Source organism: Lentzea kentuckyensis (assembly GCF_002150765.1).
GTDB classification, from domain to species: domain Bacteria; phylum Actinomycetota; class Actinomycetes; order Mycobacteriales; family Pseudonocardiaceae; genus Lentzea; species Lentzea kentuckyensis.
In genome coordinates this window covers 1-57,201 of record NZ_MUYM01000061.1, presented here as the reverse complement: position 1 = coordinate 57,201, position 57,201 = coordinate 1, and the positions used below count along the sequence as shown (strand labels likewise).

The 57,201-nt window shown below is 68.5% G+C and carries 56 protein-coding genes and 1 tRNA gene (1 of these 57 only partly in view); 34 read left to right on the top strand and 23 right to left on the bottom strand.

What is annotated here, in order from left to right; translation table 11 throughout:
• On the bottom strand, positions 1–316 hold the start of the coding sequence (locus B0F77_RS27280) for an MFS transporter (RefSeq protein WP_086665848.1). The gene continues 719 nt to the left of window position 1, outside the view; the window shows 316 of its 1,035 coding nt (coding positions 1–316); the start codon lies at positions 314–316; its stop codon lies beyond the left edge, outside the window.
• Between the two features lie 57 nt (positions 317–373).
• Between B0F77_RS27280 and B0F77_RS27275 the strand changes: the two genes are divergently transcribed.
• Genes B0F77_RS27275 through crcB form a run of 3 tightly spaced genes read left to right on the top strand, consistent with a single transcriptional unit; the run spans position 374 to position 1,507 of the window.
• A complete protein-coding gene (locus B0F77_RS27275) occupies positions 374–814 on the top strand; it encodes a MarR family winged helix-turn-helix transcriptional regulator (protein WP_086665847.1) in 441 nt (146 codons plus the stop codon).
• Positions 798–1,172: a fluoride efflux transporter FluC gene (locus tag B0F77_RS27270; RefSeq protein WP_245848691.1), complete on the top strand. Its 375-nt coding sequence runs from the start codon at positions 798–800 to the stop codon at positions 1,170–1,172. Before B0F77_RS27275 ends, B0F77_RS27270 begins: the two co-directional genes overlap by 17 nt.
• Positions 1,169–1,507 carry a fluoride efflux transporter CrcB gene (gene crcB / locus B0F77_RS27265; protein WP_086665845.1) on the top strand — a complete coding sequence of 113 codons (339 nt, stop codon included), beginning with the start codon at positions 1,169–1,171 and terminating at the stop codon, positions 1,505–1,507. The genes B0F77_RS27270 and crcB overlap by 4 nt, the downstream gene beginning before the upstream one ends.
• A 6-nt stretch (positions 1,508–1,513) precedes the next feature.
• On the opposite strand, the gene B0F77_RS27260 is transcribed toward crcB, so the two are convergent.
• The 3 genes from B0F77_RS27260 to B0F77_RS27250 all read right to left on the bottom strand — a co-directional run bounded on the left by B0F77_RS27260 (position 1,514) and on the right by B0F77_RS27250 (position 6,922).
• Complete coding sequence (locus B0F77_RS27260) at positions 1,514–4,114, bottom strand: NACHT domain-containing protein (protein ID WP_143466925.1); 2,601 nt, start codon at positions 4,112–4,114, stop codon at positions 1,514–1,516.
• A 19-nt stretch (positions 4,115–4,133) separates the two neighbouring features.
• Entirely contained in the window at positions 4,134–6,401 is a 2,268-nt protein-coding gene (locus B0F77_RS27255; protein WP_086665843.1) for a HelD family protein, read from the bottom strand.
• 92 nt (positions 6,402–6,493) lie between these two features.
• On the bottom strand, positions 6,494–6,922 hold the full coding sequence (locus tag B0F77_RS27250) for a MarR family winged helix-turn-helix transcriptional regulator (protein WP_086665842.1): 429 nt from the start codon (positions 6,920–6,922) through the stop codon (positions 6,494–6,496).
• A gap of 146 nt (positions 6,923–7,068) precedes the next feature.
• Here B0F77_RS27250 and B0F77_RS27245 point away from each other — a divergent pair, with 146 nt between their 5' ends.
• From B0F77_RS27245 to B0F77_RS27235, 3 genes are all read left to right on the top strand, one after another.
• Complete coding sequence (locus tag B0F77_RS27245; protein ID WP_086665841.1) at positions 7,069–7,671, top strand: hypothetical protein; 603 nt, start codon at positions 7,069–7,071, stop codon at positions 7,669–7,671.
• Between the two features lies 1 nt (position 7,672).
• Complete coding sequence (locus tag B0F77_RS49960; RefSeq protein ID WP_086665840.1) at positions 7,673–7,891, top strand: DUF6343 family protein; 219 nt, start codon at positions 7,673–7,675, stop codon at positions 7,889–7,891.
• A gap of 94 nt (positions 7,892–7,985) precedes the next feature.
• Positions 7,986–8,600, top strand: a complete 615-nt coding sequence (locus B0F77_RS27235) for a TetR/AcrR family transcriptional regulator (protein WP_086665839.1) — start codon at positions 7,986–7,988, stop codon at positions 8,598–8,600.
• Here the strand turns inward: B0F77_RS27235 and B0F77_RS27230 are convergent.
• From B0F77_RS27230 to B0F77_RS27220, 3 genes are read right to left on the bottom strand one after another with little or no spacing between them, the layout of a single operon-like run.
• Complete coding sequence (locus tag B0F77_RS27230) at positions 8,588–9,928, bottom strand: dihydrolipoyl dehydrogenase family protein (protein WP_086665838.1); 1,341 nt, start codon at positions 9,926–9,928, stop codon at positions 8,588–8,590. The two genes, B0F77_RS27235 and B0F77_RS27230, sit on opposite strands and share 13 nt — an antisense overlap.
• A 21-nt stretch (positions 9,929–9,949) precedes the next feature.
• The gene (locus tag B0F77_RS27225; RefSeq protein ID WP_086665837.1) at positions 9,950–10,309 is read right to left on the bottom strand and encodes a VOC family protein; all 360 of its coding nucleotides are present in this window, start codon (positions 10,307–10,309) and stop codon (positions 9,950–9,952) included.
• A gap of 12 nt (positions 10,310–10,321) precedes the next feature.
• The gene (locus B0F77_RS27220) at positions 10,322–11,560 is read right to left on the bottom strand and encodes a hypothetical protein (RefSeq protein ID WP_086665836.1); all 1,239 of its coding nucleotides are present in this window, start codon (positions 11,558–11,560) and stop codon (positions 10,322–10,324) included.
• Between the two features lie 143 nt (positions 11,561–11,703).
• On the opposite strand from B0F77_RS27220, the gene B0F77_RS27215 reads away from it, so the two are divergent.
• The gene (locus B0F77_RS27215) at positions 11,704–13,044 is read left to right on the top strand and encodes a S8 family serine peptidase (protein WP_086665835.1); all 1,341 of its coding nucleotides are present in this window, start codon (positions 11,704–11,706) and stop codon (positions 13,042–13,044) included.
• Between the two features lie 199 nt (positions 13,045–13,243).
• Entirely contained in the window at positions 13,244–13,747 is a 504-nt protein-coding gene (locus B0F77_RS27210) for a DUF3145 domain-containing protein (protein WP_086665834.1), read from the top strand.
• 32 nt (positions 13,748–13,779) lie between these two features.
• On the opposite strand, the gene B0F77_RS27205 is transcribed toward B0F77_RS27210, so the two are convergent.
• The 4 genes from B0F77_RS27205 to lanKC all read right to left on the bottom strand — a co-directional run bounded on the left by B0F77_RS27205 (position 13,780) and on the right by lanKC (position 20,024).
• Positions 13,780–15,498 (bottom strand): ABC transporter ATP-binding protein, encoded by a 1,719-nt coding sequence (locus B0F77_RS27205; protein ID WP_086665833.1) that lies wholly within the window; start codon positions 15,496–15,498, stop codon positions 13,780–13,782.
• Positions 15,498–17,114, bottom strand: a complete 1,617-nt coding sequence (locus B0F77_RS27200) for an ABC transporter ATP-binding protein (RefSeq protein ID WP_086665832.1) — start codon at positions 17,112–17,114, stop codon at positions 15,498–15,500. The genes B0F77_RS27205 and B0F77_RS27200 overlap by 1 nt, the downstream gene beginning before the upstream one ends.
• Positions 17,115–17,257: 143 nt before the next feature.
• Positions 17,258–17,419: a SapB/AmfS family lanthipeptide gene (locus B0F77_RS27195; protein WP_086665831.1), complete on the bottom strand. Its 162-nt coding sequence runs from the start codon at positions 17,417–17,419 to the stop codon at positions 17,258–17,260.
• Positions 17,420–17,459: 40 nt separating this feature from the next.
• Positions 17,460–20,024 carry a class III lanthionine synthetase LanKC gene (lanKC, locus tag B0F77_RS27190; protein ID WP_086665830.1) on the bottom strand — a complete coding sequence of 855 codons (2,565 nt, stop codon included), beginning with the start codon at positions 20,022–20,024 and terminating at the stop codon, positions 17,460–17,462.
• 610 nt (positions 20,025–20,634) lie between these two features.
• Between lanKC and B0F77_RS27185 the strand changes: the two genes are divergently transcribed.
• Entirely contained in the window at positions 20,635–21,198 is a 564-nt protein-coding gene (locus tag B0F77_RS27185) for a hypothetical protein (protein WP_086665829.1), read from the top strand.
• A gap of 303 nt (positions 21,199–21,501) precedes the next feature.
• Here B0F77_RS27185 and fabF read toward each other — a convergent pair whose 3' ends face one another.
• The 5 genes from fabF to B0F77_RS27160 form a co-directional block, all read right to left on the bottom strand.
• Entirely contained in the window at positions 21,502–22,737 is a 1,236-nt protein-coding gene (gene fabF / locus B0F77_RS27180; protein WP_086665828.1) for a beta-ketoacyl-ACP synthase II, read from the bottom strand.
• Complete coding sequence (locus B0F77_RS27175) at positions 22,734–22,970, bottom strand: acyl carrier protein (protein ID WP_030465146.1); 237 nt, start codon at positions 22,968–22,970, stop codon at positions 22,734–22,736. Before B0F77_RS27175 ends, fabF begins: the two co-directional genes overlap by 4 nt.
• A gap of 46 nt (positions 22,971–23,016) precedes the next feature.
• Positions 23,017–23,994, bottom strand: coding sequence for a beta-ketoacyl-ACP synthase III (locus B0F77_RS27170; RefSeq protein WP_086665827.1), 978 nt, complete (start codon positions 23,992–23,994; stop codon positions 23,017–23,019).
• Positions 23,991–24,920, bottom strand: coding sequence for an ACP S-malonyltransferase (locus tag B0F77_RS27165; RefSeq protein WP_086665826.1), 930 nt, complete (start codon positions 24,918–24,920; stop codon positions 23,991–23,993). Before B0F77_RS27165 ends, B0F77_RS27170 begins: the two co-directional genes overlap by 4 nt.
• A gap of 194 nt (positions 24,921–25,114) precedes the next feature.
• Entirely contained in the window at positions 25,115–26,314 is a 1,200-nt protein-coding gene (locus tag B0F77_RS27160) for a PucR family transcriptional regulator (protein ID WP_086665825.1), read from the bottom strand.
• A 121-nt stretch (positions 26,315–26,435) separates the two neighbouring features.
• On the opposite strand from B0F77_RS27160, the gene B0F77_RS27155 reads away from it, so the two are divergent.
• The 4 genes from B0F77_RS27155 (at position 26,436) to rfbB (ending at position 31,139) form a co-directional block, all read left to right on the top strand.
• The gene (locus B0F77_RS27155; RefSeq protein WP_245848690.1) at positions 26,436–28,004 is read left to right on the top strand and encodes an alpha/beta fold hydrolase; all 1,569 of its coding nucleotides are present in this window, start codon (positions 26,436–26,438) and stop codon (positions 28,002–28,004) included.
• Positions 28,005–28,210: 206 nt separating this feature from the next.
• Complete coding sequence (locus B0F77_RS27150; RefSeq protein WP_086665824.1) at positions 28,211–28,984, top strand: mechanosensitive ion channel family protein; 774 nt, start codon at positions 28,211–28,213, stop codon at positions 28,982–28,984.
• 128 nt (positions 28,985–29,112) lie between these two features.
• Positions 29,113–30,168 (top strand): glucose-1-phosphate thymidylyltransferase, encoded by a 1,056-nt coding sequence (locus tag B0F77_RS27145; RefSeq protein ID WP_086665823.1) that lies wholly within the window; start codon positions 29,113–29,115, stop codon positions 30,166–30,168.
• The gene (gene rfbB / locus B0F77_RS27140; protein ID WP_086665822.1) at positions 30,165–31,139 is read left to right on the top strand and encodes a dTDP-glucose 4,6-dehydratase; all 975 of its coding nucleotides are present in this window, start codon (positions 30,165–30,167) and stop codon (positions 31,137–31,139) included. The genes B0F77_RS27145 and rfbB overlap by 4 nt, the downstream gene beginning before the upstream one ends.
• Here the strand turns inward: rfbB and B0F77_RS27135 are convergent.
• Together B0F77_RS27135 and B0F77_RS27130 are read right to left on the bottom strand one after the other, a co-directional pair.
• Positions 31,129–32,169, bottom strand: coding sequence for a winged helix DNA-binding domain-containing protein (locus tag B0F77_RS27135; protein ID WP_086665821.1), 1,041 nt, complete (start codon positions 32,167–32,169; stop codon positions 31,129–31,131). The two genes, rfbB and B0F77_RS27135, sit on opposite strands and share 11 nt — an antisense overlap.
• 9 nt (positions 32,170–32,178) lie before the next feature.
• Positions 32,179–33,267, bottom strand: coding sequence for a phytase (locus B0F77_RS27130; RefSeq protein WP_086665820.1), 1,089 nt, complete (start codon positions 33,265–33,267; stop codon positions 32,179–32,181).
• Between the two features lie 55 nt (positions 33,268–33,322).
• On the opposite strand from B0F77_RS27130, the gene pnuC reads away from it, so the two are divergent.
• A complete protein-coding gene (pnuC, locus tag B0F77_RS27125) occupies positions 33,323–33,946 on the top strand; it encodes a nicotinamide riboside transporter PnuC (RefSeq protein ID WP_086665819.1) in 624 nt (207 codons plus the stop codon).
• Positions 33,943–35,115 (top strand): M14 family zinc carboxypeptidase, encoded by a 1,173-nt coding sequence (locus B0F77_RS27120; RefSeq protein WP_086665818.1) that lies wholly within the window; start codon positions 33,943–33,945, stop codon positions 35,113–35,115. The genes pnuC and B0F77_RS27120 overlap by 4 nt, the downstream gene beginning before the upstream one ends.
• Positions 35,116–35,191: 76 nt before the next feature.
• Here B0F77_RS27120 and B0F77_RS27115 read toward each other — a convergent pair whose 3' ends face one another.
• Together B0F77_RS27115 and aceE are read right to left on the bottom strand one after the other, a co-directional pair.
• Complete coding sequence (locus tag B0F77_RS27115; protein WP_086665817.1) at positions 35,192–35,980, bottom strand: aminoglycoside phosphotransferase family protein; 789 nt, start codon at positions 35,978–35,980, stop codon at positions 35,192–35,194.
• Positions 35,981–36,157: 177 nt separating this feature from the next.
• A complete protein-coding gene (gene aceE / locus B0F77_RS27110; protein WP_086665816.1) occupies positions 36,158–38,917 on the bottom strand; it encodes a pyruvate dehydrogenase (acetyl-transferring), homodimeric type in 2,760 nt (919 codons plus the stop codon).
• 319 nt (positions 38,918–39,236) lie between these two features.
• Here aceE and B0F77_RS27105 point away from each other — a divergent pair, with 319 nt between their 5' ends.
• The 16 genes from B0F77_RS27105 (at position 39,237) to B0F77_RS27030 (ending at position 52,231) form a co-directional block, all read left to right on the top strand.
• Positions 39,237–39,668 (top strand): DUF3052 domain-containing protein, encoded by a 432-nt coding sequence (locus B0F77_RS27105; protein WP_086665815.1) that lies wholly within the window; start codon positions 39,237–39,239, stop codon positions 39,666–39,668.
• 86 nt (positions 39,669–39,754) lie between these two features.
• Positions 39,755–40,219, top strand: coding sequence for a peroxiredoxin (locus B0F77_RS27100; protein ID WP_086665814.1), 465 nt, complete (start codon positions 39,755–39,757; stop codon positions 40,217–40,219).
• A gap of 35 nt (positions 40,220–40,254) precedes the next feature.
• Positions 40,255–40,326: transfer RNA gene (locus tag B0F77_RS27095), tRNA-Val, on the top strand.
• 204 nt (positions 40,327–40,530) lie between these two features.
• Positions 40,531–40,986 carry a hypothetical protein gene (locus B0F77_RS27090; RefSeq protein WP_086665813.1) on the top strand — a complete coding sequence of 152 codons (456 nt, stop codon included), beginning with the start codon at positions 40,531–40,533 and terminating at the stop codon, positions 40,984–40,986.
• Positions 40,986–42,158, top strand: a complete 1,173-nt coding sequence (locus tag B0F77_RS27085; RefSeq protein ID WP_086665812.1) for a hypothetical protein — start codon at positions 40,986–40,988, stop codon at positions 42,156–42,158. The genes B0F77_RS27090 and B0F77_RS27085 overlap by 1 nt, the downstream gene beginning before the upstream one ends.
• 5 nt (positions 42,159–42,163) lie before the next feature.
• The gene (locus B0F77_RS27080; RefSeq protein ID WP_086665811.1) at positions 42,164–43,876 is read left to right on the top strand and encodes a hypothetical protein; all 1,713 of its coding nucleotides are present in this window, start codon (positions 42,164–42,166) and stop codon (positions 43,874–43,876) included.
• A gap of 87 nt (positions 43,877–43,963) precedes the next feature.
• Positions 43,964–44,335: a hypothetical protein gene (locus B0F77_RS27075; protein ID WP_086665810.1), complete on the top strand. Its 372-nt coding sequence runs from the start codon at positions 43,964–43,966 to the stop codon at positions 44,333–44,335.
• A gap of 25 nt (positions 44,336–44,360) precedes the next feature.
• Entirely contained in the window at positions 44,361–45,560 is a 1,200-nt protein-coding gene (locus tag B0F77_RS27070) for a cytochrome P450 (protein WP_086665809.1), read from the top strand.
• Positions 45,561–45,575: 15 nt separating this feature from the next.
• Entirely contained in the window at positions 45,576–46,043 is a 468-nt protein-coding gene (locus B0F77_RS27065; protein ID WP_158102835.1) for a GNAT family N-acetyltransferase, read from the top strand.
• Positions 46,044–46,147: 104 nt separating this feature from the next.
• Positions 46,148–46,441, top strand: a complete 294-nt coding sequence (locus tag B0F77_RS27060; RefSeq protein ID WP_086665807.1) for a hypothetical protein — start codon at positions 46,148–46,150, stop codon at positions 46,439–46,441.
• Positions 46,442–46,450: 9 nt separating this feature from the next.
• Positions 46,451–47,476: a saccharopine dehydrogenase family protein gene (locus B0F77_RS27055; RefSeq protein WP_086665806.1), complete on the top strand. Its 1,026-nt coding sequence runs from the start codon at positions 46,451–46,453 to the stop codon at positions 47,474–47,476.
• Between the two features lie 81 nt (positions 47,477–47,557).
• Entirely contained in the window at positions 47,558–48,214 is a 657-nt protein-coding gene (locus B0F77_RS27050; protein ID WP_245848688.1) for a GntR family transcriptional regulator, read from the top strand.
• Between the two features lie 123 nt (positions 48,215–48,337).
• A complete protein-coding gene (locus B0F77_RS27045) occupies positions 48,338–49,657 on the top strand; it encodes an MFS transporter (protein ID WP_245848687.1) in 1,320 nt (439 codons plus the stop codon).
• Complete coding sequence (locus tag B0F77_RS27040) at positions 49,650–50,474, top strand: transketolase (protein WP_086665804.1); 825 nt, start codon at positions 49,650–49,652, stop codon at positions 50,472–50,474. Before B0F77_RS27045 ends, B0F77_RS27040 begins: the two co-directional genes overlap by 8 nt.
• The gene (locus B0F77_RS27035) at positions 50,471–51,457 is read left to right on the top strand and encodes a transketolase family protein (RefSeq protein WP_086665803.1); all 987 of its coding nucleotides are present in this window, start codon (positions 50,471–50,473) and stop codon (positions 51,455–51,457) included. The genes B0F77_RS27040 and B0F77_RS27035 overlap by 4 nt, the downstream gene beginning before the upstream one ends.
• Positions 51,458–51,472: 15 nt before the next feature.
• Positions 51,473–52,231 carry an SDR family NAD(P)-dependent oxidoreductase gene (locus B0F77_RS27030; protein WP_086665802.1) on the top strand — a complete coding sequence of 253 codons (759 nt, stop codon included), beginning with the start codon at positions 51,473–51,475 and terminating at the stop codon, positions 52,229–52,231.
• A 48-nt stretch (positions 52,232–52,279) separates the two neighbouring features.
• On the opposite strand, the gene lipA is transcribed toward B0F77_RS27030, so the two are convergent.
• The 3 genes from lipA to B0F77_RS27015 all read right to left on the bottom strand — a co-directional run bounded on the left by lipA (position 52,280) and on the right by B0F77_RS27015 (position 54,725).
• Positions 52,280–53,281, bottom strand: coding sequence for a lipoyl synthase (gene lipA / locus B0F77_RS27025; RefSeq protein ID WP_086665903.1), 1,002 nt, complete (start codon positions 53,279–53,281; stop codon positions 52,280–52,282).
• 249 nt (positions 53,282–53,530) lie between these two features.
• Positions 53,531–54,421: an oxidoreductase gene (locus B0F77_RS27020; RefSeq protein WP_086665801.1), complete on the bottom strand. Its 891-nt coding sequence runs from the start codon at positions 54,419–54,421 to the stop codon at positions 53,531–53,533.
• Positions 54,422–54,431: 10 nt separating this feature from the next.
• Positions 54,432–54,725 carry a hypothetical protein gene (locus B0F77_RS27015; RefSeq protein WP_086665800.1) on the bottom strand — a complete coding sequence of 98 codons (294 nt, stop codon included), beginning with the start codon at positions 54,723–54,725 and terminating at the stop codon, positions 54,432–54,434.
• A gap of 89 nt (positions 54,726–54,814) precedes the next feature.
• On the opposite strand from B0F77_RS27015, the gene B0F77_RS27010 reads away from it, so the two are divergent.
• The 3 genes from B0F77_RS27010 to B0F77_RS27000 all read left to right on the top strand — a co-directional run bounded on the left by B0F77_RS27010 (position 54,815) and on the right by B0F77_RS27000 (position 57,059).
• Positions 54,815–55,405, top strand: a complete 591-nt coding sequence (locus tag B0F77_RS27010; protein ID WP_086665902.1) for a TetR/AcrR family transcriptional regulator — start codon at positions 54,815–54,817, stop codon at positions 55,403–55,405.
• Positions 55,406–55,471: 66 nt separating this feature from the next.
• On the top strand, positions 55,472–56,152 hold the full coding sequence (locus tag B0F77_RS27005) for an SDR family NAD(P)-dependent oxidoreductase (protein ID WP_143466924.1): 681 nt from the start codon (positions 55,472–55,474) through the stop codon (positions 56,150–56,152).
• Positions 56,153–56,453: 301 nt separating this feature from the next.
• A complete protein-coding gene (locus B0F77_RS27000) occupies positions 56,454–57,059 on the top strand; it encodes a response regulator transcription factor (RefSeq protein WP_086665901.1) in 606 nt (201 codons plus the stop codon).
• The last annotated feature ends 142 nt before the right edge of the window (positions 57,060–57,201 follow it).

Sequence of the window (57,201 nt, the reverse complement as noted above, 5' to 3'; positions counted from 1 at the left end):
GCGCGTACACGCACGCGATGGACGCTCCGGTGAACAACGCGAACCCGTAGATGTAGACGATCTTGCGGCCCACCCGGTCCGCGATCCTGCCCATTGGGACGAGCAGCGCCACGAGCGTGATCAGGTAGCTGAACGAGATCCACTCGGGATCGGCGCCGAAGTGCGTGCTGATCGCGGGGAACGCCAGCGTGACGATCGAGGCGTCGAGCTGCCCCATGAAGGCTCCGAAGCAGACCGTCGCGATGACCAGCCAAGGCGCGTACGACCGGCGTGCGATCCACGCCGGCCTGGGCGACTCCGTGACGAACCAGTTCATCGTGGTCCGATTATATCTGACACAGAGCTATTGCCCGACGTTCAGTAAGATTTCCGCATGTCAGACGAAGCCCGCACGCTCACCGACGTCGTCACTCGCCTGCGCCGGGCGCTGCGGACGAGCATCCGGGCGGACTGGCCGTGGGAATCCCTGCCGATGGCGCAGGTAGAGCTGCTGCAGACGCTCGCAGAACGCCCGCCGATGAAGGTCGGCGATCTTGCCGGGGTCCTTCGTCTCGCCCCCAACACGGTGTCCGGGCTGGTGTCCCAACTGATCGATTCGGGCCTCGTCGTCCGCGGCGGAGACCCCAAGGACAGACGGGTAGCGCGGCTATCCGTCTCACCCCGTGGACACGAACAGCTCCTCGTCTGGCAGCGCGAACACGAGAAGCGCATCGGCGCCGCGTTGAGCAAGCTGGAGGCGTCCGAGCGCGAGGACGTGGTGCGTGCGCTGAAGGCCTTGGACCACCTGGTTGAGCACCTTGCCGAACCAACCTGATCCGGTCGACCCCGACGTCGACCTGCACGTCCCAGCCCAACGCACCGAACTCCACCTGCCGTTCGTGGTCTTGGTGTCGTTGGGCGGCGGGCTCGGTGGCGTGGCGCGCTACGGGTTGTCTGTTTTCGTGCCCGGCCCGTGGGGGCTGTTCGCCATCAACGTGCTGGGGTCGTTCTTGATCGGCGTGCTGATGGGGCTGGTGCCTCGGCCGTTGGTACGAGCGTTCTTCGGGGTCGGGTTGCTGGGCGGCTTCACGACCTTCTCGTCGTACGCGGCGGCGTCGTCGTCCTGGGCGTTGTTCGTCACGCCGGTCTGTGCTGTGGTGGCGGCGTTTCTCGGAGTGCGGGTGACTCGGTGACGGTTCTCGCGGTGTTCTTCGGGGCTGCGCTCGGGGCTCCTTGCCGGTACCTGCTGGACCGGTTCGTGCAGTCGCGGCACGAGTCCGATTTTCCCTGGGGCACTTTGACGGTGAACGTCGTCGGGTGCTTCCTCATCGGGTTTCTCGTTGGGACGTCCTGGATGCCGCTGCTCGGGGTCGGCTTCTGCGGCGGGCTCACGACTTATTCGACGTTCAGCTACGAGACGGTGAAGTTGTTGGAAGCGGAGAAATATCGGGCGGCACTGCTGAACGTCGTGGTCAGCGTGGCGCTGGGAGTGGGGGCTGCTGCGGTGGGCCTTGCTCTGGCACGGTGAACACTCCTATTCGAAGACGTTGAAGTCCCTGGTGGTCCACAGGCTGAGCAGGTCCGCCACTTCCGCAGACATGCCGTCCGGCGGCCTCCACGGGTAGGCCTCGCGGTGGAACTCCTCACGGCGGCACTCGGTCAGCTCGTGAAGCCCCGATGTCGCCTCGAACGGCAGGGTGAAGCCGAAGTCGACGTAGGCCTCGAGGTAGGGCAGGCACAGCAGGAACTCGAGGTCGGGACACAGCTCGCCGCGCGGTGCGAGTCGCAGGGGCAGCGCCAGGTCGTGGTGGAGAATCCAGTCGTTGTAGGAAATCCACGCCTGCTTCGACCTGGTCATCTGGGTGGCCAGCCGGCGTGCTTCGGCTTGGTTGACGGATCTGGTGCTGTCCGGCGAGAGCAGGGTCGTGACCGGTGCCGGGATGATCTCGCCGAGGAACGAGAAGTGTTCGAAGAGCGAGCGGGTGCCCCGGAGCGTCACGAGCGTGGTCAGGTCGGTGAGGTCGTCCATGTCGCGCAGCCACGGCGCCCGGAGCGAGTCGCCGTCGGGTGCGCGCCAGTAGATGTCGTGCAGTTCCGAGCGCAGCTCCGCGTCGACGCCCAGGCATCCGAGCAGGCCGCGGACGAGTACGGGGATTTCCGGGTTGCGCTCGTCGTACAGCCGGGCGGCGTCCTCGGTCACCGCCTGGCGGACGCTGTCGCGATTGGCGGGCAGGCCGGCCTTCAGGCAGCTCTCCAGAGCGAGGTCCTCGACGAGGGTGAAGTTGAACGCGGAGTAGGAGGCCCGGCTTTCGAGAGGAGCGGCGACCGCCTGGCGGAGGGAGGCGATCGCGATGCCGCGCACGATGTCCGGCCGAGGTGTCAGGTAGCCGAGGGCGCGGGCGGCGAACTCCAGTTCGCCGTCGTGGATCGCCTGCGAGAGCACGTCGTCGGCGCCGTCGTCGACGTTGCGGTCGTGCAACTGCAGAGCGACGCGGCAGACGACGTCCCACGTGCCCTCGTTCACGTGGGACCGCAGAGCTGACCACAGTGCGGAAGCCGTGGTTTGTTTGCGGACCAGGTGTTCGGCGGCGAAGTACTCCATGAAGGTGCGGTGGGTGAAGCCGAACAACGGCTCGAGCGCGTTGGCGCCCACGTCGGTCAGGATCCAGGCGCGGCCGGTGCAGAACTCGGTGAAGCGTTCGGCGGCGGCCTCGGCCTCGTCGGGGTCGAAGGACTTCGTGACGAGGTAGTTGGTCAGCAGGCGGACGATTCGGCTGCGGGGCAACGCACCGCCCGGTTCCGGGCCGTTGAAGAGGTACCAGGCGAGGTGTTGGACGGCGGCGCGCAGCCGGCCCTGGAACTGGACGGGCAGGGTGATGCCGCGCATGGAGTCCCAGCGGTCGAAGAGCATCACCGCGCAACGCTCGTAGACCTGGGCGAGGTTGCGCGGCAGGTAGTGCTCGCTGGAGTACATGGCGCACAACAGGGCCAGCAGCAACGGGTTGCGGCGGAGCTCCTCGATCTCGGTGCTCTCGCTCAGGAACGCCTCGGCGAGCCGGGCCCGTTCGTGCACCGGTGTCGCGGCGTCCAGGGCGAACCAGCGGGTGACGTAGTCGACCACCTGGCCGGAGTCGAACTCGTCGACGGTGCCCACCGTGAAGAGTGTCGAGCTCAACGGTGCTTCCGCGTAGCCGACCTTGCGGGCCGTCACGACGATCGGGGTCAGCGGGTACTGGTGGGCGAAGCCCTCGACGAGGCGGACGACTCGGCGGCGCAGTTCGGGTTGGACGAGCTCGTCCAGGCCGTCGAGCACGACGACCGCGCGGCCGTTGCGCAGCAGGTATTCCACGGCGTCGCGTGGGGGAGGGAGGTTGTACGGGTCGCTGCAGATGTGTTCGAAGTACTTCAGCAGTTCGCGGCCGCCGGTGCGGAACGAGGTGGTGAAGTCGCGCAGCACCAACAGGAACGGGACCCGCCCGGCCGCGTCCAGGGCGATGTCGTGGGTGAGTTTGCCGGCCAGCGTGGACTTTCCGGCGCCGGGGTCGCCGAGCAGCACCGTCCGGCGGCCGGGTGAGGTCAGGGACGAGACGGCGAGGTCGGGTGAGAGGGTCGGGCGCACGTACAGCTCGTCGTACGGCACGGAGCGGCTGACGCCGATGTGGGGTAATCGCATCTCGCCGTGCATGGCCGCGATACGCGCACGCAGCTGCGCCGCGTAGGAGTGGAAGTCCGCCAACGACGGTGCTCGCCGCAGCACGAGGGTGTTGTTCTTGACGGCACTGGCCAGGTGCGCGACGCCGACCGCGGTCGGGGTGTCCAGATCGTTGGCGTGCAACGGCTCAACGGAGACCAACGCCTCGAACAGGCCCTTGGGATCGGCCGACGCACCGGCCAGGCGCAGGCCCTGGACGATCTGTTCGCGCAGGTCCGCGGCGAGCTCGGCGTCCGGGATGCCCCGCATCGCCCGCCACAGCACGACCTGGCGGGCCACCTCGGCGAAGTCCGGCGACTCCAGGTAGCCCGACAGGACCGGGTCGAGGTCCGGCGGTGGAGGAACGAGCTGGGAGAGCCTGGGGGCGAGCTGGTTGCTGACGGACACGACGATGCGGCCGACCGCCGCGTCCAGGCTCGCCACCCAGGCCTCCAAACGTTCGTTACGAAACGTCCTTCAGCCGGGATAGCACATCGGGCAGCGTTCCGGTGTGCACGACGCCGAGTCGTTGTGTGGCCCGGGTCAGCGCGACGTAGAGGTCCGACGCGCCGCGCGGGGACTCCTCCAGGATTCCGTCCGGGTCGACCACGACCACGGAGTCGAACTCCAGGCCCTTCGCGTCGGTCACGCCGAGCACCACGACCTGGGCCTCTTCCAGGTCGTTGCCCAGGGACGCCCCCGGCACCCCGGCGACCACGGCCGCGCCCACCGACGACAGCAGCGCGGCCGGCACGATCACCGCCACCTTGCCGTCACCGACCGCGGCGACTTCGCCGGAGATCAGCGCGGGGACCTCGGCGGCGAACGACGACACCGACGAGACCCACGGCGGCACACCGGTTTCGCGCACGGACGTCGGCGGCACCAGCGCGGAGTCGACCGAGGCGAGCACGTCCGCGGCCACCTCCATGATCTCGGCGGGCGTGCGGTAGTTGACCGAGAGCTCGGTGAGGCGCCAGCGGTTCTGCACGTAGGGGGACAGCACCGATCCCCACGACGTGGCGCCGCCGATGTCACCGGTCTGCGCGATGTCGCCCACGACCGTCATGGACTTGCTGGGACAGCGGCGCATCAGCGTGCGCCACGCCATCGCCGACAGCTCCTGGGCCTCGTCCACGATGATGTGGCCGAACGTCCACGTGCGGTCGGCGGCGGCGCGTTCCGCCGCGGTCTCGTAGCGGTCCACGCCGTGGCGCTCGGCCAGGCGGTAGGCGTCCATCAGGTCCGTGGCCATCAGGATGTCCGGGTCCGCGTCGTCCTCGAGGTCGAGGATGTCGAGCACGCCCTGGGCGTACTCGATGGCCTGGCGGCGCTGGCGTTCGGCGCGGGCCTTGGCCTCGGTGTCGTCCTCGCCGAGCAGTTCGGCGGCCTCGTCCAGCAACGGCACGTCCGCGGGCGTCCAGTCGTCGCCCACGCGCTGCAGCAGATCGCGTTCCTCGCGAGTGAACTTCGACATCGCGCGGTTGCGGCGCTTCGGGTTCGCGTACAGCTCCGAGAGCAGCGAGAACGGCGTCAGCACCGGCCACAGCGACGAGATCGCGGCCTGCACCTCCCCGGACTCGCGCAGCTCGCGGCGGATGTCGTCCATGTCCGCCTTGTCGAGCAGGTGCCCACCCAGTCGGTTGGCGACCATGCCGGACAGCGTCGAGATGATCTCGCGGGCGAACGTGCGGCGGGCCTCGTTGTGCGGGCGGCGCGTCCGGCGCGCCCTGCCCCGCGCGTCGGCGATCGCCCGGCGGTCCAGGCGCAGCACGTCGTTGTCGAAGCGGATCTCGACGAACGGCGGCGCTTCCTGGCGGTCGCGCACGGCCGCGGCGATCACGTCCGCCATCTCGATCCGGCCCTTGATCGCGGCGGCGGCCGCGGACTCCCGGCCGGTCGCCGTCAGGTTGGGGTAGAGCTCACCGACGGTGGACAGCAGCACGCCGGTCTCGCCCAGCGACGGCAGGACCTGACTGATGTATCGCAGGAACGTCGTGTTCGGGCCGACCACGAGCACACCGCGTTTCGCCAGCTGTCGACGGTGTGTGTACAACAGGTATGCAGCGCGGTGCAGGGCCACCGCGGTCTTGCCGGTGCCCGGACCACCCTGCACGACGACGACGCCGTTGAGCTCGGACCGGATGATGACGTCCTGCTCGGCCTGGATCGTCGCGACGATGTCGCTCATCTGGCCGGTGCGCGACTCGTTCAACGCGGCGAGCAGTGTCGCCTCACCGGTCAGCGACTCGCTGCGGGTCACGTCGACCGAGTTGATGTCGAGCACCTCGTCGTCGAGGCCGATCACCTTGCGGGAGCGCGTCCGCAGGTGCCGGCGCCGCCGCACGCCGTCGGGCGAGGCCGCGGTGGCGAGGTAGAACGGCCTGGCGGCGGGTGCGCGCCAGTCCATCAGCAGCGGCTCGTATTCCTTGTCCTCGTCGAAGAGACCGATTCGGCCGATGTAGAAGCGGTCACCGTTGTGAAAATCGAGCCGGCCGAACGCCAGGCCGTTCTCCACCGCGCTGTACTGAGCCAATTGATCCGTGTACATGGCGACGGAGGTGTCTCGCTCGGACCGCATCTGGTGCGTGCCGCCAGTTTGTCGCAACGATTGTGCGAGTCGTTTCGACGTCTGTTCGCGGAGGTCGTCGAGCCGGCCGTACAACATGGCCACGTATTCCTGCTCCGGCTCCATTTCGGCGAGCCGGAGGTCATCGGAGGGGCTTGACAACTTGCCTCATTTCTCGATACAATACGGCGTCGAATCTCAATTCTCGGCCATACATTCCTGCCCGCACCCCGTCCCGTGTGAGCGCAGACTGTCTAATCTACACGCATATCAGCGTGATGCAGGTACGCCTTCCGCAGCAGTGTGGTGAGTTCAACGCGCTCCTGCGTCGTCAACGGCGCCAGCAACTCCTCCTCCTGTGCCCGAGCCGCGTCCAGGCGGTCGCGCAAGGCCTGCCTGCCCGCGTCGGTGATCGCCACGGTGAACCGCCTGCGGTCCCGGTCGTCCCGTCTGCGCTGGGCGAACCCGCGCCGTTCGAGATCGTCGAGCACCGACACGAGGTCGCTCGGGTCCATCCGCACGGCGTCGCTGATCCGTTTCTGCGCCACCGCCTCCTGCTCCGCCAGGAACGCCAGGACCGTCACGTGAGGTCCGCGCAGGCCGTTGCGTGAGAGCCTGCGGGCTTCCCTGACCAGCTGGTGCATCAGGTAGCTGGGCAGATGCAGAAGCTGATCAATGCTCATGTACTCAGCATAGAAAAGATCTGTCCCCCGATCGTGGATAGCGCTGCGTGATGAACTCCCCCGGAAGTACTCCTGGCGAGCGCCGAGCGGGTGAGCGTTGGGGTGACGTTTCTCCACAAACCACCTGGACCCGGCATGGTGGGGGTATGACGCGTGCGGAGATCGTCCGGCTCGCCCGTTGCGTGGTGCGCCGGCCCAGGTGGCAGCTCGTCGTCGCGGTCCCGCTCTCCGCGTGGACCCTCGCGTGGGTGCTCGGCCAGCTCGCCGAGGACCCCCTCACTCCGCTCGGCGTGCTCGCCTGGACCGGCATTCCCCTCGGCTCGGCGTCCGCCTGGGCGCGGGAACGCGTCGACGTCCTCGTCTGGCTCGCCACGATCGGTGGTCTGAGCTGGGCCGCCACCACCGAGCAGGGCCAGTTGCCCGCGCTCGCCGGCTGGTTCGCGGTGCTCGTGGCGGGAGAAGCGGCCGGCTACGAGCACGCGGTCCAGCGGGCGATGCTCAGCATGGTCGTGTTCTTGGTCATCCTTGCCGCCGTGTCGCTCACCGGCCGCCGCGCGTTCGTCGTCGACCGCGTCGCCGTCATGCCCAAGGACGTCGTGAGAGCCGGTGTCACCGCCGCCGTGCTGACCGCCGTGGTCCCCCTGATCGCTCCTGGTCTGGCCCTGACGCGTCTCGTCCGGCCCTATGTGACGAAACCGCCACGGCCGCTCAGGCGGGTTGACGCGCCGCTGCTGCGGGAAACCGGATGAGATGAGCGACTACCTGCCACCCCCGGCGCCTCCGCGAAGTGCTCTGACACTGCGGTTGTGGCTCGCCGGGTTCGGGCTGGTCTTCAACTCGGTCGCCGGGTGGCTGGCACTGCGAGCTGACCTCGTCTGGCTTGGAGTCGTTCTTTTGCTACTCGCCGTCATCTGCGTTGTGGACTTCGGTTGGGTAGTTCATCGCAAACGCCGTGGCGACCCGGGCTGAACCTGTCAGGAACCTGTGCTTGGGCATATCGGCTTGTATGGATAAAGATGTTCGCGTGCATGAAGACCCGGCCAAAGGCAGATTAGCCAGGGTGATGCGTCGACAGCCGGTGCAACAGCGTGGCGCGGCTACTGTCTCCGCGATCCTGGACGCTTGTGCGAGCCTGCTGAACGAATACGACTATGACGACATCACCACGGCGCGCATCGTCGATGTGGCCGGAGTGCCCATTGGTTCCTTCTATCAGTACTTCCCGGACAAAAGATCCGTTGTGCACGCTCTTGCGCTGCGTGGGATGGAGACCTATCTCCGCGAGGTCGAGGAGCTGTTCGCCGGTGACCTGATCGCGGACACGTGGCACGAGGCCATGACGCAGGTCGTCAGCGTCTACCTGAGGATGCTGACCGACGTGCCCGGCTTCGGGCGGGTGCGGTTCAGCGACATGCTGGACAGCCACCGGCTCGACTCCAGCGTTGACCAGTACGAGCTCATGGCCGAACGGCTGGCGGAGATGTTCGTCGACCGGTTCGGCTCGCACGGCGACGCCCCGGTGACGCTGACCTTCCGGATCGCCGTGCAGACCGCGGACGCGCTGTTCAAGCTCGCCGAACGAGTCGACGAGGACGACCGCGCGTACGTGGTCGGCACGGCGAACGAACTTCTCGCCGGCATGCTCGGGTCAGTGCTGGAAGCGCCTCACAAGCCGTAGGCCTCGAGCATCCGCAGCCAGACCTCGCTGATCGTCGGGTACGAGGGCACCGCGTGCCACAACCGGTCCACGGTGACCTCTCCGACGATCGCGACGGTCGCCGAGTGCAGCAGCTCGGCCACGTCCTGACCGACGAACGTGACGCCGACCAGCGTCCGCGTGCGTTCGTCCACGACCATCCGCGTCCTGCCCTTGTACCCGTCCGCGTGCAGCGACGAGCCGGCGACCGCGATGTCGAGGTCGACCACCTTGATCTCCCGCCCGGCCGCCCGCGCCTCCTCGGCGGTGTGCCCGACGAACGCGACCTCGGGGTCGGTGAACACGACCTGCGGCACGGCCACGTGGTCCGCCCACGCCTGACCGGCCGACCACTGCTTGGGCTCGAACCCGCGCGACCGCTCCAGGATCGCCGTGCCGACCGCGCGGGCCTGGTACTTGCCCTGGTGCGTCAGCAACGCACGCCCGGTGACGTCACCGGCCGCGTACAGCCAGCGTCCGTCCACACCGGACACCAGGCCGGAGTCGTCGATGGTCAGCGGCTTGCGGTCCTTGGTCGCCGGCACACGTCCGGTGGCGACGAGGATCTCCGAGCCCTTCACCACCCGGCCGTCCTGCAACGTCAGCGCGCCCGGCGCGACAGCCGCCGCACGGGCGCCCAGCAGCACCTCGACGCCGTCGGCCTGAAGGCCCTCGACGACCAGCGGCCCGACGAACTCCTCCAGCCGCGGCAACGGCCGGTCGCCGGACACGACCAGCGTCACCTTCGACCCGAGCCGCGCCCACGCCTGCGCCATCTCGACACCGACCACGCCGCCACCCAGCACCACCAGCGAGTCCGGCACCTCACGCGCTGACGTGGCCTCCCGCGAAGTCCACACGGGAGTGTCGGCGATGCCGTCCAGCGGGGGCATCTTCGGCACGCTGCCGGTGCACACCACGACGGCCTGACGCGCCCGGTGCACCTCACCGCCGACGGTGACCTCGCGCTCGCCGGTCACCTCGCCGTCACCGCGGATGACGTGGATGTTCTCCGACTCGGCCCACTTGACCTGGCCGGAGTCGTCCCAGTTGGCGGTGAAGCCGGTGCGCCGCGCGAGCACTTCCTTCGGGTCCAGCGAACCCGCGTTCACGCCCTGGACGCGCTGGGCGGCCGCGAGCGCGTGACCGGGCCGCAGCAGCGCCTTCGACGGCATGCACGCCCAGTACGAGCACTCGCCGCCGACCAGCTCTTTCTCGATCATGGCGGTGGACAGGCCACCTGCCGCCGTCCGCCAGGCCACGTTCTCACCAACAGGGCCACCACCGATGACGATGACGTCGAAGTCCATGGCCGCCACCCTAGGCCTGGATCAGGAAAGCCACACCAAGCAGAACGGGTGCCCGACGGGATCCGCGTAGACCCGGAACGTGTCGTCGTTGTCCTTCTGCACCAACCGTGCGCCGATCTCCAACGCCCGAGGTTCGGCTTCCTCGATGTCCTCGACCAGCACGTCGAGGTGGAACTGCTGCGAGCCGTGCGGATCGGGGAACGTCGGCGGTTGGTACTCAGGGGCGAGCTGGAACGCGACGCGGGTGCCGTTCGCGACGATCACCTGCCAGGTGTCGTCACCGCCGGCCAGGCGCTCGGCGCCGAGCAGTTTCTCGTAGAACGACGCCAGCGCAGACGGATCAGGGCAGTCGAGCACGACAGAGCGAAGTTGTCCGACCATGCCCTCCACCCTCTACCGGGTGGCGGGCAGCCGCAACGCCTGCTTGGCGATCGGGTCAAGGGACTGGTCGCCCGCGCCGCCGGACCAGATCACGAACGCCAGTTGTACGTGGCTGCCCTTCACGCCGCTCGCGAACGCCGCGTTCTGCAGCGGTTTGCCGTCGGGCCCGTGCACACCGCCGGAACCCGGCAGGCTGACGACCGAGAACAACGCCTTCGCGCTCGGTGAGTCGAGCAGGTCCAGGTCCGCCACCAGCACGGTCGCCGGCTTGTTCTGCACCGTCGTCTCGTAGGTGGCGCGCAGCATCTCCCCGCACTCGTTCGCGATCAGCCACGCCTTGACGTCCCCGAACGCCTGTGCCTGGCAGTCCTTGTCCTTCTTCGTCTCCTTCGGCACGAACGTCGTGCCGTCCACGACCACCGTCGTCGGCTGCGGCACCGTCGGTGTCGGCGTCGCCCCGTTCGCGTGGTCGTCGCCGCCGGACAACAGGGTGGTCAGCCACACCAGCAGGACCAGCGCGATGATCCCGACGGCGCCGAGGATCGCCAGCGTCCTGGTTTGCGGCAAGCGTTTGCGCGTGATCAGTGGCCCGGCCTGGACCTTGGGGATCAGCATCGTGTGCGCGGACGCGAGATCGGGGGAGACCGCGTCGCTGAAGCCCTCGGTGAGCAGGGACCGCGCGTCCGGTGGTGTGCCGGTGGTCTGCAGGATCGCGAGGAGCTTCACCGCGTGGTCGGCCGTGCAGGGCACCGTCGACGTCGCGAGCTCACGTGCCGCGGTGAGCACAGTGGACGGTTTGGGGTGCAGCACGCGGATACCGCGGTTGAGGTCGACGGTCGGCTGGACGACCTGGCTCACGAACGGGCCGACCGCCACGACCGTGCTGACCGGCAACGGCTCGGCGCGCATGGCCTGGATCCGCTGCGCCACCGCGGTCGCCGCCGCCACGGCCTCGGCCGCGGGGTTCGGCGCGCCGTCCTGGCTGACGAGCGGCCAGCCGTCGATCTTCCACTGGCCGCCGAGCGGCGCCTCCAGCTTCACCGCCGGGTCGGGCAGGTCGACCCCGACGATCACCAGAACACCCTTGGGCAGCACGACGATCGCGTCGAGCGGCAGGGGGCAGTCGGGTGGCTGCACGCCGATCAGCGCGACGCCCCCCAGAGCTTGGGTACCCGCGCCGCACGCCGTGAGGGCGGCACGAACGTCCGCCCCAATGGCCGAAGGTTCAGCGCCCAGACGGATCAGCCGCACGAGTCCCTACCTTTCCGCACGGGGGGACACGGTAGCGGTCCGGGGTCGAGCCGATGCAGCCAGTCGAGACGTTGCGTGACGCCCGTCACCTATAAGTGGATCACTCGTTAGATGGATTGCCTGCCTAAGTTCACGGAGGGTCCATGTACAAACGCGCCGCCCTGTTCGCCGTACTGCTCGTGGCCGCCTCATCCCCTGTCGCGACGGCCGCACCGACCTCCACGGTCTACGTCCACGGAACCGACATCGCCGCCGCCGAACAGGCGGTGGAGGCCGCTGGTCTGCAGAAGCTGACCAGTTTCCGCAAGATCGGCGTGGTCGCCGCGCGGGGTGACTCCGCGCGGATCTCGTCCGCCAGGGCCAAGGCGGGAGTGACGCGCGTCGAGGTCCAGAAACCGATCAAGTTCCTCGGTTCGACCTCGCACACCGCCACCCGCGGCCTGGACGCCCGCAACAGCCTCGGGCTGACCGGCGCGGGCGTGTCGGTCGCGGTGATCGACTCCGGCGTCGACCCGACGCACCCGTCGTTCGGCGGCCGGATCGTCCGCAACCTCAAGAGCCTGTGCCTCGACGGGGCGTCGGACTCCAGCTGCATCGTGCCGGTGCCGAACTCCCTCGACACCGACACCACGTCGCTGGGCGGCCACGGCACCCACGTCACCGGCATCGCGATCGGCGGCGACGTGCAGACCACCGGCGGACCGGTGATCCACGGCGCGGCGCCGGGCGCGAAGGGCGTCGTGATCTCCACCGGTGCGGCGATCCTCATCCTCGGCGCGGACGCCGCGCTCAACTGGGTGCTGGAGAACCACAACGCTCCGTGCGGCGCCGGTGTCCCCGCGTCGACCTGCCCGCCGATCAAGGTGATCAACAACTCCTACGGTCCGTCCGGCGGCGGTGCGTTCGACCCCGAGTCGGTGACCGTCAAGCTGCAGCGCCGGCTCGTGGCCGAAGGAGTCGTCGTGGTGTGGGCGAACGGCAACGACGGCGGTGACGGCTCGGCGAACCTGTCGAACCCGCCCGGCATCGACCCGACGCCCGGCGTGATCTCGGTGGCCTCCTACAACGACCAGGGCACCGGCACCCGTGACGGCGTGCTGTCGGACTTCTCGTCACGCGGTCTCGCCACGGACTCCGCGACGTGGCCGGACATCTCCGCGCCCGGCGAGAACATCACCTCGTCCTGCCGCCTGTACCTGCCGATCTGCGCGACCGGGCTGGACCCGCAGAACGGTCCCGGACTGCTCGACCTGGGGACCTTCAACACCATCAGCGGCACTTCGATGGCGGCACCGCACATCGCCGGCATCGTCGCACAGCTGTTCCAGGCCAAGCCTTCCGCGACGCCCGCCGACGTCGAGCGCGCGCTCAAGTCGACGGCCCACAAGTACGGCACCGGCTACCAGCCGGTCGGGCCCCTCACCTCGTCGTTCGACAAGGGAACGGGTCTGGTCGACGTCGTCGCCGCGGTAAACGCTCTGTAGATCACGATCGCGCATCGCTCGGCCGGGGAGATCGGGACTTAAGGCCTGTATCTGCCCCGGTCGGGTGATGATCGAGCTGGTTCTTATGGCGGACATGGCTCAAGTCGAGGCAGAATGCAGCGAACGGGTTCCACGGAGATCACCTCACTCGGCAAAGGCGTAGGGGAAGACGTCCCTCGTCGAGTAGCGGAGGTCAGCAGTGAGCACCCGTGGCAGCACCAGTGGCGTGGTCTACGTCCACTCGTCGCCGTCTGCGGTCTGTCCGCACGTCGAGTGGGCTATCTCGGGCACCCTCGGTGTCAGAGTGGACCTCAGGTGGGCAGCGCAACCCGCGGCACCAGGCCAGTTGCGCGCTGAATGCGCGTGGACCGGAGACGCCGGTACCGGCGCGAAACTCGTGGCTGCGCTGCGCGCGTGGCCAATGCTTCGCTTCGAGGTGACCGAGGAAGCGTCACCTGGTCAGGACGGCGAACGTTTCTGCTTCGCGCCGGTTCTGGGACTGTGGCACGCCCGGACATCGGCCAACGGTGACATCGTGGTCAACGAGGACCAGCTCCGCGCGCTCGCGGTCAGATCCCGTGGCGGGGAGTCGTTCGCGCACGGTGTGGACGAGCTGCTCGGCGCCGCGTGGGACGACGCGCTGGAACCGTTCCGCCGGGCGGGCGATGGCGCACCGGTCACCTGGCTGCACCGTGTCGGCTAACTGGATCGTTTAGTCCGGAGTGGACCCCGCGCTCACCGTTTGGGCAGCGGGGTTTCCTCGTGGTGGGTGGGATCCCAGGCCAGCATGAGCTGTCCGTAGAGCGGCGAGGTCTTCAGCAGGTTCTCGTGGGTGCCCAGCAACGGCTTGCCGCCGTCCATGACCAGCACGCGGTTCGCCCGCAGGGCCGAGCTCAACCGGTGCGCGATCACCACGAGAACTCCTTCCCGTTCCGCGAAAGCCCGTTCGACCCGCGCTTCCGCGGCCGGGTCCAGGTGTGAGGTCGCCTCGTCGAGGATCACGACGCTCGCGGACGTGACGTAGACCCGCGCGAGCGCGAGAAGTTGGGCCTCACCAGCGGAAAGTCCTTCGCCGGCGTGACCGAGCGCGGCGTCCAGGCCGCCGAGGCGGTCCAGAAGTGGTTTGGCGCCAACCTTCTTCACCGCGTCGACGAGATCTTCGTCGGTGACCCACGGCGCGAGCAGGGTGAGATTTTCCCGCACGGTGCCGGTGAAGAGGTACGTCTCCTGCGGAATCAGCGCGATCGCGTGGTGCCTGACGGTCGGCGTCACCCGGTCCACGGGGGCGCCGCCGAACAGCACGCGGCCGTTGTCGGGCGGCATCAGGCCGGTGAGCAGACTGGCCATTGTGGACTTGCCGATGCCGGACGGTCCGACCACGGCCAGGTGGTCGCCGGGGCGCAGGTCCAGTGACAGGCCGCGCAGCACCGGTTCCGCGTCCGGGCTCCAGCCGAAAGTGACGTCACGCAGCACGAACTCGCCGTTGGACGGGACTTCCGTGCCGACTTCCGTGCGCGTCCGCGGTGCAGCTTCCTGAAGTCGTTTGAGCGCAACCATGAGACGCATGACGACGGTGCTGGTCGTGCGCGCGAGGCCGTGCAGCGCGGGGTTCACGCTGTTGGTCAGGTAGACGACGGCGGCCAGCGCCGCGCCGGCGGTGAGCTGGCCGGACGCGACCAGCGGGGGAGCGAACGCCACGAGCAGCACGATCGGCGCGAAGCCGCCGATCGCGATCACCGTGGCGCGCAACGAGTTCGCCCAGGCGACGGTGACCGTGGCGCCGGCCTGCTGGTCGATCTGCGTGGCGATGTCCTGGTAAGCCTCGTCGGAGGCGTTGCAGGCGGCGACGTCTCGCAGGCCGGTGAGCACCGCGCCGGACGCTTCCGCGGTGCGTTCGTCGGCCATCACGGCGTCGCGCTGGCGTTTCGCCAGTGACGGAAGCATGAGCCCGAAAAGCACCAGCGCGGCCACGATCGGGAGCACGACCAACCAGATCAGCGCGGCGGCCGTCGTCGCGAGACCGATCAGCGCGGCGACCGTGGTGACCAGAAGGGCACGAGCCTGAACGAGCACACCGGCCGTGGCGTCGCGGACCACCTCGACGTGCCGGGTGATCATGGCGACCGCGCTGGCATCCGGGGTCCTGCGGTGCGTCGGGTCGTTCAGGACACCCTTGACGACCCGTGTGACCAGGGCGTCGCGCATGGGTTCGACGACATCGCCGAGCCGGGCGAACACCTGCCGCTGGCCGAGCGCTCCCAGCACCGCGAGCGCGGCGAACGCGAGCAGCCACAGCACACCGGCCAGCGGGTTTCCCGCGGCGAAGCCCTTGTCGACGGCCGTGCCGACGAGCTTGCCGCCGAAGAACGCCGGTACGCCTTCGAGCATCGACCAGCCGAGCAGGACGAGGACACCTCTGCGGTGCCCGGCCAGCGTGGAGAGGTAGAAACGCATCACTCGCCCCCGGTGAACACAGCGCGGTAGTCCTCGTCGTCCCACAGTTCGGCGTGGGTGCCGGTGCCTCTGAGCCGGCCGTTCTCCAACCACACCACGACATCGGCCCGTGCTGCCGTGGCGGGGCGGTGCGTCACCACGACCCTGGTGCGGCCGGGCAGCGCGGTCGTGAGCGCCTTGTCCACTTTGGCCTCGGTCACCGTGTCCAGACTCGCGGTGGCGTCGTCGAGCACGAGGACTTCCGGATCCCGCACGATCGCGCGCGCCAAGCCGATCCGTTGTGCCTCACCGCCGGACAGCGGCGCATCGGAAAGCGGGGTTTCGTAGCCCTGTGGCAGGCGGATCAGCGCGTCGTGCACCTGGGCGGCCACAGCGGCGTCGCGCACCTGGATCTCGTCCGCGTCCGTTCCATAGCCGATCGAACGACCGATCGTCGTGCCCAGCAGCGCGGGACGTTCGAAGGCATAACCGACCTGGCCGTCCCGCGCGACCTCGCCTTCGTCCACAACGGACAGTCCGCCGAGCACCGCGGCCAGCGTCGACTTGCCCGCTCCGGAGCTGCCGACGACCGCGGCGAACGCGCCTTCGGGGATCGTGAGGCTCACGTCGTGCAACGCGCCGTTGATGCTCACGTTCCTGAGTTCGATGCTCCCGTCGGAGGACTTGGGAGCCGGGCGGCGCACCGGCGGGGTGTCGAGGACCTCCGCGATCCGGGTGGCCGACGCTCGGGTGCGTTCCAGCGCGGTGAGCTGCGGGATCTGCCCGACGATGCCCATGCCGAGCGCGGTGTACCCGAGGGCGGCGAGCACGTCACCGGCGGTCAGCCTGCCCTGGAGAATGCCGAAACCGGCCGCGATGAGCACGGCCAGTTCCACGGCCGGCAGCAGGAGTCCCGCGCGCCACATCATCTTCGCCTGGGTGCGCCACATGCCGCCGCCCGCCGCGGCGAGACGGGGCAGCGGCTGCAACACCCGGCCGGACTCGCGGTCGGCGATGCCCGCCGCGGCGATCGTGTGCCGGCCGGCCACGGCGTCGACCAGGCGGGCCGAGATCTCGCCGGAGACCTCCTGATAGGCCAGCACGTCGTCGGCGGTGAGCTGCATGTGCGAGCGGACGAGGAGCATCGCCAGCGGCACGCTGACCGCGAACACCGCTGCCAACCGCCAGTCCAGCAACGCCAGCGCCACGACCGAGCCGACCGAGGACACCGCGGCGATGATCAGGGACATCACGGTGACCACGACACTGCCCGCGTTGCCGCAGTCGCCGGTCAGCCGGCTCACCGCGTCACCGGCGGCGAACCGCGGCGGGTGACCGAGTGCGAGGAGGTGGCGGGAGAGCCGTTTGCGCAGCCACGCGGTGGCGCGGGCGGTGATGCTCGCGGCGAGCACGATGCCGATCGCGTCGCCGACGATCTCGGTGGCCGCGAGCAGGAGCAGCCACAGGACGGTCACCAGCACGAACGTTCCGCTCAACGCCATGTCGACGGCGTTGGCGAGAGCGGTGGGGAGCAGCAGACCGGCCGTGGTGGCCACCGCGGCGTTGAGCAGCAACAGCCACGGGCGCACGTCTCGCCGTACGAGGGAGAACAGCAGGGCGTCACCGGGTTTGGCCATCGGCTGTTCCTCCGGAGGTCATGAGGGCGCATCATGAGCGAGGGCCCGACAGCTGGCCGGCTGCCGGGCCCTGCAGTTGGCGGGTGAGCGGCATACTTCGCCTATGCCGCTCACTCACCGCGGTGGTTCAGTTGAGGCGTGTGTCAGCAGGCCAGCAGGCTGACGGTGCTGTGCGAGCAGGGGAGCAGCAGCGACGCGTTCGACGCGGTCGTGGAGCCACCGCCACCGCCGCCGCCACCCGACGCCATCGCGTTGCTCGGCGCCTCGGGGGTCTCGAGGTCCTGCATGTCAAGGATGAAGCCCATGACAATCTCCTAATTTCGAGGGATCGAACTGTGTTTACTGCTACCGGTCGGTGAGGACCGGCGTTCGTGAGCCCAGGAAGGGCAGTGGTGGGCGGCCGTCCACAGTGGACGCTATGGCGAGCAGAACGCCCGCGCCGCCGGTGTTGAGGTCCATCGAGAGCCGGCGCAGCTGGACGCCGGGGAACGCGATCCCGGCACCGAAGCGCACGGCGTGCCAGCCGAGTGCCCGCAGGTGCATCCGCACCGAGCCTTCGAGCCGTTCGTCCGGCCGGTACCGCGTCGCGTGAGCGAGCGTGGCCATCAGACCGGCCCTGCCCAGCGTGAACGCGGGCTGGATGACGAACTCGCCGGTGCAGCCGCTGAGCAGTTCGGGCAGCTTCTCTACGCACGGGCGTTCAGGTGCGATGTTCGCGAACTCGGTGAGCGCCAACGCGATGCCCGCACCGCCGATGCCGACGTACGGCAGGCTTCGGAACGTGCCGTCCCGCACCTGAAGCGAGCCGTCCAGCGCCACCATCGTCTCGGCCAGATCGCGTTCGAGCGCCTGCTCCGCGAGCTCGAGCCAGCGCCGTTCGGTGGTGTGCTCGAACATCCGCAGGAAGAACAACGCGGGTCCGGACCAGCCGTGCAGCAGACCGGCCTTCGCCTTGTCACCTGGTCCGGGATCGCCGGCCAGCTGCTTCGCGAGCCGTTCGGCGAGCACCTCGGCCTTGATCGCGAAGCCGTCGTCCTGGCGGGTGTCCGCGAAGTGCAGCAGGTTGAGCCCGATGCCGGACAGCCCCGCGCTCAGCCCGTGGTCCTGCGTGGCGGGGACCAGCGCCGCGTAGCTCTCGACGAGTTCGGTCGCGAGGTCGTGATGGCCGAAGTTCTCCAGCACGTGCGCGATGCCGTGTGCGCCGACGAAGAACCCCGCCTGCTTCGGCGGATCCTTCCGCACGGCCTTGATCAGCCAGTCCTCGTGCTCGGGGTAGCGGCCTTCACCGCTGACGTCGAGTGCGTGCAGCACACCTGCCGCGCCGTAGCCGAAGCACGTGCCGCCGACCTCGAACTGCTCGATGTCGCCGGGGAACAGCCGGTCCGTCCGTTGTGGCGTCGCGCTGTGCAGGATCGCGGTGGCGATCTCCTTGCGCACGACCGTCCAGTCCGGGTTCTCCTCGTCGAACTGGGTGAACGCGGGGTCCGTCGGCGGGTCGACGCGCGGCGTGAGCACGTCGATGATCGCCTGGCCGTACTCGTCGCTGAGCCCGAACCGTTGCTGGACGACCTTGACGTGCTGGGGGAGTTTCGCGGGTGCGAGCTCCAGCACCGTGTTGAGCGGCAGGAAGATCCACAGCTTGAGCGCGGCGAGCGGGTGCTCGTCGATCTCGAAACCCTCGCGGTCCTTGGGCGCCTGGAAACCGGGCGCGCCGAGCGTGGGCCGGTGCACGTCGTCGATCGTCGACGACAGCTCGAAGTCGATCAGCGAGATCTCGTCGTCCTCGTCGACCAGGATGTTGAGCGTGTGCAGGTCGCCGAACACGACCCCGCGCTCGTGCACCCTTTCGACCAGGTCCTCGACCTTGCCGACGAGAGCGAGCGCGCGCTCCCGGTACTCGGCGAGCTTCTCGTCGTCGGTGTCCTTGTGCGTCAAGGGGTAGTTGTGGCCGAGCCACTGCCCGAGCGACCGGCCGGGCATGAACTCCATCGCGACGAAGAGGTGCTCCCACTCGATGAAGCGGTCGTACACCTCCGGCACGCCCTTGACGCCCTTGAGCCTGGTGAGGATGTCGTACTCGCGCTCCAGCCGCGCCACGGCGTCGCGGCCCTCGCGGTCGAGCCCGGCGTGCGGCCGCGCCTCCTTGAGCACGACCTCCTTGCCGTCGCTCTTGCGCGTGGCCAGATAGACGCCGCCGCCGTTGGAGAAGTGCAGCGAACTCTTGATCTGGTAAGGGAACTTGGCGGGATCGCCGGCGTTGCGCTCGGCGAGGTGCGGCGCCAGGAACTCCGGCAGCTCGACCCACTCCGGCACGCTGAAGACCGGCTTGCGCTTGTCCACGACGAGCTCGCCGTCCGGCCCCTCGATCGCGAGCACCTGCTGCCCGTCGACCTCGAGCCACTGCTCGGAGAACCCGCCGTAGCGCACGTACAGCGGTCCCTTGCCGAACCGCAGGTCGCTGAGGACGTAGGCCCCGTGCTCGCCGTCGAGGGTCGCGCCGAGCTCGGTGAGGATCTGCTGGAGCTGCTCGGTGCCCGTCGGGTAGATCGTGATCAGCTTGCCGCTGCCCTCACGGGGTGCGTACTTCGAGTTGCGGGCGAGCACGATCGAGATCGTCGGCAGGTACTTGAACGGGATCCGGCGTTCGACGCAGTAGTCGAACGTGGCCTTGAGCACCCGGCCGGCGTTGTCGAGACCTGCGGAGACGTGAATCTTCCAGCCCTGCTTCGGCAACTGGACTCCGCGGGGGTGGAGGTGCCTCCACACATTGCGCTCGACCTGCACCCAGCCGGCGGGCAGTTCGGGCAGCTCACGCGAAAAGTCGTCGCCGGGGAGGTCGCTTTCGGTGCTGCTCTGCAGATCGTAGAACCGTCGATCTGCGAAGCAGAACGCCTCGTATCTGAGGTCCACCGAATTCCCTCCTCAACCGTTTTGCGATTTCCTTGACGCCGAATATTCCCGCACAATTCGGTGCCTATGGCCAATCCGCCATCTGAGGTATATGGGTACCCCGTTCGTGTCCGAATGAGGCATGGTTACCGGCGCGTATGTGACTCGTTGTGATGAGGTTTGGGGCCGTCTCACCCAGCTGCGAGGTTTGCTGATTGGCCGGTCAACGCACCCGTCCTGGCGTTATGCTAAACGGCCCTGTATCGTTCCGTTTGGGCGAACGTCGATGAGCTGCGGTATTCCAGGCCGATCTCGACGTATAGTTAGGTGCTGGCAACCGTCATATACGCACTGTGTTCCGTACTCTCTTCGGGTGAAGTCGAAATTGGCTGCCAATGCGCGTTTGGCACCGCCGAACGGCGGTATTGGTACCCCTGAAGGAACCCATCCGGAGTATGAGATTGTGCATGCGAATTTATGTAGCAATCATTGTCTTGCTACATGCAAGTTGCATCTGTGGTGAATGTAATCTTTTGGGTGAAGTTTATGTTTTGATGTAACAGGCGCGGTTTTGTGAGCGGCCCTCTGCTGTCCGGTGTGGCGTGCGGGCTAGGCTGCGGGGGTGGGGAGCGTGGCTAGCCGCTGGCTGGTGCCGGCCGTCGTGGTGATCACCGGTGCCGCGGTGGCGGCCGGGATGGTGGGGCGGACGGTCTACTCCCGTCCCGCGGAGGCGAAGGGGTCGCCGGTCGTGCCGTCCTCGTCCGTGGCCGGGCCGCTGCCGGGGACCGCGGAGGTTCGGTTGAGCCCGGACGCGTTCACGCATCCCGATCGGACTTCGGTGCAGACGGTGCTGCAGAAGTACTTCGACGCGATCAACGACCGGGACTTCGCTGAGTGGCGGTCGGTGGTGTCGGCGCAGCGGGGGTCGACGACTGCCGAGTCGACCTGGATGTCGGACTACGAGACCACCCGGGATGGCGGGATGGTCGTGCAGCGGATCGAGTCCGATGTGGTCGGGCGGCGGTTGCGGGTTTTGTTGTCTTTTGTGTCCACTCAGGACGTTGCCAAGGCTCCGGTTGTGTTGCCGGAGCGGTGTATTCGGTGGCGGGTTGTTTATGTGATGGTGTGGGAGGGTGGGGAGTTGAAGGTGGATCTGGCGCCGGAGAGCCGGACTCCCCAGATGGAGAAGTGTTGATCTGGGGGTTGCTGGACGCGACTCATGCGGGTGGTCACCTTGCGTTGGGCGTGTTGCGTTTAGGACTCGGGGCTCCGCCCCGGACCCCGCCAATCTGATCAAAGACCGGCCAGCGCCGCGGGCGGGTTGATGGCACGCCTGTTGCTTTCGGCGGCTGCGCGTTGCGTTGGTGCGGTTCGGGTGGGGTGGTCCCGTCCCAAGCCGGGCCAGAGCGAGCCGCGCCCGAGGGGACCCCTGCACGAGCGTGCCTGGACAGCACGACGCCCCGGGCCGCTGGTGCGGGCCGGGGCGCGTGGGAGTGGGTTAGGCCGGGGTGAAGGCCAGTGCCACGTTGTGGCCGCCGAAGCCGAACGAGTCGTTCACCGCGGCGTCCAGCTTGATCTTGCGGGGTTCGCCCGCGACCACGTCCAGGGTGACGGCCGGGTCCAGGTTCTCCAGGTTGAGCGTTTGGGGAACCACGCCGTCGCGGATCGACAGGACGGTCACGATGGCTTCTACCGCGCCTGCCGCGCCCAGGAGGTGGCCCAGGGCGCCCTTCGGGGCGGTCAGGACCGGGTGGTCGCCGATCGCCTTGCGGATTGCCACGGTTTCCGCGACGTCGCCCACCGGGGTGGAGGTGGCGTGGCAGTTCACGTGGCCCACGTCGGCCGGGTCGATGCCGCCGGAACGCAAGGCGGCGGCGATGGCTCGGGACTGGCCCACGCCCTCGGGGTCCGGGGCGGTGATGTGGTAGCCGTCGGCTGAGGTGCCGATGCCTGCCAGGCGGCCGTAGATCTTGGCGCCACGGGCTTCCGCGAACTCACGGCGTTCCAGGACCATGACGCCCGCGCCTTCGCCCAGGACGAAGCCGTCGCGGCCCGTGTCGAACGGGCGCGAGGCCTTTTCCGGCTCGTCGTTGCGGGTGCTCATGGTGCGGGCCTGGGAGAAGCCCGCGACCGGGATCGCGGTGATGCACGCTTCCGCGCCGCCTGCCACGACCACGTCGGCTTCGCCGGACATGATCATGCGGTAGGCCCACGCGATGGCCTCGGCGCCTGACGCGCAGGCGGAGACCGGGGCGTGCACGCCTGCCTGGGCCTTGAGTTCCAGGCCCACGTGGGCTGCCGGGCCGTTCGGCATCAGCATCGGGACGGTCAGCGGCGACACCTTGCGCAGGCCCTGCGTCTCCAGGAGGTCGTCCTGGGCCAGGAGGGTGATCGCGCCGCCGATGCCGGTGCCGATGATCACGGCCAGGCGCTGGCGGTCGACGGTGTCGTCGTTGTGGCCGGCGTCGGACCACGCCTGGCGGGACGCCACGATGGCGACCTGCTCGGAGCGGTCCAGGCGGCGGGCCTCGACGCGGGGGAGCACCTCGGTCGGGTCGACGACGAGCTGTGAAGCGATCTTGACCGGCAGGTCGTACTTCTCGACCCAGTCGTGGGTCATGGGGCGAACCCCGGATTTGCCGGCCAGGAGCGCGTCCCAGGTCGACGTGACGTCACCACCGAGCGGGGTGGTGGCACCCAGCCCGGTGATGACGACCTCGATGCCGGAAGTCACTTGTTGCTGGTGATGTAGTTCACCGCGTCACCAACGGTCTTGAGGTTGGCCAGCTCGTCGTCCGGGATCTTCACGCCGAACTTGTCCTCAGCCTGGACGGCGATCTCGACCATCGACAGCGAGTCGATGTCGAGGTCGTCCACGAAGGACTTCTCAGCGGTGACGTCGTCGGCGGCCACACCGGCGACCTCTTCGACGATCTCGGCAAGACCGGACAGGACGTTGTCGCTCACTGAAGTTCCCTTTCGATTGAAACGATGGAAAAACTCTGGGTGGTGCTCACGGGCACCGGACCACTTGGCCCGCGTAGGACAGACCCGCGCCGAACCCGACCATCAGCACCACGTCTCCGCTCGAGATCTCGCCCGCGGTCCTCATGTGGTCCAGTGCCATGGGGATCGAGGCCGAGGAGGTGTTGCCGGATTCGACGATGTCTCGAGCGACCTTCAGGTCCTCCCGCGCACCATTGTTGCGCAGGCGCTTGGCGATCGCCTCGATGATGCGGAGATTGGCCTGGTGCGGGGCGAAAACGTCCACATCGGACAGTTCCACGCCCGCGAGCTCGGCGGCGCGGATCGCGATGGGCGCGATCTGGGTCGTCGCCCAGCGGAAGACCGTCTGGCCTTCCTGGTGGATGAACGAGTCGCGGTCGTCGATCCTGATGACCTCGGACATCTCGCCGTCCGAACCCCACGCGACGGGGCCGATGTGGTTCTCGTCGCTGGCGCCCACGACGACGGCACCGGCGCCGTCCGCGAAGATGATCGCGGTCGAGCGGTCGTCCTGGTGGGTCCAGTCGGTGAGCTTCTCCGCGCCGATGACGAGGATGTTCTTCACCGTGCCGGCGCGGACGATGTCCGAGGCGGTCGCGACGGCGTAGCAGAAGCCCGCGCACGCGGCGTTCAGGTCGAACGCGGCGGCGGCCTTGATGCCGATCTTGGTGGCGACCTGCGCGGCGGCGTTCGGGATCGTCGACGGCATGGTGCACGTCGCCACGATCACGCCGCCGATGTCGGCCGGGGTGAGGCCCGCGTCCTCGATCGCCTTGGTGCCCGCCGCGACGGACATGTCCACGACGCCCTCGTCCTTGCTCGCGACGCGCCGGTTCGCGATGCCGACGCGCTCGCGGATCCACTCGTCGGACGTGTCCATGCGAGCGGCGAGGTCGTGGTTGCTGACCACCGTCTCCGGCTGATAGCTGCCGAGGCCGATGATGCGGCTACCCGCAGATGCCTGCGGGGCCTGGAACGTGGTCACTGAGTGGCTCCAACGGTGTCGATCAGCTCCGCGACCTTCTCGAGCTGGTCGGGGGTCTTGAGGGCGAGGGTGGCGGTGCCCTTCATCGCACGCTTGGCGAGACCCGTGAGCGCGCCGGCGGGCGGCAGCTCGACCGAGCCGGCGATGCCCTTCTCGACGAGGGTCGCCTGGCAGACGTCCCAGCGGACCGGGCTGGTGACCTGGGTGACCAGGCGGCGCAGCACCTCGGTGCCCTCGGTGACGAGCTGCCCGTCCTTGTTGGACAGCAGCGGCAGCGACGGGTCGTGCGTGGTGACTTCGGCGGCACGCGCGCGCACCGCGTCTTCGGCGGGCGCCATGTACTTGGTGTGGAACGCGCCCGCGACCGCCAGCTTGCGGACCTTCGCCGTGCCCGGCGGGTTCGCCGCGAGCTCGTCGAGTGCGGGACGAGGACCGGCCGCGACGATCTGGCCGGCGCCGTTGCGGTTGGCGGGCACGAGACCGAGCTCCTCGAGGCGCGCGAGCACCTCCTCCTCGTCGCCACCGAGTACCGCGGCCATGCCGGTCGGCTCGAGCGCGCACGCCTGGGCCATCGCGGCACCGCGCACACCGGCCAGGGCGACCGCGTCGTCGGCGCTGATGACGCCCGCGATCGACGCGGCGGCCAGCTCACCGACCGAGTGGCCCGCGACGATCACGTCGGCGGGCAGTTCGACGCGGCGGCGCAGCTCACCGAACGCGAGCAGCGCGAGCGCCACGACCAGCGGCTGGGTGATCGCGGTGTCGACGATCTCGTCGGCCTCCGCGGTGGTGCCGAGACGCACCAGGTCCAGGTCAGTGATCTCCGACCACGTGCGGACCTGCTTCTCCGCCCCCTCCAGTTCGAGCCAGGGGGTGAGCATGCCGGGAGTCTGGGACCCTTGTCCGGGCGCGAGGAGTGCGATCACGTCGATTACTAAAGCTGGTGAACCCACCGGTACCCCATGCCGTAAAGAACGAAGTACGGCGATCGTATTTGTAGAGACCCTACAAAAGTGTCGGACGGGTGAACGCTGCCCGACGTCTGCCCAGCTCAGCGAGCCGCATGGTCGTTTGGCCCTCACCCTAACGGATGTGTGCGAACTCCGTCACATGCCGTTCGCTACCACAGGCCCCGGGACCGTGCAAGGCGACCTACAGACAAAGCGACGCGAAGCACAAGCGCGTCTCGAGCGTCATGTGCATTTCTTCCCGTCATTTCCTGAACGCGCCGAAGGCGATATCTGACCGTGTTCGGGTGCACGAACAGCCTTTTCGCGCACGTCTCCAGCACGCCGCCGACCTCCAGGAACGCGTCCACCGTCTCCAGCAGCGCGCCGCCCGCGTCCTCCAGCGGCCGGGCAACCCTGTCGACCAGCTGCCACTCGGCCTCCGGATCGCCGGCCAGCGCCCGTTCGGGCAGCAGGTCGAGCGAACGGACGGGACGCGGCGCGGCCGGCCAGCCCACGACCGCCCGCAGCCCGCTCAGCGCGTCGCTGGCGCTGCGATGAGCCTCGGACAGGCTCGCGACGGTGGGCCCGGCCACCACGGGTCCCTCGCCGAACCCCTCGGCGATGCGCCCCAGCACGTCCTCACCGGTCTCCGTCGGCCCGCCGAGCACGACCACGAGCCGCGAGCCCTGCACCGACAGCAGCACCTGCCGGCCCGCGCGGGCGGCCTTGCTGCGCACCGAGTAGATGATCGTCGGCGGGTCCTCGCCGCCGGGATTGCCCACCAGCACGGTGGCTTCGAGCCCGGGGTCCCAGCCGAGCGCAGCGGCGCGCGACAGCAGCGACTCCTCGGGGTCGCCACGCACGATGCCGTCCACGACCAGCGCTTCCAGCCGGGCGTCCCACGCGCCGCGCGCCTCGGCGGCCGTCGCGTAGGAGGTGGCGGCGGAGAAGGCGATCTCCCGCCCGTACCGCAGCACGCCCTCCATCAGCAGCGCGCGTTCGGCCTCGGTCTCCGCCATCGCCGGCATCCGGTCCTCGAACAGCTCCAGCGCTATCCGGACGAGCTCGACGGTCTGGCGCAGGCTCACCCAGCGGGAGATGTCCTTGGGGGCGGAACGGAAAGCATCCGCGGTGAGCCGGATCGCCTGCTGCCGGTCGTGCAGCCACTCGACGAAGCCCGCCACGCCGTTCTGGATCAGCAACAGCACGCTCGCACGCTGGTCAGCGGGCATCCGGGCGAACCACGGCAGCCGCTGTTCCATCTCGGACACACTGGCCGTGGCGAGCGAGCCGGACGCGCGTTCGATCTTGCGCATCGTGCGGGCGGAGAGGGTGGGCGGGTGCTCCTCCTTCGCCTTCGTGGTGGTCATACCCGCAGCTTAAGGCGTTGGAGGTGACATCACCGGGACGGGTGACAGAACCCATGCAACCGTTTGAACGGCCATACCTTCGGGCAGCAGAGGTCTTTTCGTGCGGCGTGGAGGTTTCGTCTTGCGTAGGTTCCCGGCCCTGGCCCTGAGCGTGGTGGCGCTGCTGTCGACGAGTGTCGCCGCTTCGGCCGATCCTCCCGACCCTCTCGCCGAGTACGTCGCCCAACCGGTCAAGTGGGCGCAGTGCAGCGGAAAGCTGAGCGAGCTGGAATGCGCCACGCTCGTCGCGCCGCTCGACTACGCCAAACCGGCGGGCGACCGGATCAACCTGATGATCAGCCGGAAGAAGGCGGCGGCGCAGGACCGCAGGCGCGGCGTGCTGTTCACCAATCCGGGTGGACCTGGGGGTTCCGGGGTCGGACTGCCGTTGTTCCTGGCCAAGTCCGAGCTCGCGCAGGTCTACGACCTCATCGGCTTCGACCCGCGCGGCGTCGGCGGTTCGACGGCGCTGAACTGCCGGGCCGCACCGGCGATCGCCGCGCCGGAATCCCGGCCGGCGGACGGCGAGTTCGGCAAGTGGGCGGCCGAGGCGCGCGAGGCCGAGGAGGCGTGCCAGCAGTCGTCCGGCGGGATCCGCCAGTTCATCAGCACCGCCAACACCGCGCGGGACATGGACGTCGTGCGCGCGGTGCTGGGCGAGCCGAAGATCAACTATCTGGGTTACTCCTACGGCACCTACCTGGGCGCGGTGTACGGGACGTTGTTCCCGAACCGCCTGGACCGCAGCGTGCTCGACTCGGCGGTGCACCCGGAGTGGATCTGGCACGAGCAGTTCCGCCAGCAGGCCGTCGCGTACCGGCAGGACGTCGAGACGTGGGCGACCTGGGTGGGGGAGCGCAACGAGAAGTTCGCGCTGGGCAAGTCGCAGACCGAGGTGCTGGCCGAGGTCGAGAAGGTCGCCGCGAAGCTGAACACCACGCCGATCGGCGAGTACAACCGGTCTTCCTTCGACGGGGCGATGGGCGTGGGTGCCCGCTACCGTCCACTGTGGTCGGACCTGGCGACGATCGTGACCAAGCTGCGGTCGGGGGAGAAGCCGGAGAACGCCGAGGGCGCCAAGGCAGGGCAGGTGCTCGCGAAGACCAGCCTGCAGGAGCTGCGGTCCGGCGTGTTCGACACGGTCACCTGCGAGTCGGCCTGGCCGACCGACCTGCACATCTACTACGAGGACATGCGCACCTTCCGCGAGCGCTACCCGTACGGCTTCGGCATCGTCCGGGCCGCCCCGATGACGTGCACGTTCCGCTCGTTCACCCCGCCGGAGGAGGCGGTCAAGCTCGGCCGCAACGGTTACCCGGTCGGCGTCGTCGTGCAGTCGGAGGGCGACACGCAGACCCAGTACGCGGGTGGCCCGGCGATGGCGGCGCGGCTCGGGCACAACCTGATCACCGTCGTCGACGAGGGCAAGCACGGCATCTACAACGGCGGCAACTCCTGCGTCGACGGCAAGGTGAACCGGTACCTGATCGACGGGGCGCTGCCCGGCAGCAGTTCCGAGTGCGCCGGCGACCCGCGGCCGGACGTGCCGAAGGACGGTCAGGGCGGGGTGGCTCCGGCACCTGCTCCGGCGTTGTCCCCGGACCGGATGCAGTCGTATCTGGACGGCCGGGGACTCTCGGCCAGGCCGTAGAAATGTGGAAGCGCCCGACACAGAGCGTGGCGGGCGCTTCCCTCTCCCCGGTCCCCACCGGTGGTTCCACTCTGGACTGTATTGAGACAAAAATCCACGTCAGCCACCCTTTCGTGTCACAGTGTCGAGGTTGCTGAGCGGTGTGATCCGCGAAACGATCAACTGGTCGGATCTTCACTCACCGCAACTTTGTTCTAGGAGGGCCCGTGGGCTCGCAAATCACCGAGGGCCTGGGCCAGGCGTGGGCGATGGTCGCCACGTTCGTGCCGAAGCTGCTCGGCTTCCTGCTCGTTCTGGTCATCGGCTGGTTCATCGCCAAGGCACTCGCCAAGGGCGTGCAGTTCCTGCTCAAGCGCGTCGGCTTCGAGAAGCTCGTCGACAAGTCGGGCCTGCACGGCGCGATGCGGCAGTCGTCGATGGACGCGACCGGCCTCATCGCCAAGATCGTCTACTACTTCGTGCTGCTCATCGCGCTGCAGCTGGCGTTCGGCGTGTTCGGCGCCTCGAACCCGGTCAGCACGCTGCTCAACGAGGTCATCGCGTACCTGCCGCGGATCGTCGTGGCGATGGTGCTCGTGATCGTCGCGTCGGCGATCGGCACCGCGCTGCGGGGCCTCGTGACCGGTGCGCTGGGCCAGCGCTCGTACACGAAGATCATGGGCAACATCACCTACGGCTTCGTGATGGCGCTGGGCGTCATCGCGGCGCTCAACCAGCTGGGCATCGCGATCTCGGTGACGATGCCGGTGCTGATCGCCGTGCTCGCCACGGTCGCCGGCGTGATCGTCATCGGTGTGGGTGGCGGCCTGGTCCGCCCGATGCAGTCGCGCTGGGAGGGCTGGCTGAACCGCGTGCAGGACGAGGCCGCGGCCGCCCAGTCGCCGACGCCGCGCGCGTCGCAGGAGATGCCCGCAGGCGTGGGTGGCCGTGCCGGTGACATGCCTACGCCGCCGTCGGGCATGCCGATGTCGGACAGGTAGTTCGTCTGGGTGGAAGGGGCTCGCGCTGACCAGCGCGGGCCCCTTCTTCGTTGTTGAGGCCGTTCTCCAGTTGCGGTCCACCACGGGCGGCGAACCTCGGTGCCACGTGACGGTGGAGGAGACGTTCCATGAAGGCCCTGGTGCTGTCCGGAGGCGCGGGAACACGCCTGCGACCATTCAGCTATTCGATGCCGAAACAACTGATCCCGATCGCCAACAAGCCGGTGCTCGAGTACGTGGTGGAGAACCTGCGCGAGATCGGGGTCACCGAGATCGGCATCATCGTCGGCGACCGCGCTCACGAGATCTCCGACGTGCTGGGCGACGGGTCCGCACTGGGCGTGGCGATCACGTACATCCCGCAGGACGCACCGCTGGGACTCGCGCACTGCGTGAAGATCGCGCGGCCGTTCCTGGGCGAGGACGACTTCGTGATGTACCTGGGCGACAACATGCTCGTCGAGGGCATCTCCGAGATCGCCGACGAGTTCGCGGCGGTGCGGCCGTCCGCGCAGGTCGTGGTCTACAAGGTGCCGGACCCGCGGGCGTTCGGCGTTGCGGAGGTGGACGAGAACTCGCGCGTGACGCGGCTGGTGGAGAAGCCGCAGGAGCCGCGCAGTGATCTCGCCATGATCGGCGTGTACTTCTTCACCCCGCGCATCCACGAGGCGGTGGACGCGATCGAGCCGTCGTGGCGTGGCGAGCTGGAGATCACCGACGCGTTGCAGTGGCTGGTGACGCACGACCGTGACGTGCGGGCGCGGATCTACTCGGGGTTCTGGAAGGACACCGGCAAGGTCGAGGACGTGCTGGAGTGCAACCGCGAGGTGCTGCAGCGGATGCGCGCGGACGTCCAGGGCATCGTCGACGAGGAGAGCACGCTCATCGGCGAGGTCGTCGTCGAGGAGGGCGCCCGCGTCGTGCGGTCGTGCATCGTCGGGCCCGCGATCATCGGTGCCGGCACGCTGGTCGAGGAGTCGATCGTGGGGCCGTACACGGCGATCGGCGCGGACTGCCGGATCACCGAGTCCGGGGTGTCCGACTCGATCGTGCTGTCGGGTGCCTTCGTGCACAACGTCTCCGGCATCGAGACGTCGTTGATCGGGCGCAAGGCCAGGGTGGGTTCGGCGAAGCAACATCGGCTGGTCGTCGGGGACGACGCGCATGTGGAGGTGGCGGCGTGAAGCTGCTGGTTACCGGGGCGGCCGGGTTCATCGGCTCGCACTACGTCCGCACCCTGCTCGACGGCGGGTACGCGGGCTACGAGGACGCGCACGTCACCGTGCTGGACAAGCTGACGTACGCGGGAAACCGCGCGAACCTGCCTTCGTCGCATCCGCGGATGTCGTTCGTGGAAGGCGACATCTGCGACCTGGAGCTGTTGCTGGAGCTGCTGCCCGGCCACGACGCGGTGGTGCACTTCGCGGCCGAGTCGCATGTGGACCGTTCGCTGACGGCGGCCGCGGACTTCGTGCTCACCAACGTGCTCGGCACGCAGACGTTGCTGGAGGCCTGCCGCCGGACCGGCGTGTCCCGGGTCGTGCACGTGTCCACCGACGAGGTCTACGGGTCGATCGACGAGGGCGCCTGGACCGAGACGTGGCCGCTGCAGCCGAACTCTCCTTACGCCGCCTCGAAGGCGTCCAGTGACCTGATCGCCCGCGCGTACTGGCGGACCCACGGCATGGACGTGTCGATCACGCGCTGCTCCAACAACTACGGGCCGTACCAGCATCCGGAGAAGCTGATCCCGTTGTTCATCACGAACCTGTTCAACGGCGTTCAGGTGCCGTTGTACGGGGACGGGTCGAACGTGCGGGAGTGGCTGCACGTGTCCGACCACTGCCGGGCGATCCAGCTGGTGCTCACCTCGGGGCGTTCCGGCGAGATCTACAACGTCGGTGGCGGCAACGAGCGCACCAACCTGCAGATCACCGAGGCTCTGCTGGATCTGTGCAGCGCGGGGCCCGCGCTCGTCAAGCGGGTGGCCGACCGGCTCGGGCACGACCAGCGGTACGCGCTGGACGACACGAAGATCCGCGCCGAGCTCGGCTACGAGCCGCTGGTGTCGTTCGAGCAGGGGCTGGCGGACACCGTCGCCTGGTACCGCGACCACCCGGCGTGGTGGAAGCCGTTGCGGGACTTCACGTCCTGATCCAGTCCTGAAGGCGGTCGCACTCCTCGGCGACCGCCTTCTTCTTCGTGTGGGGCACGTTTTCGAGGTAGTCGACGGTGATCGTCCTGTCCTTGGCGACGGACCAGGTGGCGACGACGTAGCCGTCGACGAGCACTGTCGGTTTGCCGCCGACGACCACGCCGAGCCGGTCGTCCGCGATGACCCGGCGGCGGTCGGCGTGCGCGAGCAGGATGTTGTCGAACTCGGGCAGCAGGCGGACCGGTAGTGGTGTTTCCGGGTCGGGACGTGGCGCGTCGGGCAGGTCGAAGAGCTCCTTGCCGGCCTCGTTGCGGAACGTCACGAGCTGGGGGCGGAGCTGCTCGAAGACCTCGGCGAGTTTGGTGAGGCCGGACCACTGCTGGGCGTCCATGACCGTCGCCGGGCCGAACGCCCTGAGGTAGCGCAGCACGAGCCGTTCGCGGGGCATGGCGTGCTGTTCCTGGTCGAGCCAGGCTTCGAGGGGCGTGCAGATCGCGCGGCCGCTGCGGTGCCACAGGCCGCGCGGCGGGAGCTGGACGAGGGCGAGCTTGTTGCGCAGCGCGTTGCCGAGGACGGTGTGCTCGCGGTCCGGCCAGTGCTGCTGGAGCAGCTTGCCGACATCCGCGGTGCCCTGCGGGGTCTCGTCGAGGATCTTGCGACCGGCTTCGGCGACGGCGTCGAGGTCGAGGCCGCGCAGTCGTTTCGCGAACGGGCCGCTCTGCAGCTCGCGGTCCAGCCTGAGCTGCATGTGCGGCCTCAACGCGAGGGCGTCCTGTGCACTGACCAGGTGGATCGTGCCGCGCATGAGCAGGATGCGGACGACGTGCCTGCTGACGAGCAGGTCTTCGAGTTCCTGCGGCTGGAAGTGGTTCAGGCGGGTCCACAGGCCGATGTAGGGCGATTTCGGTTCCTGCGCCTGGATGCCGACGAGACGTTCGATGGTGGCGAACGCGCCGAGGTCAGCGCGCTCGCGCAGCATCTGCCGTTCGATCAGCGCCCGGTTGAGCTGCTGTCGGCTCAAGATCCCCATGGGGACAGGTTAGAACCTGATGAACGCGAAACCGGTGCCGTTCGGACGTTCGCCGTCGTGCACGACGAGCAGGTTGAGCTTGCCGAGGACGATGTCGGCGCCGTCGGAGTGCTCGACGTCCTTGATCCTGAAGTCCCTGAGCGGCGTCATGTCCGCCTTGCGGTACGCGACGAACCGCGAGTCGCCCTGACTGGACGCGATCAGCACGTCGTCCGCGATGGTCAGGCCCTCGGCGTCGGCTTCGAGCCACTGGCCGCCGAAGCCGGGGTCGGGGCCGTCCTGTTCACATTCCTCGGTCTCGGGGTTGTACTTCTGCGGCGCGCCCCAGCTTCGCACTTCGTCGACCAGCTGCGGCTTGCCGAAGCCGTTGGCGCGCAACGGGATGCGCCAGATGCCGACGTCCTCCTGCGCGGCGTACAGGGTGTTCGTGCGCTCGTCGATCACCATGCCCTCGACCTGCGGGCCCTCGCCGGGCTCACCGCACACCGTCCACTGCTTGCCGTTCGGGAGGGTGAAGGTGCTCGGCAGGTCCAGAGTGGACACCTTCCTGGTGTCGTACGTCCTGTCCTTGGTGACCTGGAGGAACGCGATGCTGGTCTCGTTGCGCCGGCTGGTGACGACGACGTCCCTGCCGTTGATGTGCCCGGCGGCGAGGCCGTAGACGTTGTGCTGGCCTTCGACCTCTTGTTCGGTCTTGCTGAACACCGGCTTGGTGGCGGGGTTCGTGACGTCCTTCGCGCCGCGTTCGTCCACTTGGAACACCCGGACACGATCACGGCCGCGGTCGCTGACGAACGCCAGGTTCCCGACGACGTCGACGTTGTTGAAACGGCCGGGTTTCGCGTCCGGCGTGGGTGGCCGCGGCGCCGGGTAGACGCCGATCGTGCGACCGTTCAGGTCGAACGCCGCCAGGCCGCCCTCCTTGAGTGTGCCCAGGACCACACTGCGCTCGGTGTCGCGCGGGTTCACCCAGATGGCCGGGTCGTCCGCGTCGGCGGGTTCCTCGAACGTCTGCGTGACGGCCGTTGGTGTGATTACCGGCGTAGTTGGTGCGGTGAGGAACAAAGGCACGAGCGCCAGTGCTAAGGAAGATGACATGGTGGCAACGTAGGAAACACCGGTATACGGCGACTGAACCACGGGGGAACAAGCCGTGTGGTACGAGGTGGGATTGACGATCTTCGGCCAGAAGATCGCGTACACGGAGCTGGTCGGCCAGGTGCTGGCGCTCGCTGTCGTCTTCCTGGCGCAGCGTCGTTCACTCTTGACCTGGCCCGTTCAACTGGTCTCGGTGGCATTGCTCTTCACCGTCTACCTGTCCGCGCATCTCGGCGGCCTCGCGACGCGTCAGGTCGTCGTCGGGCTGATCGCGATCTACGGCTGGTACGCGTGGGTGCGCCGCCGTGACCCGGTCTTCGGCGTCGTGGTGCGGACCGGTTCGTGGCGGGAACGTAGTGCGGTAGCGGGCGTTTTCGTCATCAGCACGGTTGCGTTCGCGCTGGTGCTCGACGCGTTGAACGCCTCGTGGGCGCCGTGGCCGGACGCCGCGATCTTCGTCGGCACGATCCTGGCCTTCGCGCTGCAGGGACTGGGCCTGGTCGAGTTCTGGCTGGTGTGGCTGGTGGTCGACGCCGTCGGTGTGCCGCTGCAGATCCAGTCCGGCCTGTACTTCAGCGCGTTCGTCTACCTGATCTTCGCGGGCCTGGTGATCCACGGGTTCCTCGACTGGACGCGTACCGCCCAACGGTTGACAAAGGCGGCAAAGTCTCCTCTATGAGGGGACTGATCGCACTACTGGCAGCTGCTTCGTTACTGGTTCCCGTTCCTGCGCTGGCCGCTCAGGAGCCACCGCGGACCGGGTTCGAACTCACCGGCAACTGGACCACCGAGGCCGAGGAACAGGCCTACCTGCGCGCCACCGGACTCCCCGTCTCGACGATCGGGACCACCGCCCAGGGCCGTCCCGTCCAGCTCGTGCGCGTCGGCCCCTCGTCGGCGCGCACGGTCGTGCTCTTCATCTGCTCGCAGCACGGCGACGAGCCCGCCGGCCGCGAGGCGTGCCTGATCCGCATGCGCTCACTGCCGCGGTCGTCGTCGGTGACCTACCTGTTCGTGCCGAACGCCAACCCGGACGGCCGGGTGCTCGACACCCGCGGCAACTCCGACGGCGTCGACATCAACCGCGACCACCTGTTGCTGCGCTCGGCCGAGGCCCGCGCGATGGCTTCGGTGATCCGCGACTGGAAGCCTGACGTCATCCACGACCTCCACGAGTTCGGCCCCTCCGAGCCGTACTACGTGAAGGACGTCCTCTGGCTGTGGCCGCGCAACCTCAACGTCGCTCCTGGCGTTCACTCGCTTTCCGAGACGCTGTCCCGCTCGTACATCCGCCCGTCCGTCGAGGCCGCCGGCCGCACGTCGGGCGTCTACGGCATCCTCGTCGACCCGGTGACCGGTGAACCGGTCGGCCAGATCGCCGGTGACCATCAGGAACGCATCCTCCGCAACACCGGTGGCCTGAAGCACGGCATGGGGCTGCTGGTCGAGACCAACGGCGACGGCACGCCTGTCTTCCGCGTCGACTCGCACCTTCGCGCTCTGGACGGCACCCAGTCGTTCGTCCGCGAGAAGCGCTCGGAGATCGAGGCCGCCAACGCCGCTTCTCGCGCCGTCCGGACCGGCCCGGTGTACTTCGGCGGCGCCGACAACCAGGCCCCGGATCCCTCGGACGTCCTGACGACCCCGCCGTGCGGGTACGTGCTGACCGGCGCCCAGTACCGCGAGGTGTCCGACGAACTCGCCCTGCACGGCATCAGCTCCCAGTACCTCCGCGGCGGCGACCGCATCGTGCCGCTGAAGCAGGAGGCCCGTGCGCTGATCCCGCTCCTGCTCGACGCCCGCGCCGACGGACCACTCCTGGCGGCCCAGCCCGTCGCCCAGTGCTAACCCAACTGATATATCGGTTGGCCTGACCAGCGCCTTAGCAATGAGTCATTGGACTTCGTCCGCAAAAGACCCATTGCTAAGGCTCCAGCAGGGCGCGGTGTTCGAGGGTGAACAGAGCGGCGCGCGACTGCCAGGCCAGCGTCCAGAGCCCGTCGGCGTCGCGTGACTCGCGGGTGAAGCCGTGCATGCGCGCGTACCAGCCGTTGTCGGCGATGACGAAGCGCAGGACGCGGTCGACGAGGTCCGCTCGCTTGTCGCGCGGCAGGCCGTAGCCGTCGAGAAAGCCGCGGAACCACTCGGCGCGGATCGCCGCCGGCGGGAGGCCGATGCGTTCGGCGACGTCGTCGTCGAACAGTTGCGCGCAGTACCAGGCGGTGACGGCGACCTCGTCGAGCGGCTCGACCGGCCCGGTGTACTCCCAGCCGATGAGGCCGGTCGGGCGTCGGGCGTCGAACACGACGTGCCAGGGCGCGATGTTGCCGTGGCTGATCACGGCGTCGTCCGCACGGCTGCGCAACGTCCACGGCATCCACCGCGCGTCCGGCGGCGGCGTGAACGACCGGCTCACCTCGTGCAGCCGCCGGAGCGTCGTGCCGAGTTCGTGGAGCGACCGTTCCGGATCCGGCCACACCTGCTCGGCGAGGATCGTGCCGTCGAGCCGGGTCAGGACCTCGTTGCCGGCGTCGTCGAAGCCGGGGCCGACGACGCGTGGCGCGGCCTCGAACCCTTCGGCCTCCAGATGGCGGAGGAACGCGTGCACGGTCGTCGTCCACGGTTGTGCCGGATGAGTGACGGTCGATCCGCGGCGCTCGCCGGGGTTGGTGTGGCCGAGGTCCGCGAGGCGGTCGTAGGGCTCGTCCTGCATGCCCGCAACCTAGGTATGTGCACGCGGTGAGGGCCACCGCATTGCCGTCCTGCAGGCCGCTGAGGACGCCGAAACCGTCTACCGGCGCTCGGGGGTTCACGATCGCGGGTGTACGCCCTCAGGACGCGAGAAGGGCCGCCCCGCGCGTGCGGGACGGCCCTTCCGAGGTACCAGCGGCTACGCGAGGCCCGCGTCGCCCGTGGACGGCCCTGCGGCCTGCACGTCGTCGATGCGGTACTTGCGGGCGGCCTCGACGACCTTCGCCTGCTCGACCTCGCCGCGCTTGGCCAGGGCGGCCAGCGTGGCGACGACGACGGACTCCGCGTCCACCAGGAAGTGGCGGCGGGCGGCCGGGCGGGTGTCGGAGAAGCCGAAGCCGTCCGTGCCCAGGGTCGTCATGTCGGTCGGGACGTACGGGCGGATCAGGTCCGGGATCGCCGACGCCCAGTCGGACACGGCGACGACCGGGCCCTGCACGTCCGCCAGCACCTGCGTCACGTACGGCACGCGCGGCTCGGCGTCCGGGTGCAGCAGGTTGTGGCGGTCGGTGTCGACGGCGTCGCGGCGCAGCTCCGAGTACGACGTGGCGGACCACACGTCCGCGGAGACGCCCCACTCGTCGGCGAGCAGCTTCTGAGCCTTCAGCGCCCACGGGAGGCCCACGCCGGAGCCGAGGATCTGGGCACGCGGCCCACCCGTCTGCGGGCCCTCCTGGTAGCGGTAGAGGCCGCGCAGGAGGCCTTCCACGTCCAGGTTCTCCGGCTCGGCGGGCTGGACGTACGGCTCGTTGTAGACCGTCATGTAGTAGAAGACGTTTTCGGCGTTCTCGCCGTACATCCGCCGCAGACCGTCCTTGACGATGTGCGCCACCTCGAAGGACCACGCCGGGTCGTAGGCGATCACGGCGGGGTTCGTGTGCGCCAGCAGCAGCGAGTGGCCGTCAGCGTGCTGCAGGCCCTCACCGGTCAGCGTGGTGCGGCCCGCGGTGGCACCGAGCACGAAGCCGCGCGCCATCTGGTCCGCCGCCGCCCACAGGCCGTCGCCCGTGCGCTGGAAGCCGAACATCGAGTAGAAGATGTAGATCGGGATCATCGGTTCGCCCTGCGTGGCGTAGGACGTGCCGACCGCCGTGAACGACGCCGTGGAACCCGCCTCGTTGATGCCCTCGTGCAGGATCTGGCCCTGCTCGGACTCCTTGTAGGCGAGCATCAGGTTGGCGTCCACCGAGGTGTACGCCTGGCCGTTCGGGTTGTAGATCTTCTGCGTCGGGAACATGGAGTCCATGCCGAACGTGCGCGCCTCGTCCGGGATGATCGGCACGATGCGCGGGCCGATCTCCGGGTCCTTCGCGAGGTCGCGGACGAGCCGGACGAACGCCATCGTGGTGGCGACCTCCTGCTTGCCGGAGCCGCGCTTGATGCCGTCGTAGACCTTGTCGCCCGGCAGCACCAGCGCCTTGGACTTCGTGCGGCGCTCCGGCAGGAAACCACCGAGCTGACGGCGGCGCTCCAGCATGTACTGGATCTCCGGGTTGTCCTGTCCCGGGTGGTAGTACGGCGGCAGGTACGGGTCCTTCTCGAGCACCTCGTCGGAGATCGGGATGCGCAGGCTGTCCCGGAAGCCCTTGAGGTCGTCCAGGGTCATCTTCTTCATCTGGTGCGTCGCGTTGCGGGCCGCGAAGTGCGGGCCGAGCGAGTAGCCCTTGATGGTCTTGGCGAGGATCACGGTCGGCTGGCCGACGGTCTCGGTCGCCGCCTTGTACGCCGCGTAGACCTTGCGGTAGTCGTGGCCGCCGCGCTTGAGGTTCCACACCTCGTCGTCGGTCATCGGCTCGACGAGCGCCTTCGTCCGCGGGTCGCGGCCGAAGAAGTGCTCCTTGATGTACGCGCCGTCGTTCGCCTTGTAGGTCTGGTAGTCACCGTCGGGCGTGGCGTTCATCAGGTTGACGAGCGCGCCGTCGCGGTCCGCGTGCAGCAGCGCGTCCCACTCGCGGCCCCAGACGACCTTGATGACGTTCCAGCCGGCACCCCGGAAGAACGACTCCAGCTCCTGGATGATCTTGCCGTTGCCGCGCACCGGGCCGTCGAGGCGCTGCAGGTTGCAGTTGACCACGAACGTGAGGTTGTCGAGCTGCTCGTTCGCGGCGAGCTGCAGCAGGCCGCGCGACTCCGGCTCGTCCATCTCGCCGTCGCCGAGGAACGCCCACACGTGCTGGTCGGACGTGTCCTTGAAGCCGCGGTCGCGCAGGTAGCGGTTGAACCGCGCCTGGTAGATCGCGTTCATCGGGCCGATGCCCATGGAGACCGTGGGGAACTCCCAGAAGTCCGGCATCAGGCGCGGGTGCGGGTACGACGGCAGACCGCCACCCGGACCGGCGTGCGAGTACTCCTGGCGGAAGCCGTCGAGCTGGTGTTCCGACAGCCGGCCCTCGAGGAACGCACGCGCGTAGATACCGGGGGAGGCGTGGCCCTGGATGAAGACCTGGTCGCCGCCGCCGGGGTGGTTCTTGCCGCGGAAGAAGTGGTTGAAGCCGACCTCGTAGAGCGAGGCGCTGGACGCGTACGTCGAAATGTGTCCACCGACACCCACGCCCGGTCGCTGCGCGCGGTGCACCGTCATCGCGGCGTTCCAGCGAATCCACGCGCGGTACCGGCGCTCCACCTCCTCGTCACCGGGGAACCAGGGCTCCCGCTCGGTGGGGATGGTGTTGACGTAATCCGTGCTGGTCAGCGAGGGCATGCCGACGTGGTTCTCACGCGCACGCTCCAGCAGGCGCAGCATCAGGTACCGGGCCCGTTGCTGACCGCCGCCCTTGAGCACCTCGTCGAACGACTCGAGCCACTCGGACGTCTCTTCGGGGTCGATGTCCGGCAGGTGCGCGGCCATGCCGTCGCGAATGACACGAACCCGCTCGGGGCCGGTGTTCTGCGGGCTCAAGGTGTCTCCTCGGCTTCGTTGGCGGTACTTCGCGTGGCCCGGAAACCGTGCCACGCACTCCTATCGTTGTCCTTGCGCGACGACTTCGTCACCGCTACTGATCGGTAGTTCTGGATCGTGTCGCTCACGCGCGCGCGATAAGAGGTATGTAGAGCGTGCCTTATGGCAGTCCAGGGATCTCCACAGGGGTCCCTGTTACGGCGTGTCACGTGGTCAACAGTTGCGCCGGAGGTAGCTGACAGTGTTCGCTAGCCCGAGTAACGGACTCTGGCGGCAGTCTTAGGGCTGTCGCTCTTGCGTAGTTGGAGGAGTGAAAACCGTGGTCGCCGCGGAAGACGCCGGCAAGATCGGCGTCGCCGAGAAGCTCGGGATCGAATCGGGCATGGTCGTCCAGGAACTCGGCTGGGACGAGGACGTCGACGACAACCTCCGTGCCGCAGTCGAGGAGCAGATCGGGGGCGACCTCCTCGACGAGGATGCCGACGAGACTGTGAGCATCGTGCTGCTCTGGTGGCGGGAAGACGACGGTGACCTGGTCGACGCCTTGCTGGAAGCAACCGGCGTGCTCGCCGAGGACGGCGTGATCTGGGTTCTCACCCCGAAGACCGGCCGTCCAGGGCACGTCGAGCCGAGCGACATCGCCGAGGCCGTGCCCACCGCTGGCCTCTCGCAGACCTCGAACATCAGCGTGGCCGACGACTGGGCCGGCACCCGCCTGGTGTGGCCGAAGTCCGCCAAGGCCAAGCGCTGACATCACTCGGGCTGACATAGGGTTGATCCACGGGCGTGCTTGCGTCGCCCGTGGATTCGTCTTGGTCAACCGGAGGGGTCTGTTTCATGGCGGTCGAGGTCGGTTCGGAAGCCCCGGACTTCACGCTCAACGACTACAACAAGCAGCCTGTGACGCTGTCGTCGTTCCGTGGTGCGAAGAACGTGCTTCTGGTCTTCTACCCGTTCGCGTTCAGTGGCATCTGCAACGGCGAGCTCTGTCAGTTGCGCGACGAACTCGCGACGTACGAGGACGAGAACGTCCAGGTGCTGGGCATCTCGGTGGACTCCCCGTTCGCCCTGAAGGCCTGGGCGAACCAGGAGGGCTACCAGTTCCCGCTGCTCTCGGACTTCTGGCCGCACGGCGCCGTCGCGCAGTCGTACGGCGTGTTCAACGAGGCCGTGGGCATGGCGCTGCGGGGCACGTTCCTGATCGACACCGCCGGCGTGGTGCGCTTCGCCGAGGTGAACGCGCCGGGTGAGGCCCGCGATCAGGACGCCTGGAAGAAGGCCGTAGCCTCACTCAAGGCATGATGTAGCTGTACCCCGGTGCTCTCGGCGCCGGGTCGGGGCGTGTAGCTCAGCGGAAGAGCACTCGGTTTACACCCGAGCGGTCGCAGGTTCGAACCCTGTCGCGCCCACGGCCGAAGGCCGACCCTGCTCAGTGGCTTCGCCACTTTCGCCGGTCGGCCGTGGATGATGTTTGTGGGCCGAGCCCCCCAAACCCCCCACGGTGCGGTTGGTCCCGACCCAGCGTGGCTGCTCCGCCCCCTTTGCTCGGCCGCCTTGGCGAGGCTCACCAGAAGTGAGCACGGGAACACAGAACGTTTGATATGAATCGTGCCGTGCAGACACAGGTGTGGGTCGCGATCCTCTCCCTCACCGGCGTGGTGCTCGGTGGCGGCCTTTCCTTCCTGGTGCAGACCACGGTGCAGCGCCGGGTCGAGCGCAACGACCAGCGAAAGCAGACGGCTGAGCGGGCCGATGCGCGGCGGGCGGAGCGGCTGGAGCTGTTGCGAGAGTTCATCCGGGTTGCCCAGCAGGCGGAACGCGCGGCCGAGGACCGGGACGATACGCCCGCCTGGAAGTCGCGGGCTCTGGATGTGCTCGACGAGTTGTGGGTGTGCGAACGGATGATCCACGTCCTGTTCGCCTCGTCACTGCACGAGCTGGCTCGCGGTTACGTGAAGGCTCTCGACCACGTGCTGTGGCAGGAGCCCGCTGAAGGCACGCTGTGGGATCAGCTGAGGGGTCCCAAGGTCGCGTTCCTCGGCGCCGCGCGGGACGAGCTGGGTCGCTGATGCCGGCCGGCGATGCTCTGGTCGACGCCGTCGCGGAGGAGCTCGAACGCGCGGGGCGCGGCGTTTCCGCGCTCGAACTGCCCGAACTGCGCCGGATCTGGGCTCGGTCTCAGGCCGGGGTGTGGGACGACGCCGCGCTGGAACTGTTGCTGCGGCACGGCATCGAGGCGCTCGGTGGCGGAGTCGGCGACACCGCGGTTCGGGTGCGCGCGGCCGAGCTCGGGCGGTCGCTGGCCGCTGTGCTGGTCGCGCGGGAGAGCGTCCACATCAAACTGGAGTCGCGCGACAACCTGGCGTCGATGCTGGCGAACCTGCCCGCGGACGAGACGACCGAGGCCGGGCGTCGCGTGGTCAAGCCCGTCACCGCGGCCGTGGCGCTCGTCACCGCGGTGGCCGTCGCGGTGGGTGTCACGCTGGTGGTCGCGAAGCTGGTGGCTGGTGGCGGGGGACCGGACGACGAGCTGAAGACGGCGTCGTCCTCGTCACCGCCGCTGAAGATCCAGGACGTCACGAACTTCCGGAACAGCGCACGGGACCAGCGGTACGTGTTGTCCGAGGCGGTGACCGAGCCGCCGCCGGGCGTCGTCGCGGTGAACGAGACGGCCGAGAGCTTCGGGACGTGGTACCAGAAGCACGGTGGCACCGCGCTGGACTACGGGTTCACCAACATCACGGTGCAGGGCAACGACAGCAAGCCTGTCCGCATCACCGACATGAAGATCGCCAAGCAGTGCTCGGCCCCGCTCGACGGCACGTTCCTCAAGGGGTACACGCAGGGCGGCGAACGCGAGACGATCAAGATCGCGTTCGACCTGGACACCCCGAATCCGATCCCGGAACAGATGACGGCCCTGGAGATCGTGCAGGGGACGGGGCGCAACTACTTCGCGGTCCACACGATCGAGCTGGGGCCTGGCGAGGCGGAGGTGCTGACCGTCGGCGCGTTCACGAAGCGGCCGCAGCACTGCAAGTTCACGCTGCAACTCGTCGTGGCGACGGCGAACGGGACGTTCGTACAGGACGTCGACTCCACCGGGAAGCAGTTCGAGGTCACGGGCAAGGCGCCTGCGGAGAACGAGAAAACGCCGTACTCCGGCTATCAGAAGCTGTACCTCCAGGACTCCTCGCTCTCCTGGAAGAGCCACGACCCGAAGTCAGCGGAAGGGAACTAGGGCCGATGCCGCTCAGGAGGCTGGTTCTGCTCACGGCTGCCGTGTGCCTGCTGGCCGGGCTCGTCACCGTCGTGGTCCTGCGGTCCACCGGCAGCACGCGGCCCGAGGTCGACCTGGCGGCTCCCACCTACGCGTACACGACGCTCAACGAGCTCGTGGTGATGCGCGGCGACAAGGTCCTCGTGAGGGCGAACAGGCCGTTCGACCGGTCGGACCCGCTGCGCAACCAGGTGGTCTGGTCGAACGACGGGAGGTACGTCGCTTTCCTGGCGGGCGCCGACCTGCTGGGAGAGGACGTGGACACCGAACGGCTGGTCGCCATCGACACCGAGACCGGTGAGCAACACGAGTTCCGGTGTCCGAAGTGCAGCTACATCGCCGCCGTCGGGGCCGACGAGGTCCTCGCCAACGACGGGAAGAAGTTCCGGAAGTTCGCCCTGAACGCTCCTGGCCGCGCCGACGGGACCGAGCTGAACCAGCCGCGGATCACCACCGCCGACAAGTACCTCCGCGTCTTTCTCGCGGGCACGCGGGATCTGGCGCTGACGGCCGGTCAGGTCTACACCGGCAACAGCACCTACGGGGCGAAGCTGGAGCTCTTGTCGCCGGACGGGAAGCTGCACCTCGACGTCGATGTGGTCGACTCCAACGTCTACCTCCCCGCCGCGGGCATCTCCGGGCCCACCGCGGCGGACACGAGGTTCGCCGTCGCGGTGCGGAACAACCCCGGCCTGTGCGAGTCCAACTTCCCGGTTCGCGTGGTGGATGCGGAAGGCCAGAGCGAGGACACGGACTGGGGTGCCGCGGCGCCGCCCGGATTCGTCCCGAACAAGGCGCAGGGCATCGAGGTGCGCGACCTGTGGTGGGACAACTCACGAACGTTGCACGCCACGATCGTTTCGTGGACGTGTGACGAGACGAAGCAGGACCACTCCAGCAAGAAGGTGCTGCACTCGCCGTCCAAGCTGTGGAAGCTCGAAGGGCGGAAGTGGGTCCTCGAAGACGACAGCCCTGCCACGGTCGTGCGTCCGCTCGCGGACAACGGCCGTGCGGTCCTGAGCATTCCGGACTGCGTCGGCCCGGTCACGGATCCCGACCCGCAGACCTACTGCCACCTCGGCAAACTGCAGGTCGTGCGGGACGGGCAGCGCACGGACGTGGCCACCGGGGTGCTGAGGGTCTACGCGCCACCGGCGGTGAGCAGCGAGCCGGTGCCCGCGCCTGACCTGTCCGGGGTGGAGAGCCTGAAGAGCGCTCGGGTACCGAGCCTGTGCGGGCACCCCGAAGGCGTCCTGCGGGACGGGAAGCTGCCCGGGATCCCCGAGTCACAGGGGTTCGTGTCGCTGGCGGCCGCGTCCGCACCGAAACAGGCGAAGGACCTCATCGCGAGCGGCGACGTCACCGGGGACGGGAAGCCGGAGACCGCCGCTGTCTTCCACTGCTCCCAGGGTGGCGTCGCCTGGCCGGACAACGTCGTGGTCTACGACGACGGGCGGAACGTGGTGGGCGCCGTCGACCTCGGGAAGTTCGCGCCGTCGTCCGAGAAGGCCTCCGTCCAACGCCTGGAAGTGAGCGGCGGGAAATTCGAGGTCAGGTGGCAGTCCTACCAGGGCGCCGGGTCGTGCAAGAAGACCTGGAGCGCGCAGCTCAAGATCGTGAACAAGGCGGTCGAGGTCGTGGGGCCGGCCCTGCTCGACGGTCCGGCGGGTGCCTGCTGACCGCTGGAACGAGCCGCCGCGGTGCCGTATCTTGTTCCGCGTTTGTCGGGGACGTTTGGGCCCACCACCTCCGAAGGACGACGACCTGTGAAGCGCAAGGGCAAGGCCGCGAAGCCCGTCAGCGGCACCGTCACCCAGGAGCAGATCAAGCTGCTCGCCCTCGTGGAACAGGGTGGCGTGCACCGCGGGGCCACGAGCTGGTACCTGGAGCACCGGCCGGCCAAGCAGTGGGACGCGGACGACCTGGAGATCCTGCAGTTGCGCGGGTGGGTCACCTGGGTCAGGCCGGAGCGGGCGATGGACCACGGGATGGCGGCGCCGGTCGACATCACGGTGCAGGGGCGGGCCGCGTTGCAGCACCACCTGCCGGGTTGGGTGCTGGGACGAAAGGCGATCGCCGCGCCCCCGCCGCGGCTGCCTGCGGTAGAAACGGTCGGGGTGCTCGACGCACTGCAGTAGTGACGTTTCTGGAGGCTGCCGACCAATGTCGAACCTGCTGACCGGTGGCGATCTACGCGCGCGTGAGCACCATCGGATCGAGGACGACGCACGGGCGGAGGGGCCCCTGCATCCCGTGACGTTGCCCAATGGGGTCAAAGTGCACGTGGTCACGGTTGGGCTGGAGCTCACTCGCAAGCTGCTGGCGGACCGCAGGCTGTCCAAGGACAGCGATGCCCTGCAGCGCGAGATCAAGCGTCAGCTCGCCGAGCTCGGCAGCACGCAGACGGACCTCACCGGGTTGTTCGGGCCGAGCATGCTCAACAGCGACAACCCGAAGCACGCACGGTTGCGCGCGCTCGCGGTGAAGGCGTTCAACGGCCAGGCGGTGCAGGAGCTGGCGCCACGCATCGATGAGATCACCACGCAACTGATCGACCGACTCCCGGCCGACACGCGGATCGATCTCGTCCAGGCGTTGGCCGTGCCTATGCCGTTGCACGTGATCGGCGAGGTGCTCGGCGTGCCGGAGCAGGACCGCGCGCGGGTTCGCACGTTGATCGAGACGATGATGTCGATGGACCCCGAGATCTCCCAGCCCGCCAGCGACGCGCTCGGCGGCTACTTCCACACCTTGCTCACGGGCGGCGGGCTGGACGCGGGTTCGTTGTTCGGCGCGTTGGTCGCAGCCGACGACGACGGGGACCGCCTCACACACGACGAACTGATGGCGATGGCGTTCCTTCTGGTCGTGGCGGGACACGAGACGACGGCGAGCCTCATCGCGAACGTTGCACACGACGCGTTGGACAACGGGCTGTGGGAGAAGGCCGCCGCCGATCCCGGGCTGGTGCCGGTGCTCGTCGAGGAGACGCTGCGGCAGAACTCACCGGTCCGCAGCGCCACGCACCGCATCACCACCGAGCCCGTCGAGATCGACGGCACCACTGTCCCCAAGGACACCTTGCTGCTGATCAACCTCGGCTCCGCGGGACGGTGCCCGCTGGCGCACGAGGACGCCGCGCGGTACCGGGTCGACCGCGAGACGACCGGGCACGCGACGTTCGGTCACGGCCCGCACTTCTGCCTGGGCTCGACGCTCGCCCGCCTGGAGACCGAAACGGTGCTGCGGCAGCTCACCGCCCGGTTCCCGCACACCGCGTACTCGGGTGAGGAGCAGCCGGAAGTGACGCACAACGACATCATGGTCAGCCTCAAAACGCTGCCCGTCGTGCTGCGCCGCTGACCTACGCTGGCCAGTGTGGAGATCATTCATGGGGGACCTGAGCACGTCGACGCGGCCGCGCTGATCTGGGCGCACGCGGTCGCGGTCAGAGACGGCTACGACGAGGTTCCGACGCTGGCACAAGCGCGTCCCGGCATCGAGAACGCGCTCGCGAACGAGCCGTCGCTGTTGCTGCTCGCCCGCGAAGACGGTGAGGCGGTGGGGTTTCTCGCCGGAGGTCCACAAGAGACCGGCACCGCGTACATCAACTACGTCGGAGTGCACCCGGACGCGTGGGGCAGGCGCGTGGGGGAGGCGTTGCTCCGGGCGCTGCCCGATGCGTTGATCGAGCACGGATACGAGAACGCCGAGCTGTTGGTCTACGTCGACAACGTCAGGGGCGTGCGGCTGTACGAACGCCTGGGATGGATCAAGGTCGGCGACCCTGCGCCGCATCCGCGCAACGGCCGGGTGGAGCAGCGCTATTCGTTCTCGCCCGAATAGTGGGACGCGGGGGCGTGAGAGCGTTTAGCCGGGGATTAGGGGATCAACCCCAATGCGTCTGACCAGGGCTATCCCCCGGTCCATTTGAGACGTAACTTTCTTCCATGTCAGTCCGCACCTTCGCTGTCGTGGTCGGCCTCGCCTTCTTGCTGGGCGGAGGAGCGATCCTGCTCGTGATGCTGGCGGTGGAGGCACCGAGCGGCTCGCTGGTCCCGTGCGGGAACGGTTTGGGCTTCGGCGTCGACAATCCGGCGGCCGCGGCGGTCAGTCCGGCCTATGTGGACATCTGCGCCGATCTGAGGCACCGCCGGCTGCTCTGGTCGTTGCCGTTGCTCGGGATCGGCGCACTACTGCTGATCGCCTCTTTGGTCGCTTCCCGCACCACTACTCGCCGGTAAGGTCGCGGCATGACGTGGATGGTCTACGGGGCCAACGGCTACACCGGACGTCTCATCGCCGAGCTCGCGGTCAAGCGCGGGGAACGGCCGATCCTCGCCGGTCGCACGAGGGAGAAGGTCGAGCCGATCGCGGACGCGCTGGGGCTCGAGCACCGGGCGTTCGATCTGAGCCAGGCGCCGGCGCACCTCGAGGACGTCGACGCCGTCGTGCACTGCGCCGGCCCATTCGCGCACACCTCCTCCGCGATGGTCGAAGCGTGCCTGACGACCCGTACGCACTACCTCGACATCACCGGCGAGATCGACGTTTTCGAGTCCATCGGACAGAAGGACATTGACGCGCGCAAGGCCGGCATCGTGTTGTTGCCCGGTGCCGGGTTCGATGTCGTGCCCACGGACTGTGTCGCCGCGATCCTGAAGAACGCGCTACCGAGCGCCACGCACCTCGACCTCGCGTTCGTCGTCGGAGGAGGAGCGAGCCCGGGCACGACCAAAACGTCCGTGGAGGCCGCCGCCGTCGGTGGGCGGATCCGCGAGAACGGTGACCTCAAGAGCGTCCGCATCGGACACCGCAGGCGCACCGCCCACTTCCGGTCGGGGCCGCGAGAGGTAGGCAGTATCCCGTGGGGTGACGTGTCTACTGCATACCGTTCGACCGGCATACCGAACATCACGACGTACACGATCGTGCCCGGTGTGATCGGACAGCTGCAGCAGGTGTTCGCGCCCGTGCTGCAGGCACCGCTCGTGCAGAGCGTTGCGAAGTCCGTCGCCGGAAAGGTGAAGGGCCCGGACGAGCGCAGGCGCGCGAACACCAGGGCCGAGGTGTTCGGCGAGGCGTGGGACGCGCGGACCAAGGTCGAATGCGCGATCACCACGCCCAACGCCTACAGCCTCACCGCGGACTCCGTGCTGCGCGCCATCGGCAAGATCAACGGCGTCGCCCCCGGCTCGCACACGCCGTCCAGCGCGTTCGGCGCCGACTTCGTGCGCGAGCTCGACGGCGTCGTCGCGAGCGAGGTCCGCTCAACCTGATCGTTCGTCTCACTTCTCGAGGTGCGGAGCGCCGCCTCGCGACCGAACGTTGACTGTCGACATTCGGATACGATCGGAAACGTGAGCACAGACGCCCTGCCGAGCCTCGACCGTTCGACCCTGCGGGAGCGGGCGCTGGTGGTGCTGCGGTCCGCGATCTTCTCCGGGCAGTACGCGCCGGGCGATCACCTCGGCGAGGTCGAGATCGCCGGCCGTCTGTCGATCAGCCGCGGGACGGTTCGCGAGGCACTGCGTCACCTCGAACAGGAGGGGCTGGTCACGGCCGGGCTGCGGGGCATGCTGCGGGTGCGCGTCCTGTCGCCGGACGAGGTGCGCGAGCTGTATCGGGTGCGGGGTGCCCTGGAGGCGCTGGCGGTCACCGAACTCATCGCGTCGCCGCGCCGGCAGGAGGCGGTCGGGGTGCTGGAGGCGGCGCTGGCGAAGCTGAACGACGCGACCGGCCTCGTCGAGCAGATCGATCTCGACCTCGGGTTTCACGCGCTGCTCTGCGAGCTGTCCGGCAACACCATGCTGCTCAAGGCGTGGCGGCAGCTGGAAGGACCGACGCGGGTGGTCGTGATGAGTGCCGCGGCCGGACAGGACCGCGAGGTCACGCTGTCCGCTGATCATCACCGGCCGATCGTGCGCGCGATCGAACAGGGTGACGCGCAGGCCGCGCGGGCCGTCATCGACGAGCACATGCTGGAAGCTGCCGAGAGGCTGACCGTCCAGTCCTGATCAACGAGCTGATCACTCGGGGTGACGCCCCGACTGTTGGGTGTTGACAGTCGAACAGTCGAGCACGCAGACTCGCTCCCAACACTCGACTGTTGACACTCAACACTGAGCAAGGAGGCTCGCGTGGAGAGTTCTCAGAGACTTGTCGAAGGCAGCCCTCAGAAGATGCGGGTCGCGGTCGGCTGCGGAATCGGCGCGACCATCGAGACCTACGACTTCATCGGGTTCGGGACGGCCGCCGCGCTCTACTTCGGCCACGCGTTCTTCCCGTCGTCCGATCCGCTGTCGGCGTCGCTGCTCTCGTTCGCCACGCTGGGCATCGGGTTCGCGGTGCGCCCGATCGGCGGGATCATCGCGGGCCACCTCGGGGACCGGATCGGGCGCAAGCCGGTGCTGGTCGCGTCGTTGTTGCTGATGGGCGTGGCGACGGTGCTGATCGGCTGTCTGCCCACCTACGAGACGGTGGGCGTGCTGGCCCCGTTGCTGCTCGTCGCCGTGCGCGTCGTGCAGGGCCTCGCGTTCGGCGCCGAGTGGGGCGGCGCGATCCTGATGACGTTCGAGCACGCGCCGTGGCGGCGAAAAGGGCTGTACACCGGGATCACCCAGGCCGGGTTCCCGGTCGGGTTGCTGCTGGCGAACATCGCGTTCCTGTTCAGCGCGCAGCTGCCCGGCACGTGGGCGTGGCGGTTGCCGTTCCTGCTGTCCGCGGTGCTGATCGTGGTCGGGATCCTGATCCGGCTCAAGATCGACGAGTCGCCGGAGTTCGAGGAGCTCAAGGAATCCGGTCAGCGCGCGAAGAACCCGCTGTGGGAGGTCCTGCGCGACGACTGGCGCAACGTGCTGCGGGCCTTCTGCCTGCGGATCGCGGAGACGGCGGGTTACGCGGTGTCTGTCACGTTCATGTTGTCCTACCTGAAGATGGGCGACGAACCGCTGGTGTCCGGCTCGCTCAGCCTGTTCGCGCTCACCACCGCGGCGGCCGTCGGCATCGCGGCGACCACGTTGTGGGGGCACGCGTCGGACCACGTCGGGCGCCGGCCGATCTACCTGCTCGGCTGCGTGATCACGCTCGCCTGGGGCGTACCGCTGTTCCTGACGGTGAACACCGGTGCGGCGGCGCTGATCGTGGTCGCGTTCGTCATCAGCTACGCGGTCTGCCAGAACTCGCTGGCCGGGGTGCAGGGCGCGTGGTTCTCGGAGTTGTTCGACGCCAGGACCCGCACGGCGGGAGTGTCGCTGGCCTACCAGATCTCGGCGGTCGTCTCCGGGTTCACCCCGCTGATCGCGACGGCGCTCTACGCGGGCACGGGGTGGATCGGGCCGGCACTGCTGTTCTCCGGTTACGGACTTCTGGGACTGCTCGCCGCGGTCACCACACGCGAGACGTGGGGACCCGCCCAGCGGCAGAACGTGGTGACGCGAAAGGAAGAAGCGGTTGTCTGAGCGAGTGCGCCGGCTCCAGGAGTCGGCACGGCGGATCCGGCGGTACGCGCTCGACATGGGGGAGGTGCAGGGCCAGGGCTACATCGGCCAGGCGCTGGGCGTCGCCGACGTGCTGGCCGTGGCCTACGGCGATCAGCTGAGGTTCCGCCCGGACGACCCGGAGTGGGATGGCCGCGACCGGTTCCTGTTGTCCATCGGGCACTACGCCATCGCGCTGTACGCGGCGCTCGCCGAGGCCGGTGTGCTCGACGTGGCGGAGCTGCAGACCTACGGCTGCGACGACTCCCGCCTGCCGATGTCCGGGATGGCCTCGTACACGCCGGGCATGGAGATTTCCGGCGGCTCGCTCGGCCACGGGTTGGGCGTCGCCACCGGAATGGCGCTCGGCCTGCGGTACCAAGGCAGCGGCGCGCGGGTGTTCAACCTGCTCTCCGACGGTGAACTTGACGAGGGCTCCACCTGGGAGGCCGCGCTCGCGTGCGCCCACCACGGCCTCGGCAACGTCACGGCGATCATCGACGTCAACGCGTTGCAGGCGGATGGCCCGACCGCCGGTGTGTTGCGCACGGAACCGTTGCTGGACAAGTGGAAGTCGTTCGGCTGGCGCGCACTGCGAGTCGACGGCAACGACATCGGTCAGCTGGTCGCCGCGTTCGACCTGCTCGCGGAACACCGCGACGCGCCCTCCGTGCTGATCTGCGACACCAAGGTCGGCCACGGCGTGCCGTTCCTGGAATCCAGGCCCAAAGCCCACTTCATGCCCGTCGAGCCGCACGAGTGGCAGCTCGCCCGCGAGGCGCTGGAGGTTCCCGCATGACGACCCCGACGAAGAGGCTCACCACCTCGGCGATGATCGCCTCGTTCGCCGACGAGGGCCAGCGCACCGCGAAGGCGCCGTTCGGTCAGGCACTCGTTCGGCTCGCCCAGGAGCGCACCGACGTCGTCGGCCTGTCCGCCGACCTCGCCAAGTACACCGACATGCACGTGTTCCGCAAGGCGTTCCCGGAGCGGTTCTTCCAGATGGGCATGGCGGAGCAGGTCATGCTCGGTGCCGCAGCGGGAATGGCCGAGGTCGGGCTGGTGCCGTTCGCGTCGACCTACTCGGTGTTCGCGACTCGGCGCGCGTACGACTTCCTGTGCCTGGACATCGCCGAACCGGCGTTGAACGTCAACGTCGTGGGAGCGCTGCCAGGGCTGACGACCGGGTACGGGCCGAGCCACCAGGCCACCGAGGACCTCGCGATCCTGCGGGCGATGCCGAACCTGACGATCGTCGACCCGTGCGACTCGGTCGACATCGAGCAGGCAGTGCCCGCGCTCGCCGCCGCACCCGGCCCCACCTACATGAGGTTGTTGCGCGGCAACGTGCCCACGGTGCTCGACGAGTACGACTACACGTTCGAACTCGGCAAAGCCGCGCCGCTGCGCACGGGCAGGGACGTGCTCATGATCTCCACCGGACTCATGACCATGCGCGCACTCCAAGCAGCGCAACAACTTGAGCGTGACCACGTCGACGCCGCCGTGCTGCACGTGCCGACCATCAAGCCGTTCGACACCGAGACGGTACTGCGGGAAACGGCAGGCGATCGGCTCGTCGTCACCCTGGAGAACCACTCGGTGGTGGGCGGTCTCGCCGAGTCGGTGGCCTCCTGTCTGGCGTTCGCGGGACGAGGCAGGCGAATCGTGCCGATCGCGCTGCCGGACGAGTTCCTCGCCGCGGGTGCGCTGCCGACCCTGCACGACCGCTACGGCCTGTCCGTCGACGCCATCACCGCGCGTGTGCGCGCCGAACTCTGAGCAGGAGAGCCCCTCATGACCTCCATTCGCACCGCTGTGATCACCGGCGCGGCGTCCGAACGCGGCATCGGCAGGGCCACCGCCCACGCACTGGCCGCGGCCGGGTGGGAGATCGCGGTCCTCGACCTCGACGAGGCCGGCGCGAAGGCCGCCGCCGACGAGATCTCCGGACTCCACGGCGTGCGCGCGATCGGCTTGCGCGCCGACGTGACCGATCGCGACGAGGTGGACGCCACGGTGTCCACTGTGGAGTCGACGCTCGCGCCGATCGGGGCGTTGGTGAACAACGCGGGCATCACCTCGCCGGTGCGTTTCCTCGACGTCGACGACGCCGAGTGGGACCGGGTGTTCGAGGTGAACGTCCGCGGCAGCTACCTGATGACGCGGCGGATCGCCCCGGCCATGGCCGATCGTGGTTTCGGCCGGATCGTCATGCTGTCGTCGGTGTCGGCTGAACGCGGCGGCGGTGTGTTCGGCGGCGTCGCCTACTCGGCGGCCAAGGCCGCGCTGCTCGGGTTCTCCCGTGCGCTGGCGCGGGAACTCGGCCCGAACGGTGTCACGGTCAACTCCGTCGCGCCTGGCCTGATCGACACCGACATCACCGCGGGCAAGCTGTCCGACGAACGCAAGGCCGCGATGGTGGCCGGCATCCCGGTCCAGCGCACCGGCGCTGTCGCCGATGTCGCTGAAGTCATCGCGTTCCTGTGCCGCCCGGACACCGGCTATGTCACCGGCGCCACCTACGACGTCAACGGCGGTTCGCACATCCACTGAACGCGAAATGGGCGGTCCGGAACGCCGGACCGCCCATTTCGCGTGGACTCAGCGGGGCGCGAGCAGGCTGGTGATCTCCTGCGACGCCGACACGGTCAGCAGGTGCTGGAGGTTCTCCGGGAGGTCCTCGCCGCGCGCCTGCTTCGCCTGCGCGTAGAGGCGGCCGGCGCGGTAGGAGGAGCGGACCAGCGGACCCGCCATCACACCGAGGAAGCCGATCTTCTCGGCCGTCTCCTTGTGCTCGACGAACTCCTCCGGCTTCACCCAGCGCTCGACCGGGTGGTGGCGCGGGGAAGGGCGCAGGTACTGCGTGATGGTGATGATGTCGCAGCCCGCGTCGTAGAGGTCGGCGAGCGCCTCGGTGACCTCCTCGGGGGTCTCGCCCATGCCGAGGATCAGGTTCGACTTGGTGACCAGGCCGAACTCGCGGGCCTTGGTGATGACCTCGAGGGACCGCTCGTAGCGGAACGCCGGGCGGATGCGCTTGAAGATCCGCGGGACGGTCTCCAGGTTGTGCGCGAGCACCTCGGGGCGGGACTCGAAGACCTCGGCCAGCTGCTCCGGGACCGCGTTGAAGTCCGGGATCAGCAGCTCGACGCCGGTGCCGGGGTTCATCTCGTGGATCTGGCGGACCGTCTCGGCGTACAGCCACGCGCCGCCGTCCTCCAGGTCGTCCCTGGCGACACCGGTGACGGTGGAGTAGCGCAGGCCCATCGCCTGGACCGACTCGGCGACCCGGCGGGGCTCGTCGCGGTCGAGGTCGGCGGGCTTGCCCGTGTCGATCTGGCAGAAGTCGCAGCGCCGGGTGCACTGCTCGCCGCCGATCAGGAACGTGGCCTCGCGGTCTTCCCAGCACTCGTAGATGTTGGGACAGCCGGCCTCTTCGCAGACCGTGTGCAGGCCCTCGCGCTTGACCAGACTCTTGAGCTCCCGGTACTCGGGGCCCATCTTCGCCCGCGTCTTGATCCACGAGGGCTTCTTCTCGATCGGCGTCTGGCTGTTGCGGACCTCGAGCCGCAGCAGCTTCCGACCCTCAGGTACCACAGTCACCACCTCACCCTACGCTGCGCCCTCGCGTGTCCGGCGTCACGCACGTCCGACCGAGGATAAGTGCCAGAACCGGGCTTCCGGTCGAGGATTCGTTGTCCGCGATCTGTTGTTGACGCACGCATCGTCGAACATGAACAACGCGGCCGGATGAAGATGGGTCCCAGGCCCGGAGGTGACGACCGGGCCTCCGCCGGCGCCTTCCCAACTCCCCCCGGGCGAGGGCGCCGGCACCCCGCGCTCGCGGACGCGTCAGGGCAGGTCGGGCGTGATGCCGGTCAGCTTGATCGTGAGTTCCCAGAGGCGGCTCGCGGCGAGGTCGTCGCGGGCGGCGGCGGTCATCCGCGCGACGGTGGGGTGGCCGCGATACCCGTTGAAGCTGTCCGGCCCGTAGTACTCGCCACCGCGCGCGTCGGGTGACGTCGCCGCGTAGAGCTGCGGCAGCGCGCCCATCTCGACGGACTGCGAGAACAGGTGGCTGATCTTGCCGCCGAGCCGCAGGAACAACGACTTGTGCGCGTCGGCCATGTTGTTGGTCAGTTCGGTGACCGTCACGCCGGGATGTGCGGCGATGGACGTCACGTCCGATGAACGCCGTTCCAGTTCGCGCGCGAACAAGATGTTGGCGAGCTTCGACTGGCCGTACGAGCCGCGGTAGCTGTACGAGCGACGCTCCCAGTTCGGGTCGTCGAAGTTGATGCGGCCGTACTGGTGCGCCAGGGACGCCACGGTGACAACGCGCGCGCCCGGCCGTTGCCTCAGCGCGGGCAGCAACAGCCAGGTGAGGGCGGCGTGCCCCAGGTGGTTGGTGCCGAACTGGCGCTCGAAGCCGTCGACCGTCTTGCCGTACGGGACGGCCATGATTCCCGCGTTGTTGATGAGCACGTCGAGCTGGTCGACCTGCTCGGCCGCGGCGCGCACCGAGCTGAGGTCGGCGAGGTCGAGTTCGAGCACCTCGGCCGACCCCTGGACGGCTCGCCGGGCCTCCTGACCTCGTTGGACGGAGCGACAGCCCATGATCACGTGGGCGCCCCTGCCAGCGAGCACCTGGGCGGTGCGCAGGCCGAGGCCGGAGTTCGCACCGGTCACCAGGACTGTGCGGCCGGTCTGGTCGGGGATGTCGGCTTCGGTCCAACGACTCATGCAGTCATTCCTACCGTCCGGTAACTGCCAGCGATAGGTGTGCGTCCAGTACTGCTCGCAACACCGGCTCGTCAGTGGCCAGTTCCGCGGTGACGACGTGCTCGTCCACGGGGCCTTCCAGCGCGGCGGCCTCCATGCGGGCGGTCAGCTTGTTCTGCCAGCGGTGGTCGAGTGCCAGCAGCAGTTCGTGCAGCGATCCGAACACGTCCGGGTCCACGATCAGCGGAGCGGACGGGTCGCGACGGGCGTCGCGCAGCACGGCGTCGAGCGCGTCACGGCGGCGGTAGTGGTCTGTCCAGCCCATGTCTCGTACCCCCGGTTTCTCGCATACCCTCGGTATGACACGACCATACCACCGGTACGTACCGCCGGTATGTGAGATACGTTTCGACCGTGCGAACACGACGCGCCGAGTACTCGGAGTCGACCAGGCAGGCGCTCGTCGACAGCGCGGTGGACCTCTTCACCAAGCGCGGCTACGCCGGCACCTCGCTCGACGAGGTCGTCAAGCGCGCCCGCGTGACCAAAGGCGCGCTCTACCACCACTTCAGTGGCAAACAGGCGTTGTTCGAGGCGGTTTTCGCCCAGGTCGAGACCCGGTCGATCGAGTCGCTGACCGCGGTGGTCACCAGCGAGGGCGACGCGTGGGAGACGGCGGTCGCGGGCCTGCGCGCGTACGTCCGCAAGTGCCTGGAGCCGGAGTACCAGCGGATCATCGTCCACGAGGCGCCGGTCGTGATGGGCTGGGAACGCTGGCGTGAGGCGGAAGAGCACTTCAGCTTCGGTTTGCTCCGCACGGCCGTGCAGCTGCTCGTGGACGCCGGGGAGATCGAGGAAGCGCCCGTCGAGATCATGGCCCGGCTGCTGTTCGGAGCGCTCTCCGCGGGCGCCAGCACCATCGCGAGCTCGTCCGATCCGAAGCGCACCGGGCGTGAGGTCGAACGCGCGATCCTGCGGGTTCTGGAGGGTTTGCGCAAGAAGTAGTCGAGTTCGGCCCTAGCGACCGGGCGCAACGTCGATCACCACGCGGACAACGAGGTGGTCAGCATCATGATCGAACCGGTCAACACGCGCTTGGGACTCGACGGCAAGATCGCTCTGGTCACGTCGGGCACGCACGGTCTTGGGCTCGCCATCGCGAGCAAGCTCTGCGACAACGGCGCACACGTCATCATCACCACGTCCCCCGGCGACGTCGACGCCGAACGCGCCCTGCTCGTGCTCGGCGGCAAGCCGGGTTCGGCGTCCGTCGTGCCGCTGGACATCCAGGACGAGCACGCGGTGCGGGTGCTGCTCGAACAGGTGAAGCTGGAGCGCGGGCGGCTCGACCTGTTCGTGCACCACGCCGTCTCCCCGGACATGACGCCGCTGCTGAACGTCGTGGAACCGCTCGCGAAGGCGTTCGTCGACGGTGGCCGCGTCGTCGTCGCCGGCTACACGGTGACGCCCGTGCACGGCGTGATCCGCACGCTGGCGCTGGAGATGGCCTGGTACCGGGTGGCGGTGAACGCCGTCGTGACGACCGTGATCGACAACGGCCCGATGAACATCGACCCGGAACTGGTGGACCGGCTCGCGATCAAGAGCCCGTCCGGCCGGGTGACGCTGCCGGAGGACGTGGCGAACGCGGTGGCGTTGCTGTGCGCGGACGAGGCCGCGTGGATCCAGGGACAGGTGATCACCGTCGACGGCGGGCTGGAACTGCTGGAGCGGTGGGGAGAGACGCGCTGAGCGATTCGTCGTGGCGTCCCGGCCCGGCCTCGTCGGCCGGGCCGGTTGTCTTGTTCACGGACGTGATGCCCGAGCCGTATTGCCGATATGGCCGGCCGCTGGAGTTCCGCTCGTGCGTGACCGGAGTCGTGTCTATGTGTCAGCGTGCAGTGACTGGACGTCATCAGCCTATAGAGGTTGCAAATTGCCTCTAGCGCATTCGGAGTAGTAAAAGGCGGGGTCCGCTCAAATGCTTGTCCGGCACGGTCACCGAGTGTAAAACTCGAAAAGTGGGCAGGGGGACCGCGCAAGGGGGCTGATGATGATCAGAGTCTTACTCGCCGAGGACGTGCAAATGGTCCGTGGCGCATTGGTCGCCTTGTTGAATCTCGAACCAGATATTGAGGTCGTCGCCTCAGTGGCGACAGGTGACGAAATCGTGCCCGCAGTCGCAAAGAGTCAACCGGACGTCGCCGTCCTCGACATCGACCTTCCCGGTATGGACGGCCTTTCCGCCGCGACGGTCATCCACGACACGGCACCTGGGACGCGCACCTTGATCCTGACGAGTCTCGGTCGCCCGGGAACCCTGCGCCGCGCTCTCAACGCCAGGGTGAACGGTTTCATCCTCAAGGACGCCCCCGTCAACGAACTCGCCGACGCCATCCGCGGCGTCTCCGTCGGCCGCCGGGTCATCGATTCCCAGCTGGCGCTCTCCGCGTGGGACACCGACGAGTGCCCGCTCACGCCGCGCGAGCTCGAAGTGCTCCGGCTGGCCTCCGACGGGGCGGACGCCATGGAGATCGCCACCACCCTCTTCCTGTCCGTCGGCACCATCCGCAACTACCTGACGGCGGCGACGGCGAAGCTCGACGCCCGCAACCGCGTCGACGCCGTCCGCATCGCCCGCAAGGCCGGCTGGTTCTAACCCGCTTGACGCCGCCGCGCCGTTGCAACGACCGTTTGCGGTCGACCGCAACCCCACTTGCAAAAGCCCAGCTCACCGCCTCGCCGCCCCATCCTTATGCAAAAGACGTTTGCGGACGACCGCAAACGTCTTTTGCATAAGG

Bases quoted from the DNA above. Each gene is read 5' to 3' on its own strand.
- B0F77_RS27275 (WP_086665847.1), top strand. From the start codon at position 374: ATGTCAGACGAAGCCCGCACGCTCACCGACGTCGTCACTCGCCTGCGC.
- B0F77_RS27250 (WP_086665842.1), bottom strand. From the start codon at position 6,922: ATGAGCATTGATCAGCTTCTGCATCTGCCCAGCTACCTGATGCACCAG.
- B0F77_RS27245 (WP_086665841.1), top strand. From the start codon at position 7,069: ATGACGCGTGCGGAGATCGTCCGGCTCGCCCGTTGCGTGGTGCGCCGG.
- B0F77_RS49960 (WP_086665840.1), top strand. From the start codon at position 7,673: ATGAGCGACTACCTGCCACCCCCGGCGCCTCCGCGAAGTGCTCTGACA.
- B0F77_RS27235 (WP_086665839.1), top strand. From the start codon at position 7,986: ATGCGTCGACAGCCGGTGCAACAGCGTGGCGCGGCTACTGTCTCCGCG.
- B0F77_RS27230 (WP_086665838.1), bottom strand. From the start codon at position 9,928: ATGGACTTCGACGTCATCGTCATCGGTGGTGGCCCTGTTGGTGAGAAC.
- B0F77_RS27225 (WP_086665837.1), bottom strand. From the start codon at position 10,309: ATGGTCGGACAACTTCGCTCTGTCGTGCTCGACTGCCCTGATCCGTCT.
- B0F77_RS27215 (WP_086665835.1), top strand. From the start codon at position 11,704: ATGTACAAACGCGCCGCCCTGTTCGCCGTACTGCTCGTGGCCGCCTCA.
- B0F77_RS27205 (WP_086665833.1), bottom strand. From the start codon at position 15,498: ATGCGTTTCTACCTCTCCACGCTGGCCGGGCACCGCAGAGGTGTCCTC.
- B0F77_RS27200 (WP_086665832.1), bottom strand. From the start codon at position 17,114: ATGGCCAAACCCGGTGACGCCCTGCTGTTCTCCCTCGTACGGCGAGAC.
- B0F77_RS27195 (WP_086665831.1), bottom strand. From the start codon at position 17,419: ATGGGCTTCATCCTTGACATGCAGGACCTCGAGACCCCCGAGGCGCCG.
- B0F77_RS27160 (WP_086665825.1), bottom strand. From the start codon at position 26,314: ATGACCACCACGAAGGCGAAGGAGGAGCACCCGCCCACCCTCTCCGCC.
- B0F77_RS27145 (WP_086665823.1), top strand. From the start codon at position 29,113: ATGAAGGCCCTGGTGCTGTCCGGAGGCGCGGGAACACGCCTGCGACCA.
- B0F77_RS27135 (WP_086665821.1), bottom strand. From the start codon at position 32,169: ATGGGGATCTTGAGCCGACAGCAGCTCAACCGGGCGCTGATCGAACGG.
- B0F77_RS27130 (WP_086665820.1), bottom strand. From the start codon at position 33,267: ATGTCATCTTCCTTAGCACTGGCGCTCGTGCCTTTGTTCCTCACCGCA.
- B0F77_RS27120 (WP_086665818.1), top strand. From the start codon at position 33,943: ATGAGGGGACTGATCGCACTACTGGCAGCTGCTTCGTTACTGGTTCCC.
- B0F77_RS27115 (WP_086665817.1), bottom strand. From the start codon at position 35,980: ATGCAGGACGAGCCCTACGACCGCCTCGCGGACCTCGGCCACACCAAC.
- B0F77_RS27100 (WP_086665814.1), top strand. From the start codon at position 39,755: ATGGCGGTCGAGGTCGGTTCGGAAGCCCCGGACTTCACGCTCAACGAC.
- B0F77_RS27085 (WP_086665812.1), top strand. From the start codon at position 40,986: ATGCCGGCCGGCGATGCTCTGGTCGACGCCGTCGCGGAGGAGCTCGAA.
- B0F77_RS27080 (WP_086665811.1), top strand. From the start codon at position 42,164: ATGCCGCTCAGGAGGCTGGTTCTGCTCACGGCTGCCGTGTGCCTGCTG.
- B0F77_RS27070 (WP_086665809.1), top strand. From the start codon at position 44,361: ATGTCGAACCTGCTGACCGGTGGCGATCTACGCGCGCGTGAGCACCAT.
- B0F77_RS27060 (WP_086665807.1), top strand. From the start codon at position 46,148: ATGTCAGTCCGCACCTTCGCTGTCGTGGTCGGCCTCGCCTTCTTGCTG.
- B0F77_RS27055 (WP_086665806.1), top strand. From the start codon at position 46,451: ATGACGTGGATGGTCTACGGGGCCAACGGCTACACCGGACGTCTCATC.
- B0F77_RS27035 (WP_086665803.1), top strand. From the start codon at position 50,471: ATGACGACCCCGACGAAGAGGCTCACCACCTCGGCGATGATCGCCTCG.
- B0F77_RS27030 (WP_086665802.1), top strand. From the start codon at position 51,473: ATGACCTCCATTCGCACCGCTGTGATCACCGGCGCGGCGTCCGAACGC.
- B0F77_RS27020 (WP_086665801.1), bottom strand. From the start codon at position 54,421: ATGAGTCGTTGGACCGAAGCCGACATCCCCGACCAGACCGGCCGCACA.
- B0F77_RS27015 (WP_086665800.1), bottom strand. From the start codon at position 54,725: ATGGGCTGGACAGACCACTACCGCCGCCGTGACGCGCTCGACGCCGTG.
- B0F77_RS27005 (WP_143466924.1), top strand. From the start codon at position 55,472: ATGATCGAACCGGTCAACACGCGCTTGGGACTCGACGGCAAGATCGCT.
- B0F77_RS27000 (WP_086665901.1), top strand. From the start codon at position 56,454: ATGATCAGAGTCTTACTCGCCGAGGACGTGCAAATGGTCCGTGGCGCA.